We start from the raw sequence: 57,671 nt of genomic DNA, 5'->3' as shown, positions 1-57,671 counted from the left end.
TTGGGATTTAAGCCAGATTAGTTTCAAAGGGGCGAATTTCGCGAACACTTATTTATACAAACTAAACTTTAGCCATTCAGATCTCAGTCATGCCAATTTTCAGCAAGCGCAATTAACTCAGATCGATCTGAATCATGCCAACTTAAAAGGAACCAATTTCCAGGGAGTAACCCTCAATCAAGTCACTCTAAAAGGAGCAATCATTGATGAACAAACTCAAATGGCTGCCAGTTGGCGCAAGGTTATAGCTGTTCTCAATCAAACCCATGAGGATTTAGAGTTACAAAATCTTGACCTCAGTCGCCAGGATTTTTCAGGATTTAACCTAGCGGGGGCTAACCTGCAATCGACAAAACTCTGCCAAACAAATTTTCACCATACAGATTTGAGTCATGCTAACTTGAGTAATGCTGACTTGACATCGGCAAACTTGGAAAATGCCAACCTCACAGGTGCTAATTTAACGGGAGTCGATTTGAGTAAGGCAAACCTTCTCGGAACTCAGATTGATCAAACGACGAATCTTGACCCAATGTGGCGCAGGGCTTGGGCTGCTGTTAATTCTCCTCTAGACGCAGAATCCTCAAATTATGTGATCAGGGAAGTAATGCCAGCCATTCTAGAACGTTATCGCGATCGCATTGAAGCCACAATTAAGCCATATCTAGAACTGAAGTTAATCCCTGATGAAAACCTAACCTGGTGGCAAAGTAAATTTCCAGGTAAGGAAAAAAGTCGAGGAGGGTTTCCTTATCTGCCCAAAGGATTTGAGTATCCCAAAACACCAGACGGTAAATATCTGTTTCTACTGGCACAAATCAATTTTGCTGAAATACCCTATCTCGAAGGTTTCCCAAAACAAGGTATTTTACAATTCTACATTCCTAGTAACAATGATGATTTTTATGAAAGTGTTCTGAGTTCACAATGTAAATTGGAGCAAAATTATTTTCGCGTCCTTTTTTTTCCAGAAACCGATCTAAATAAAGAAAATATTATCACTAACTTTGATTTTTTGCCTGAAAAAGATGATCATACCGCAGAACCTTTTGCCGTTGAGTGTTCGGCGATTAAATGGGCTAAAGGATATGAACCTATTTCCCATTATGATTATGATTTCGGTGACCGTTTCCCTGAATTATTTGATGAAGATGAAATGGAAGATTTTTATGAAGAATTTTATGGATACTTGGAATACAAGTTTAGTGGAGCAAATTGTGATATCCAAATAGGGGGATATACTTCCTTTTATCAGGATGACCCCCGTTATGGCTTTGGTTCCGAAGAAGACCCTTTTGACACACTGCTATTGCAAATCAGGCTTGTAGAAAATGGCTCACTGTACTTCTACATTCAAAGTTCAGCCTTAGCCAGATGTGATTTCTCAAGAATTCTGTATGCTATGGCTTGAAGAGAAATCCTTGATCAGGTAGCTTCTCTAAGCAAGATCCCCGACTTCTTCAAGAAGTCGGGGATCTGTCTATAATCTCAATTGAACGAATCACACCATTCAAGCACTCGATTCCACGCCCACCAGCAGTCCGGATCATGATAGTCACGCTGACAAGCACGAGAACTAATATATCCGACATGACCACCCTGTTTGGTCACCCTTAAATCAATCGCTGGATTATCAGCACAAATCTCTTGCAAGTCAGGAATAATTGTCGGATCAAACATCGGATCATCGGCGGCATAAAGAATCAGCGTCGGTTTGTTTAAATGAGGTAAAATATACAGCGCACTCGTGGCATCATAATACTCGTCCACCGAGGAAAACCCTAATCGCTTAATCACTAGCTCATGATCAAATCCCCAAATACTGTTTGCTCGTTCAATCGCATCTGGATCAATGTCTTGGGGATGAGCCTGATAGAGACGCCATGCAAGTTGTTTCAAAGTCCGTGCAACAGCTTGTTCTAAATACCGCCCCAATGGATGGTTTAACAGATACATCAGAGAACGGTGAGAATCCAGACTCGGACAAATAACCGCACCACCGCCAATCTCTGACTCATTTAATCCTACCGCCTCGGAATGAGCGATCGCTTGAGCTGATTTAATCCCCCAAAGGGCTAATTGTCCGCCCAGTGAATAGCCTGTAAACCAAAATGGGGCGGGGCATCCCATGGCTTTTGCTTGCGCCGCGATTAGGACAAAATCATCACCCTCGTACAAACCATCGGAGGTTAAGGTGGGTGACAACAGTGCTGTTTTTCCATGGGCTCGCCAATCAAATAGCACCACCGCATAGCCTTGAGCAAAGGCTTTACGCCCCAACAGTCTGAGATACCATTGGTTATCCAAATCCCCGGTAATTCCATAAGTTCCGACAATTGTCCCCTTAGCATGTTCTGGAATAGCGACAATCCCAAAAATCGGTACATTGTCAGCGCCGCGAAAAATATTCTCTTGATAGGGGGGTTCTGGGAAAGGAATCATTGCTTCCCAATCACGGGAGGCTCTAAACGCCAGGTGCAGGGTCATCGCCAGACCCTGACTTAACCACCATGGGGAATGAAAGTTTTTTTTGTCATTCGTCATTTGTTATTCGTCGATTGTTTTTTCCTGATTTATGATTAAGATTCATTATTTAAACGATATAGATAAGTTATGAAACGTCGAAATATCATAAAGTATACAACAATTGGTGTGGCTGGGGCTAGTCTCAACGCCTGCCGTAAAAAAACACCTCAACCCCCATCAAAACCTGATCAACCGATCATTAATTGGCGCATGGCAACAAGCTGGGATCGCTATTTTGAAATCCTGTTTGAGGGCATTGAAACATTATGTCGCTCCGTTAGTACGATGACGGAGGGGCGCTTTACGATTACCCCTTATCCGGGTGGTGATTTAGCCCCACCTCTGGAAGTGTTTGATGCGGTGTCCACCGGAACGGTTGAATGCTGTCACACGAATACCTTCTACTCCTTCCAGAAAAGTCCCGCCCTCGCCTTTGGCACTACCCTTCCTTTTGGTTTAAATGCTCAACAGCAAAATGCTTGGCTCTACAAAGGGAAAGGATTAGATACGTTACAAACGATATTTTCTGAGTTTAATCTGATCGGATTTCCGGCTGGCAATTCAGGCACACAAATGGGGGGATGGTTTCGGCGAGAAATTAATACAGTTGCAGATTTAAAGAACCTGAGAATGCGGCTACCTGGGTTAGGCGGGCAAATTATGAGCCGTTTGGGTGTCAATGTTGTAACGATCGCAGGTCAAGATATCGTACCTGCTTTATTAGAAGGAAGCATCGATGCGGTGGAATGGATTGGTCCTTATGACGATGATACCCTAGGACTACAGAGAGCCGCCCCTTACTACTATTATCCAGGATGGTGGGAACCCGGAACCACGTACATGGTGCTGGTCAATCAGGCAGAATGGAACAAACTTCCCTCAGATTATCAAGCCATTTTCCAAACAGCGGCGGCTGAAGCCAATTTAAAAACGTTAGCTCGATATAATGCCGTCAATGGCGAAATTTTGGAGCGATTTCTTTTAGGAGGAACAAAGTTAATGCCCTTTAGCCCAGAGATTTTAGACACCGCTCGGAAAACCGCCTTTGAACTCTATGAAGAAATCGCGAGTCAGGATGCTACATTCCGAGATGTTTACAGTCAATGGCAAGCTTTTAGGGAGCAGCTTTTTGAATGGAATCGAGTCAGTACGTTGAGTTTCACGGATTTTGCGTACACAACTATTGATAATTAGGGTTTGTGGCACAAAGCCAAAACCGTAAAGCCCATCAATACTTTGAGCTTTATTGACAAAGGGTTTGATTCAAGGAAATCGGGTAGTATGCTTCATAAGTATGGCATCACCTTGCTCAGGAAAAATGTACCCTTGCTCCCCCAGCTTCCCCTGCTTCCCCTGCTTCCCCTGCTCCCCCTCACCACAACACTTATTCAGCAGCTCCTAATATTCGCTGTCTACCGATTGAGTCGCGATCGCAGAAGGTATAGTTAAGCTGATCTCCTCCAATCCCACGGATTGCATTAATTCCGTCCAACTGGTAGCTACGGCGGGATTATTGGGTTGGCTGCGCTGAAGTTCCACTAATATAGTGAGAGCATCGTACCAAAACCCTTCTTGGGCATAGAGGGACACTTTTTCTAAGGCAGTGACATTCTCTAACTGTTGCTGTAATGGGTTACTAATTGGGATATGTTCCACCCAACCGCCCACAACCCAGTCTTCCATGCGATCGCTCGGATTACAAACAAGGGCAACTGTCCAGTAGTAAGGCTGATCCGGCGCTAGAGAGGGTGCTGTATCCGGTAAGCCAATTCTAACCAAACCCGTTTGAGACACCGGAATACTCACTTGATAAATCCCGTTCATTTCCTCGTCAAACAGGCTAAATTCCATGGTTTGGGCAGTGGTTTGGGGGATAGACACGAACAAATTGGGGCGATCGCTTTGAGATAACCCGATATGAGATCCGGGCGCTACAGCCGTCAAAGAACGCGAGTTTGCCGATGGATTGGCTAAACAGCTTATCTGCACGGGACGAGAACCGCCGCCAACTGTACCGCCACGGGGCATATTCCTACCGGGAGGAGGGTTAAAGCTAACGGTAACCGGAGAATCTGCCCAAACTTTCGCTGTCATAAATGGCGCTACCACTACTGACAAGGATAAGAATACAGATATCATTCTCCAGGAGGATGTAGTCATCATTATAAATTTTGTAAGGGTTTTAAATCTAGTTTGACATATCAAGTTTTTTTCTGGACTAAAGCCAATTCCCGACCAAAATAAATGATGCCCAAAAGTAAGGATGACTTGACTCTGGTTGTTTGAGTAAATGCAATTGAGCGCGTCTTACCGCTTCCGCTTTTGTGATGTTGGGAGTAAAAAGTTCTTTGTAGAACTGTTTCATAAACGTTGCGGTCGATTCATCACTAACCGTCCAAAGAGTCGCCAGGGTACTACGCGCCCCAGAACGAACAGCTACGCCAGCAAGTCCCAACGCGGCTCGTGTATCGCCTTTGGCAGTTTGGCAAGCACTTAGGACTAAAAGTTCCAGGGGAGGCGAGTTCGATAATTCGCGGTTGGTTAATAATATATTTAATTGTTGAACATCCAACCGCCCATCCCAAGTAAGGATAAAGGTGTCTTCAGGTTTAGAGCTAAACTGACCATGAGTGGCGAGGTGAACAATGGAATAGGGTTGAGTTTTGACACGAGTTTCTAGCGCCTGAGTAGTGAACTGTTGATCCAGTAAAACGGTTGCTGAAACAGTAGCGTCAATGTCCTTAACTTCTTGCTTCACTCCCGGTAGAGGCGAAAAGTTGGGTTTTCCTTCACTTAAACCCCCCAGTAAGGCTTTAGACTGGCGTCTTGCCCAGGGTTCAGTTGTTAAAAGTTGTAAACTGGGCGCGATCGCAATTCGATACTGTTCAATTAAATACTGTTTCCCATCATGTAAAGCTGCCATCGGTAGATTCCGCAGGGAACCATCCAGTACAAATACTAATGTTTTAATTGACTGGCGATTTAAATCCTCGGCGGCGGGTTGTACCAACCAGCTATAAATTTCTTGGGCAATAGATAATCGTTCTTCAGCAAAAGATGTGCGTCTAAAGGATTGGCGCATTCGGTTAATTGCCTCATCGACTTGTGATTGAGATAGATTTGTGCTGTAATGTTTCAATGATTGATCCGGTAGGGAAAGGATTACTTCCAAGCGAGAATTAGAACTATCCCGCAGGGAATCGGGTAGAATAATCGGATAAATAACAGCCGCCGTTGGATCGATGCGATCGATTGCTTCCGGCTGAGTATCTAAACAAGCTTCCCGAAAGAAATTAGCCAGTTCCGCCAATTGGAGAGATTCAATCGTGGTTCGCGCTTGTTTGAGGTTAGCTTGACTGACTTCTTCCGCTTTTCCGGGAATCGGTTGTAAAAGTAAATCCACCAATTCCCGATAAACAGGTTCAACCTGTTCCTGAAATGAAAACTGCACATCTTGGTTAATTGCCACTAAATCTTGGCGTAGGGATTGTAGGGTATTAACGGCTTCTGTGTACGATGCGATCGCGCCGTTTCTATCCCCAGTTTTAAACAGCAATTTTCCCATTTGCCACTGCCATTGATAGGCAATTTCCTCAGCATGAATTGCCTCGGTTAAACGGAGGGCTTTTTCCGTTAACTGTTTCGCTTCGTTCCACTGTTTTGTTTGCAAATAAACTTGTCCTAAACGACCCAAAGTATAAGATTCAGCACGAATATTTCCTAACTGTTTTGCCTGTTTTTGAGCCATTGCTAAGAGTTGAGCGGCTTTAGTAAAATCCTGAGAATTGAGTTTAACCAGACTATCAGCTAGTTCAATTTGAGCGTAAATAGTGGTTTGACTTGGCGGTAAATTCGCCAGTTGTGTTTGAATCAGGGAAACTAAGTTTTGAGCCTCTTGCAAGCGATTGAGTTGAACCAAAAGCTTAAGTTGATGGATTTGGGCTTGTAGCTGAACCGGACTATTTTGGGCGGCAACTTTTTGGTAATAGTCGAGTGCTATTTGAGGTTGCTGTTGAGCTTCGGCAAGATTTCCTAAACTCAGCCAAGCCACCTGAATATCCCCATCCGATTGCAGTTGTTGCGCTACAACTAAACCTTGTTCAAGAATATTTTGAGACGTGGCAAAATCGCCAGCAACGCGCAGCACGTTCCCCAAGTTTAGCAGTCCAGCCAGTTTAAGGTGGGAGTCATTTTGGCGAGTTAAGGATGCCTCAACTTGTTCTAAAGTGGTTCTGGCACGCAGATAAAACCCTAGGGCTTGGAAGGCTCTGGCTTGGTTGATTTTAGTGCCAATTTCACCCGTGGAATCGCCTAATTCATGATAAAGCTTTTCCGCTTTTTTCCAAGTTTCCAGAGCCGTTGTATATTTTGCCTGGTTAAATTGTAGTTGTCCTTGATTGTTGAAAATTTGGGCAAGGATAAATTGAGAAGATGGTGAGGTTTTATTTTTGATCAACGTCAAGGCTTGATTTATCGTAGCTTCCGCTTCCGGGAATTGTCCCAGTTGTTGATAAGCCAGTGCCAAATAACTGAGAATTAGTCCTTGATGCAGTTTATCCCCTTGAGACTCAAACTCAGAAGCGGCTTCTTTCCAAACATTGGCGGCGGCTGAATATTGTCCAGTTTGATAGAGGATTTGTCCCGTTTGGAGTTGGGAATCAGGTTGAGCTGCTATTATTTTTGGTGAAGGGAAGAAAACACGCGATCGCTCAACATCCATGTTAACGTTGTTGGTTGGGTTTTGTATCTCAACCCTACTCTGACTTGTCGCGCCATGAACACTTACAGCCATCAGGAACCCAAGCAGTGTACAAAGAATGAATATAACTACTAGGTTTCTGGCAATTATTTTGTGCGGTAATCGTAATAAGTTCATGAGTAACTAAGTAGGAAAAATTCAAGTTAACAGTGAGAATTGTCATTTGTCATTTGTCAGGATTTTAGTCCCGACACCCGCCCGGAAGCCCGGAGCCCGGAGTTCAAACTCCGGGCTAATAGCTCAAGTCCACTAAAGTGGACTGAAACTTTTATCCAGTTGTCTTTATATGAATTTCGCTTTTTCTTGGGTTTAAACCCAAGGCGGTTGGTGAGACTTGTACTTTAATTAAAGGCTTAATTACTAATAGCGTGATTTTCCTGACACGGTTGTGGATAAGAAGAATTAGACGATATTTCCGCCGACGTTTCCGCCACCAATTCCATCGTTCCATCTGGCTGTGTTATCCAACCTGTAGCCTCAACCAAAGGAGTTTGAGTATTAAGTGTTGAGCTAACTTCCCCAGCTTCCCCAGCTTCCTCTGCTCCCCCAGCTTCCCCAGCTTCCCCAGCTCCCCCACTTCCAGAAACCCGCCAATCAATCCAACCTGGAGTAGAATTCAACGCCTCACCCGGAGTTGGGGGTAATCCCCCTCGTCCAACCACAACAAAGCTATTATTTCGCGCTTGAGATGAGCAAGTTTGAGCAATTTGATTGCTAGAATCAGTTAGCGTTGTAGGTAACTCTGCTAATCCTTGGGCTGGATCAATTCCTCGGATATCAATTTGCACGGTTCCACTAAACTCAGCACCCAACTCCGAAGTAGCTGTGATATCACCGAATCGGGTTAATTTCTCGCGAAACTGAATACCGAAAATCCCTTGAGCGGTAACACTGACTCGACCACCAAATCCTTTTTCTGCATTAGCTGTAATGTCGCTATTTTCTTCAGGTACAGCAACTAAAGTATCAGTATTAATCGTGATATTACCGCCATCTGCATTACCTGCATCCGTACTAATTCGACTCCCACGACGCAACAAGATATTCTGCGCTTGCAGGTTAATATTTGCTCCTGCACCCGATGCTGTTGTGCCATCAATGCTGCTTTGATTGTCAAGTGCGATCGCGTCGGCTACAACATTAATATTTCCCGCCTGTCCCGAACCCAAGGCTCGCAGATTTAGGGTTCCGCCCTTGTCTAGAATTAATTCTCCCACATTCAGATTCAATGACCCTCCATTCGCCGTCGCATCGGGATTAATTACGCGAGAGGCAATCCCTACAGAGGTTTGAATTTGACTGTTAAATTCATCTTGACCCTGATTGCCAATTACCTCGACGCGATCGGCATCAATCGTAATACTTCCCGCATCGCCTCTCCCTAATGATGCCGTAGTAATCACGCCTCCATCTCGGAGAGTGAGTACAGGCGTAGAAATCATCATATTCCCTCCCCGATTCGCCGCATTCGCATCAGCAGAAATGAAACTCGGACCCCGACTTCCATTTGCCAAGACTCCAGAAATTCCCTCGATTGTTACTGACTTAGTAGCCTTAACGGTTAAATTTCCTCCAGCCCCTCCGGTTGTATTTAAAGGTTGATTACCAATCACTGCACCACTGGATAAACTAATGCCACTTCCTCCAGCAATCCTCAACCGTTTTGTGTCAATCGTAATGTCCCCAGCTTGACCATTAATGCCGCCTGCGGTAGAACCGATTAAAGTAGCGACAGGACTACCATCAGGAGTACGCAGCACGTCTACCGATTCTGACGCTTTCAGGTAAATATCCCCCGATGCGCCGCGATCGCGCGTGACACTGATCAACGCCGCACCATCACGCACAGTTAAACGTTTTCCCTCAAAGGTAATATTTCCTCCCGTACCCGTACTGCCTGCAATTGTGCCACTGTTCATGACAGAACCAACTAAATCGAAAACCTCAGCACGGATCGTTATATTTCCAGCATTACCTGTACCTAACGTGGGGCTACCCAATACACCTCCATTGTCTACCAAAAGTTTACCCGTATCGATCGTGATATTTCCGGCATCTCCTATACCAGTCGTACCCGTTATTAGTAAAATTTGGGGGTCAAAAGGGTCGATTAATCCAGACACCAAATACTTACCCACAAATAGTCGATAAAGATCCGATCCAATTCCCCTCATTTCTACGGAATCAGTAGCATGGATATTAACTGCACCACCTCTACCATTTCCTAGTGTCAGTGTAGAAATTTGTGAGCCACCGTAAACCCGAAATGTTTTAGCGTTAATATCAATACTTTGACCGTCCCGATTTCCCAAGGTTAAGGCATAGATTTTACCCCCATTGAGACTGACCGTTTCGCCGCTAATCTCTACGCTGCCACCTCCCTCTCCCGTCGTATTAAGCATGGCTCCGTTTGATAGTTCAATCGTGCCGAAACGAGGACTATTGTCATAGTTTAAACGCAGTCCCTCAGCCGTAGATGTGAACCCGACAAACCCAGCACTAGCAACACTACCCAGGATAATTTTTCCCTCATTCGCGGTTAAATTGCCCCCATTGAGGAAAATATCACCGCCAATTAAGGCTAAGGTTTTACCCGGTTGTACGGCTAACCCAACGTTATCGGAAATCGGAATATCTTTGGCAGGAGTGGGCAGATTAGGTGATGCCAATGCCGTTGATTGATTGGTAATACTTTTAGGATTTGACCCAAACTGTAAACCAATGGGAGTATTGATCGTCAGTAGGGGCGGTGCTTGGGGATTGGTGGCACTAAAAGAACTCCCATCCGCCAACTTAATACTATTCGCTGTTGAAGCAATAAACGAACCCCCGATATTTAACTGAGCATTATCGCCAAAAATAATTCCACTGGGATTAATCAGAAAGAGATTAGCATCAGAGTTAGCCTTGATTATGCCATCAATCGTGGAGATTTCTCCCCCGGTGACTCGGGTGAGGATCGTCTGTATATTCTGGGCATTGTTAAAGTAAGCAGTTTGCCCGGTATCTACCGAAAACTGCTCAAAACTGTGAAATAAATTACTCCCTGATGCCGTACCCCCTGTAATCGTGAAGGTATCGCCATTAGGAGTAACGACAGAATTATTCGGTAAGGTTCCATCCGGCACGATTTGCGCTTGCACGCTCAAGCTGGATACCAAGCAACAAGAGGTGATCGATGTCAGCGCCCAACAGGTACGGAGCGCGATCGCACCAAAATAAGTTGTATAAAACTTCATTGACTGTTTATCGGTTACATCTGAGGATTCGGTAGATTCACCTCAAACAAACCGATCATTCCTTTCAGGGGAATGAATAGGCTTAAAATGCTGTTCGTAGCGTCTATTATTATATCAAATCCACTTTGATAGCCGTCTTCTCTTTGCTGAAAATAAAAAACAACAGCCTCTAGGGATACTGTAGGTTGAGTTGAATCATGAAACCCAACATCCACAACGCTTACAGAGAATAACGCGATCCTTTCAACAAGATAGGGCGTGGGAAATGGAGAATGGTAACGCTAAGATCATCAAGAAGAAAACAATCGGGTTAAAAGTCGCTTAGCGAAACGCTTGGAGCCAGGTTTGGAAGATAGAAATCCGCCTAAAATTCGCCGGATAATCCATTGGTTTGCTGTTGGACGTAATAAATGAAGCAAGTGTCGAAATCCAAAGAAAAATAATCCAATCATTACCAAAGCAGCGATCAGCATGAAAGGGGTTTTCAGGAAAACTGGGATAAAGGGAATCACTAGCAGCATAGCAATCAGCAACGCCAATCCCAAAGCGAGTCCATTGATTAACCGAGTTAACGGCAAAAATGTACCCAAACGCAACTGACCCATGATTTGTTCAATTAACCAATAATGCGCCGCTGAAATCTGATGGGAAAACTTGGGACGTTCTAGACAATTGCGCTGGATTTGATGCATAATATCACCATCCATACCAATCACACTTCGCATTAGCGCCTCTTGGGAGTTTCCGCGCTGATAGTACGTACAAAACGTTAATCCCGATTGCCAACGGTTTTCGTCATCAATGAGAGCGTAATATCGCAAATCTGTGAGTAATTGGCGGGAAAGCTTCAAGGAATCCCCCATCTGTTGAGCCTGTTGAATCTGATGTAAAATTTCTTTATCTAACGTGAAGCGAACTCCGTGAAACAGAACCTGAGAGCGAGAAATGCGTTCTACCTCAATTTGAATACAAGAGGCGATCGCTAAATTCTGACGTGGAGAAAGCAGGTGAGACGGTGATGCTAAACGAGGATGCTGATTCATAAACGTCAAACCCTGTTTCCTTTGCCCTGCGTGCAGCGCTATACCTTATGACTTATGCAGTGTAGCTTTTATTAGACCAATAATAAACTCCAACAGTCCGCGCCATTGTCGTTCACTGGCGATGACTCCCTCTCGATGAATTTGCAAAATAACCTCTTTCTGGGGATGGTGAAACAGGGATTGATCATAACGGTTGATCACATCACCATCGAGTTGAATCACAGTTTGAGCGCAAATCGTATCCGTGGCGATCATCCGTTGAATCATCTCAACTTGATCGGGTTGTTGAGAGACTAAACGTAGTACCGTTTGATTCCGATCATCCAAAGCGGCTTTGAGTTCCGCCAGTTTACGCAACCCGCGTAAAAAACGACAGTTCCCTAACAGTCGTTGAATAGCAACAATTGTCTCTGGACTTTTCAGATCCAGGGGATTGGGGAGACGAGTGGGAGTACGCTCAAAGTCATGGGCGAAACTGGAGTTATCCTGCTCATACACCGTCGGATCATGAAGTTCCGAGGTTGGATCATTCAACAGTCCCCGATACTCCCGTTCTAGACTGGTGCGTAACTCCAAGTAGCGATCGCGTAATGACTCGTGGATACCTTGTTGTTCTAAATACCCTGGCGAAATCGGATAAATATCCCGGTACGCTTCCCAGGCAATAAACTTATGACCACTAATATGATCCACCACGATCGTATTCACTTCTAGCGCCGTGAAGTCGATCAGTGTGTCACCTAACGACTGCAAGAAATGATTAATGTTTCGATTCACACCCGAATTATTGCCTCGGGTTTTAGAGGCGGGTACATCTGAATGCTCTTGTCGATTGCGATTGGTCATCAACCCACACCTTTTGAGAACACCTGTTCAGTCATCCAATCATCTACCGAAATTTCCCAAAAATGGAAACCTTCGTGACTCAACATTCAATTGTATCGCTCTACGGAATCTCTCCCCCAGCTCCCTCTGCTCCCCCAGCTCCCTCTGCTCCCTCTGCTCCCCCAGCTTCCCCTGCTCCCCCAACTCCCAGACGTAGCATGCTACGTCTCTACATTGCTCCCCCTGCTTCCCCTAAGGTTCCTGATGTTTATCCTGAAAGGGGCTAGGAGGTGGAGGCGGTGGTGGTTCTCCTTGCTGCGTTGATTTGGGTTTCTTCTCCCAATTCTCCTCCTCTGGATGGCTTAGGGGATCAAAATCATCTAGGGAAAATTCGTCCAAGGAGAGTTCCTCGAATTCATAATCCGGCTCATTCACATTTTCGGCGGCTTGGTTTTGATCCCCCAACAAATCCATGGGATCACTTGATGATTCTGAATTCAGTTCTTTTTCCTCAGACTCTTCGGGTAAAGCACCTAAGCCTTCCAGGGGATCGCTGGTAGACTCAGACGTTTGGCTTTCACCCAAGTCTGACCATTCAATCTCACTATCAACCTCAGTTAAATCAGAATAGGGTTCAAGTTCCTCAACGGCAAATTCATCCCAGTCTTCCTGAATATTTAACGCTGAGGGGGACTCCTCAACAGGTGGAGGGGCGGCGAAGGGGTCAAAGTCTTCTACTAAGTCACCCCAGTCTTCATCCTTATCCATCTGGGCAAAAGAGCGATCGCCTAATTCTGGTTCATCTACTACCCAGTCATCCCAGTCGGTATCGTCGTCAGTATCCTGGTTTAGTTCTTCTAAGGAGTCCAAACTGGGCATTTTTTTAGCCGATTCCGGTTCCCTCGGTTTGGGTTCAATGTCTGTCTGGGGTGGGATATCCGGTTCAGCCGAGGGGGGTGACTTCAATTCCTCAAGTTCCAATGTTCCCCAATCTTCGTTGAGAACTTGCCAGTCTTCCTCATCTAACTCCGCTTCGTGGCGATCCGATAGCGGTTCTGGTTCTGCTTCAATGAATTCATCTCTCGCATCCTCCTCAGGGATTGAGGACTCTTCATCCTCTAGCGGTGGGGGTGGAGGAGGGGGTAATGACTCAAGCAAATCTAGCACCGAGTCATCCTCATCTTCTTCCTCGTCTTCCTCTTGTTCCTCCCAAGCTGTTGTCTCTGGCGAGGGAGTCGATTCAGGAGATACCTGTTCCTGAATATCCGGAGTCGTCAAATCTGGCGTTTGGGCGGTCAATTCGGCGGCGGCTACTCCCGCATCCGGTGGGGTGGCTGTCTCTTGTGGGGGAATGGATAAGGGCGGGTATTCTATCTCACTCAACCCTGTCTTGTGATGTTGCAGCGCAATTAAAATCTCAAATAGCTTTTGCAAACTTTTAAGATTATTCTCAACAAGCTGATTGCCGTGTGCCACCTGATCTAAATGAAAGGGGAGGAGATCTCGATAGGGACCATTGCCAATAAACTGATCCCCAATCTCATTCGCGATCGCTCCCTCAATCGTATTAATTTGAGTCCGCAGGCGATAACCGGGTTGGGCGGCTGTTTCGGCGTGTTCCTCAGCATCAGCAGCCACCCAGGTGGTAATTTTCAACTGAACGGCTTCCGCTAAAGCCCCAGCAAACGCTTCTTGAACCTTGCCTGCTTTGAGTTGTTGCCTAAAATCCTCACTCGACGCCATAATAAACTCACCTGAATTTGGGCGATTACCAATACAGAAATTGCCAGATTTGTCAATCCCTATCTTCAAGATTAGGGTAAATTATCCTGACTCGAAGGCGACAGAGCTGGATTGCTCTCCCGAAGTTGCTGCTGGGTTGACTGTTGGGGTTGATATTGCACGCGAGTCAACACGGTAAAGAGTTGTTGCAAGTTTTCCAGATTATTCTGGATAATCTGGCGTCCTTCCTGAACTTGCTGGGTATGAAATTGGCGTAGTTCCGTGTAGGGACCATTACCGATAAATTGAGATCCTACCTCATTATCGATGGAGCCTTCCACAATATTAATCCGGGTACGCATACAGGAATTAGCCGCAGGCTTTTCTGTTTGGGGCGAATTGGCGGAAGCCACCCAGGTGGTAATTTCCAACTCCACCGATTCCGACAAGGCTAGGGTAAAGGCATCGCCAATGTTCCCTGCCTTTAGTTTCTGTTTAAATTCTTCGCTGGTTGTCATAGATCCGCTCCAGCTATATCAGCTTAACAATAGACTCAAAGTGCTTTGACTATAACAAACTTCCGCCTCACCTGAACAAATTTTCTCACAAGGGAACAGGGAATGGGAAGCTGGGGGAGATATGAGAGATGAGAGAGATGGGGAAGATGAGGGAGTCATGTTCCAGACGTACTAGAGCGTGTCTGTCTGTAGGGGCGGGTTTCACTACTATCTTGTCCTTTACACCTATAAGTAACTAAACCCGCCCCGAGCAAATGACAAATGACGAATGACTACCAAAAGTCTGTCACCTCATAATCCAGCTCACGCAGCATCTTATACAACAGGGGTAAACTCAGACCAATAACATTACTATGACAACCGTCTAGTTTTTCGACAAATAAGCCGCCCCGCCCTTCCAGCGCAAAGCAACCCGCACACTTAAGTGGTTCGCCTGTAGCCACATACACTTCAATCGCGCGATCGCTAACATTGGCAAAGTAGACTCGTGTTATCCCACAACGGATAATTGTTTTGTCCTGTAATAAGTCAATTAAGGCATGACCCGTATAAAGTTCGCCCACTCTACCCCGCATCATCTGCCACCGGGCGATCGCCTCTTGGGGATTGGCGGGTTTCCCGTGGATCTCACCCTGAATGCTTAACACTGAATCACAGCCTAACACTAGCCCATCGTTAAATTTAGGCGCAACGGTTTGGGCTTTGTGTAATGCTAACGTCTTGACCAACTCTATCGGATCAGTAACCTTAACCTGAGATTCATCAAAATCACTCTGACAAACGATGGGTTCAATGCCAACATTGTGCAATAAACGGCGGCGTGCTGGCGAAGCGGAGGCTAAAACGAATTTTGTCATTCGTCATTTGTCCTTTGTCATTCGTTACATTTATCTTGACAAATAACCCCTAATCTAGTAAACGTTAAACGAACTAACGACTTGGGTAAACAAGTCTTGCACTTTATCCCAACGTTCTTCAGTGGTTGAAGCATTCAAGGTATAGAGCTTATCATGACTGATCACGGCTGTGGCTAGGTCATGCCGATTTTGACTGGGAAGTTTGACGCTATATTCAAGAAGATAATAGGTTTTGTCTCCCGTATCGCGAGCTTTGGCATCGACTAATTCAACTTGACGATTGGAATTCGCCGCCGAAAGCACATTTTGCTGGAGTTGGTAACCGACTTCCCCAGGCGTTCCTAAATCGGTGAGGGTTGTATTCTCTGGAACGGGGTTAATCACCACGCTGACATTTTCGGTTGGCTCGATCAAATCCCGAAATACAACATCAGGTCCATCAGTGACTTTAATCGGCACCCAACCATTCGGATAGAGAAACTCATAACCGTCAGCCGTATCGACATAGCTTTTCAGTCCACTAACGCCGACAGTGCAGCCATGCAGACTTAAGCTGAATACTAGCAGCAAAATGGCGGCAATGGTCTTGAGCATCTTTTTATCCTTTGAATTGGTGCATTTTTATTGTCTCATCTTCCGGGTACACTAATGATCAAGTATCGGTCATGTTGGCTTGGACAGGGTTAAAGTTAACGAGGAACCACTTTGGCAAGGTTTACGTCGGCAGACTGTAAAACTCTCACGCTGACCCTCTTAACCTTAAACCGAAAAACCACAACTAACGATGAACTCAACCTATCGCATACTGACCATTTTTGGATTAATGACTGTCCTGACGGGATTCTCCGAAGCGGTTCACGCCCAACAGCCAATCAGGGTTGTGCAAGAAGCCTCGTCAGAGAAGTTAACAGCCGTGGAACTGTATAACCAAGGCGTCGATAAATTGGAAAAGGGTGATTATGCGGGTGCGATTTCTGACTTCGCCGATGCATTACAACTGAATTCCGAAGATGCGGATACCTACTATAATCGCGGCTACGCTTATCATAGTCTGGGTAATTACGATGCTGCGATTTATGACTATACCCAAGCCATTAAGTTAAATCCCGATTTCAGTCAAGCCTATAGTAACCGAGGCTATACCCATTTTGTGCGCCGGGATTATCAAAAAGCGATCGCGGATTTCACTAAGGCAATCGAAATTAACCCGGAAAATGGCACGGCGTATATTAGTCGCGGGAATGTTTACGACGAGTTAGGCAATTCTGAAGCGGCTCTCGACGATTACGCCAAAGCGCTGGAAATCAACCCCGAAAATGCTCGCCTTTATTATAATCGGGGGCTAACCCGCAATCGCTTAGAACAATATGAAGACGCGATCGCTGATTATACTAAATCAATTGAACTGCAACCCACCTTTGCTGAAGCGTATTACAATCGGGGGCTGACTCAATTCCAATTGGAGAACATTGAAGCAGCGACGGCTGATTTGCAGAAAGCGGCTGAACTTTTCCAAGAGCAAGGCAGATTAGACAGTCATCAAAGTGTTATGAATGCGTTGCAAGCGATGCAAGGGGAAGCAAACCCCTGACCCTACTGATTTTGGCTTTTTAGGCTAAATCGAACTAATGTTTCGCGTAATCCTTGATCAGATTTCACTTCATTGTTAGTCCAAAATCGCTGGATTAACAGGGGTGTTCCCGATTTAGGGATTCGCAGAACTTAGCTAACGCTGGATACAGAGACAGCGACGTACATTAATCCACTAACTAAAACTAGAGCCGCAATTCCCAGAAATACATAGTTACGTTGCTCGGTTTTGGTTGGTGGTTCTGCTTGGTAAACTTTCGGTTCACGGGCAAAGTTATTTAAACGTCCGCCTTCTTCTGTGGTATATGGCATGAATGATAACCTTCTTTACTCAACTTATAGAATTGTAACAAACTCTCAGTATAAAAACTCTCTTGTTTGGATAAGAAATTGTTATAGTCGCTAAAAAGCGGTTCTAACCCTCTAATAATCGTTGTACCGAAACCCGAACATCAGGAAATACCAACGGGTGAATTTCTCCCGTCGTCAGGGTTAATTGGCGGGTATAGTCACCATCGACAGGTTCACGAAATACTTTCAGGTGTCGGTTTTTTAAGTTGACAACCCAATAGTCCTCAATTCCGGCAGCGGCGTAAGCCCTGCACTTGACCTCCAAGTCTTTGGCAAGGCTGGTGTTAGCAAACTCAATCAGCAAAAAGACATCTTCAGCGTAGGGATGGCGCTGGCGATATATTCGTCCCAGAGGTCTGACGATCGCCAAATCAGGTTCAGGTTCAGAGTTATTCGGTAGGGTGATGGGACGACATTCCCGGACTTTAGCGCGATCGCCTAAAAGTTGGCTAAGATAAGTCCCACTTTCATCTCCCAGGTAAGCATGTTCGGGACCTCAAACTTCCCAAGGACGAATGACGAATGACGAATGACAAAGGACAAATGACAAAACTTAACTAATCGTCCCCGTCAACGGTGAACTCGCACTGGCATAACTTTTAATTGGAATTCGCCCCGCCAGAAATGCCAAACGCCCCGCTTCAGTCGCCATACCCATCGCTTTCCCCATCGCCACCGGATTTTTGGCTAGCGCGATCGCACTATTCACAAGTAAAGCATCTGCCCCCATCTCCATGGCTTGCGCCGCTTCACTGGGCGACCCAATTCCCGCATCTACAACCACAGGAATTCCCGCTTCTTCGATAATAATTTGAATATTTGCCGCCGTTTTAATCCCCTGTCCTGAACCAATCGGAGAACCCAAGGGCATTACGGTGACACACCCCACCTCTTCCAATCGTTTAGCTAACATGGGGTCAGCATTAATATACGGCAGTACCGCAAACCCCTCTTTCACCAGTTTCTCAGCGGCTTCCAAAGTGCCAATCGGGTCAGGTAATAAATATTTCGCGTCGGGAATCACTTCTAACTTGACAAAATTATTATCCTCTTGTCCTAATAACTTTGCCATTTCCCGTCCTAACCGCGCCACCCGCACGGCTTCCTCTGCGGTTTTACAGCCAGCGGTATTGGGTAACATCCAGATTTTTGTCCAATCCAGCGCCTCTGCCAATCCTTCATGACCCGGGGCTTTGGTTTGCACCCGCCGCACGGCTACGGTAACAATCTGACTCCCACTCGCCGCAATACCCTGTTGCATTTGTTCAATGGTGCTGTATTTCCCTGTACCTGTCATGAGGCGGGAGTGAAATGTTCGACCTGCAATGATTAACGAGTCAGATGTCGCTGGTTCTGTAACCGAGGTGGTTTGGAGAGATACGGGCGTAATCGGAGAACTGATCATTAAATTTGAGGAGGATTGATGATAAAAGCGATCGTATCGAAAATGGTCTAATAACGGATCAGCGGTTTGCGTTTCCATCCAGTCTGCCAATAGCTGGGCGGTTATCGGGGCGAGGAGAATGCCATTACGATAATGTCCTGTCGCTAGAGTTAGATTTTCACAAGGACTAACGCCGAGGATCGGACATTCATCTGGGGTAGCGGGTCGAAATCCCCACCAGCATTCCCGAATAGACCAATCCTGTAGGGATGGATATAACCGTATTGCCCGTGATAGTAAGGTGTGAATTCCTGCTGGCGTATTATCCGATTGCCATCCCACATCCTCACTGGTGGCACCAATCAGTAATCGCCCATCTCGACGTGGAACTAAGTAGGTATCGGGTCCATACAACACCCGTTGCAGGGGTAAGGGCTGATGGGGATTGGCTGGTATTTGTACCGACAGCATCTGACCCTTTTTCGGATAAACGGGTACAGGTAACAGTTGGTTAGACCAAGCCCCTGTTGCTAAGACATACTGATCAGCCTGAAATTCACCAATCGAGGTTCTGACGCTACAAACGCGACGATTTTGCTGCTCAATTGCCTCAACGGTTACGCCTTCACGCAGGTCAATCCCTATTTCTTGAGCCGCTAATCGCAGGGCTTGCGCCAAGGCGCGGTTATCGACTTGCCCATCTTCGGGATACCACCAACCGCCAATCACATCTGCCCCTAAACCCGGTTGATATAGATGAATTGCCTGTTTATCTAACCAATTGCCAGCCTCAGGATGAGACGCTGAAACCTCTTCATAAACTGGGGCGAGAATGCCACAGGGCAAATATCCTGTCGCCACACCCGTAAGCTGTTCCAGTTTGGTACACCATTGGGAATAGAGCGATCGCGATCGCCCACATAATTCCCGCATCGGACTTTCGGGAATGGCTTCTGCATGAGGGGCTAACATCCCAGCGGCAGCTAGAGTCGCTGCTTGTTTAAAGTCGCGAGTTAATACCGTGACTGTTGCCCCCCGCCACTTCAACTCTAGGGCGAGTGCTAAACCAATCACGCCACCGCCCACAATTAAAATATCACTGGAAAAGTTCATTAGATAAAACGTTAGACGCGCCCTAGCCAGTCCGTACAGATTTAGTCAATCACGTTACCAGAGAGCCGTAATCGGTTCGGACTCCTCAGTCGCTTCACCCGCGCCTGTATCCGCTTGACCCACTGTGGTTTGAGGGGCTTGAGCTGTACCCTGATTATTTTGGGCTTGATCGACGGTTCCAATCGCCGCCGGAGCCTGAGCCGTTGGCTGAGTTCCTGTTGCTGCTTGAGGTTGTTGTGTTGCCCCTTGGTCGGTTGCCGTGTCTGGAACTGACTCAATGATTTGGTTCGCTGTGCGGTTTTCACCCCCAAAGAGTCCTCCCAAAAACGGAAGGGATACTCCTTGCCAACCTAAAGCTGCTCCGACTAGAACGGCAGCAATGATCACTAATCCAATTAATTTGTTCATAGTTTGTTTCCCTGTAAACTCTACAGGACTTATGTCCCACCTATCATATTAGTTAGATAGTTTTTGTACTGGCTTTTTTACTCGACTGACACCCTCTCCAGCTAAACGTTGTCTACTGTGGCAACCTTCTCAGGGGATTATATAGCGCTACGCGCTGGGCAATAGGCAATGGGCAATAGGCAATAGTGAAGAAAAACGCTTACCTTACAAGGGATTGAGCGATTTGATGTTTTCTTCATTTGTCCTAACGAGAGTGCGTAGTGCTATATCTAGCCAAGTGAGCGACCTACATCACATCAGAGATCCTAATGTAGGGCTTCTTGCCGGATAAGCTAACGCTTTCCCAATTAATTATATCGCTCCCTCTGCTCCCTCTGCTCCCCCTGCTCCCTCTGCTCCCCCTGCTCCCCCTGCTCCCTCTGCTCCCCCTGCTCACAAATATTTCTGCACCACCTGCCATCCGGAATAGGACACCCAGGCAAATCCGACAAATAAAGCAATATTGGTTCCCAGATGAACTGCCCGCGCCCAAGGGTGTTGGGGGCTAATCTGGGTGGAACTTGCGGCGGACACCGCAACCAAAGCTACAACAGCTAATCCGGCAATCAAGTGTCCCGAATGTCCGAGATTGCCATAATGACCGATAGTACCCACTACACCAATTCCCAGGAGCAGCAAAACCAAACTGACCATTACCCATCCGATGATGTAGTGTAAAGGTCGCAACCATTTGGGTTTGGGGTGTTGAGAGCGCCGTTTCGTGAACAGAACACTGCCCGTCACCGCCAACAGACTATAAGCCGCGAGGGACAAACCCATTGACCAAGCGGCTATTTTCCACAACCAGATAAAGTCGGGCAGATTCACAACTTGATGCCTCAAATTTAGTCTGTTTACTGCCCCAATCGTAACGTAAGAGGTTGCTCAGTTGAACAACCCCCTTAATCTTTATTTTTTAATGGCTTTTGTTATTTAGTGAGCTGTTGCCACAGCTAAACGAACTTGGCTGGCTGGGCTATGACTAATTGTTTTTTCACTGGGCTTATTTTCACTGGGCTTATTATCATCAGTCGGTGGTACAACGGCTTTAGCGTCAGAAGACGGCGCCGGATTACCGTCTTGAGCGATAAGCAAGCGAGTACAGGGTATGGTATCCGAGAGAATCGCACTTGCCATCATCCCGGTGTGAATCTCTAATAGCGCCTGGGGTAGGGCTTCAAAGACTAAGCGCTGTCCTGGAAAAACCACGCGCTCAAAATACCAATTGGGAATATTTGTAATCCGAGCAATTTGAATCTGGCTCGTGGCGTTTACATAGCAACAGACAATGTGAGTTTGATTATCAGAGGGTAGGGGATCAAGTATCTGAGTCATAACTGCTGAGTGAGGTACTAAATGAATTCTGTTTGTTATTACTTCACCTAACTTAGCACTTGTGATCCCTTCCCTGTTGTAAACCCGACTACCAATTGTGCGGCTTTTTCGCCAATCTCGTCCCAGCGATCGCCGCTAAATGGCTAATTTTTCCCATCCCTGAGGATGAGAACTTCTACATAAAGTTAAGACCCTCAATTTGAACGCCTTAGGTAATATGGCTTAGATTACCTCGCTCAGACTCTCAACGATGAACCCCACGAAAAAAATAGCATACGCTTGAGGTCAGAACCCAATCTTGTTAAAGTAAAGTTAAGTTATGTGAAAAAGAAATCCAATATTCTGAGAAAGCTGGGCTGGGGCTGTGTTCTTCTCTCCCGGTCGGTGGGGACTTAAACGTCTGCGTACACCGGGTTTTCATCCAAGTTGGGTTGGAGATTTGCCCAGTTCAACCGAGCCAACCCTGTTCATAAAAGCCGATTTATCCCAGATAAAACTTATAATGTCACCAAAAATTCTTTATGTGCGCCTCCCCTGCAACCCGATTTTCCCGATTGGTGTTGTCTATCTAGCCGATCACGTTCACAAACTTTTCCCAGAGGTAGAACAGCGCATCTTTGACTTAGGTACTGTACCTCCCCTGGATTTTTCGCGATCGCTCGACGCCTGTATTGACGAATTCCAACCGACGCTGTTGGTATTCTCCTGGCGCGATATTCAAATCTATGCGCCAGTTGGCGGTAGAGGGGGGAACCCCTTGCAAAATGCCTTCGAGTTCTACTACGCCAGTAACCCCTTTGTCAAGTTAAGCGGGGCGATCGGGGGATTACGCCTAGCCGCCGCGTATTATACTGAACTGTGGCGTAATTTAGGATTGATTCGTCGGGGACTTAAACGCGCCCGTACTTACAACCCAGAGGCACGGGTGATGGTTGGCGGCGGTGCAGTTAGCGTATTTTATGAACAACTGAAGACGAAATTACCCAACGGGACAATTGTCTCCGTTGGTGAAGGTGAAACCCTACTGGAGAAACTTCTGCGGGGTGAATCCTTTGCCGATGAGCGCTGTTATGTCGTGGGTGAAACGCAGCCGCGCGATCGCATGATTCATGAACGCCCAACTCCCCTAGAAAAAACTGCCTGTAATTACGACTATATCCAAAGCATCTGGTCGGCGTTTGATTACTATTTTCAAGAGAGCGACTTTTATATTGGGGTGCAAACTAAACGGGGTTGTCCCCACAACTGCTGCTACTGTATCTACACCGTCGTCGAAGGTAAACAAGTACGGATCAATCCCGCTGATGAAGTGGTTGCCGAAATGCGCCAGCTTTATGACCGAGGTATCCGCAACTTCTGGTTTACCGATGCTCAGTTTATCCCCGCCCGGAAGTTTATCGACGATGCGGTGGAACTGTTGCAGAAAATTCTTGATTCTGGGATGACAGACATTCACTGGGCGGCATACATTCGGGCAGATAATCTCACACCCCAATTATGCGACTTGATGGTGAAAACCGGGATGAACTACTTTGAAATCGGCATTACCAGTGGTTCCCAGGAATTAGTTCGCAAGATGCGAATGGGGTACAACCTTCGCACCGTGCTGCAAAATTGTCGGGATTTGAAAGCAGCGGGATTTAATGACTTGGTTTCGGTCAACTATTCCTTTAATGTAATAGATGAGCGACCAGACACCATTCGCCAAACCATTGCCTATCACCGGGAGTTAGAGCGAATCTTTGGTGCTGACAAGGTGGAACCCGCGATCTTTTTTATCGGATTACAACCCCATACTCATTTGGAAGCCTACGCTTTTGAGAACAATATTCTCGAAAAAGACTATGATCCAATGAGTTTAATGCCTTGGACAGCGAAAAAGCTACTCTGGAATCCCGAACCCCTAGGCTCTTTCTTTGGCGAGGTTTGTCTGCAAGCGTGGCGGCAAAATCCCGATGATTTTGGTCGCGAAGTGATGAAAATTTTAGAGGAACGTTTGGGCTGTGCGGATTTAGAGGAGGCATTAGCGGCTCCGATTGAAGTTTCAGCTAAGACGCCGCCTAAACAACTGGTTACAGCGGGGTAGTTGATTCTATCCGTTTATCGCCAACTCGAACAGCTTGGAGAAATTCAACCCTAAAATGTATCATAATTAACATAAAATAATCGGTTAAAATTCTCCCCTGCTCCCAGACGCGCCATGGCACGTCTCTACACACCCACTTTCCCCTGAACCCCTCAGACAAGGTTTGATCATGCTGCAAGGTTCGATATTACAAAAGTTAGACACAGCTCATCGCGGCGGTAAGCGACCGCTGAATTTTGGTGTTTATCACAAAAACACCCTGATTGCCCTGTGTCATGCCTTGGAAGACTTCATCTTAGAGTCAGAAGGAAAACCTCTGCTAATTGCAGCATTTCAGCAGGGGAAATGGTATATGCAAGAGGCAGAACGCTATGGCGATTTAGCCCAACAGTCGTCTGAAGTGGTAATTCTGGCGACAGCGGAGACTGGTTTTGGGGAACATCCCACCAGCCAGCGTTCTAATGTGAGACTATTGGATTTAGATGCTTCTGATCCAGTGGCTCAAGAATGGCATTTGATTATTATGTCAGAGACATACACAGCAATGGTCTTATGTCAAGAGTTATCTGCCGAGGATTACGGCAGCAAAGGACAACCGACAGATGATCGGGAGCGCAAGTTTTATGGGTTCTGGACATTTGAGCCGGAATTGGTTCGGGAAACAGTCGATTTAGCGATCGCCCACATTGGCGGTTACGATCAACAGTTACAACAGCGCCTCACCGACCAAGCCCAAAAAATTACGGCTGCCTTCGGTAGCAAAAAACGCGATGATATTGGGCAGGTTGTGTCTCGCGTCGTCGATTATCTGGAAAGCTTTGAACAAGAATTACATCAAACTGAGGATGAGCCACTTCAGAACTTGCCCCGTTCCGAGCAAGACTTAGATAATAATCTAGTGTCTAATAAGGTGCAGGCATTTTTGCGGATGGCACAGCTCATCGATCAAGCTGATGTAACCAATCCCATGGCAGCGGCGGAAGTGGCAACCCTGTGTGAAGCTATGGGTCAATTGCTCGATTTACCTGCATGGCAAATCAAACGGCTGCGATTAGCGGGATTGCTGCATCGTCTGGCGCCGTTACAAGCCGTAGATGATGACCTAGAACCAGCAAAATCCACAGTGCAGCAACAGGCGGTTTCTCAACAAGAGACGATGCCCAAATCCTCGGTTTTGCGTGTCATGCCCCAATTACAGGCAATTGCTCACATTATCACCCACCAAAGCGAACATTGGGATGGCTCCGGACAACCGGATGGTTTGGCGTATGATGCGATTCCCTTGGAATCGAGAATTTTAGCACTGATTACCACATTTCAACAGCGGGTGAAGGTTTATCAATCCCAAGAGGCTCCTTTGGCACAAGCAATTAACGACTGTAAGGAGTCAGCGGGTACAGTATTTGACCCTAAACTTCTTGACGCTCTAGAACTACTGGTGATGGGAATGCAACAGGGTATGAGTTTACAGGCAAATCAACCTAAAATAGCCGCAGGGATGTGGTTGCTTGATTCCCATTCCCCTCAGGAAGCCCAATCAAATGTTTCGTCTTAAGGTTTAAGTCACGCAGGAAAATTGATGGAAATCGAAGCAATTCGCGCAGGAAAAATCAAGCAGCTCTCAGGTGCTAATCTAGACGACGAAGATTTGTCGGGGAGCCAACTGGAACAGATTAATTTGGCAGGCGCTAGTCTGGTGGGTACGAATTTGTCGAGAGCGAATCTCAACGGTGCTCGTCTTGATGGCGCTAAACTGCTGTGCGCTCAATTGGTGTCGGCTGATGTGCGGGCAAATTGTTTGGGCGCTAATCTGATGCAAGCCAACTTAACTGGGGCGGATTTGCGCGGGAGCAATCTCCGAGGCGCAAATTTAATGGGCGCGAATTTGACACAGGTATCCTTTGCTGGAGCCTTTTTGAGTGGCGCGAATCTTATGGGAGTCAACCTCCAGGGCGTCGATTTTCGAGGCGCTGATCTGCGGGGGGCGAATCTCAACAGTGCTAATCTGAAGGGGGCGGATTTATCGCAAGCGGATTTACAAGGTGCTAGCTTGTGTGACGCCAATTTTGAGGAAGCGGATTTGCGCGGGGCGAATCTGGGAGGGGCAAATTTAACGGGAGCGAATTTGCTTTGTGCTGAACTCGATGATGTCAATGTAAATGGTGCGACGTTAGAGCGGGCTTGTGTGGTGGGAACGTCTCTGGAACGTAGTTCCTAGAGTGTTGCCTGAGAGTTGTGAGTTTTTGTTCTTAGAACAAAAGTAATACAAAGGACAAAGAAGCAGCAAATGATAATATTCTGACATAGAGGCTTGGATTTAGGCTTCACTCCTGCTATGATTCATGATTATCGAGTTGCGCCCAAAAAACTCTTCCATCTCGACAGGGTGGAGGAATATTTGGTATTGGATGGATGGGGAGAATAGGGAAAAAGGATTAATGAACCTGATATAGCGCTACGCGCTAGGCTTTCTTGCAATAGGCAACACCTCGGACTTCGGCGTGAGCGCTCAGTCGAACGCTTACCTCGGCTTACTTCGGCTTCGCTCAGTAACACGCTCGGTAACACGCTCGGTGTGTCTTATGGAATAGTGAAGAAAAACACTGACTCATCAAGGGATTGAGGGATTTAAATTTTTCTTCTTTTCTCCTAACCTTAGAGCCTAGTGCTATAAAATTAGGGGCGTTTCATCTCCTGGGACTCTGTCCTGGCTCACCTCCTCACCTCGTCAACCGTCCTCGTTAACGAAAAAGGCATCGTGCCAGACTAGGGGGTTGGGAGGATATCTATCCCCAAATCAGTTCGGTTATTTCCCCGATTAAACTCTATCCGTTTCTCGGTGTTTTAGGCGATGATAGTAACTAGGAGAGAATGCCAACCTGTTGAACCCTGTCGGTGTCAGGAGGAAAAGTAGCAGATGCCACAGCCGGATGATTTTTCCGAAATGTTGAACCTTTACCTCTTTACCGTCGTCTAAAGGTGTAATACTATAGAGTTAAGGCAAACTCATAATGACTTCGCATTCGCCTTGTTCCTAGCCCAGAGTTAGTAAGCCCAGAGTTAGTAAGCTAGGAAACGCCGCAGAATCAACGAAGAGACAATTAACTGAGTCAATCGCTTTAACTCCTGATCTACGGTTCGATCTCCTGCCCAACTCAATACAGGTAGGAGTCTATACATCTTTTAGTAGATGTAAACAACCGCTTCGCGCACGTATCCTCAAGGTGAGAGATGGCTATAGCTTTTGCTTTTGAGGTCAAAATCCGCGACAGATTTATTGCTCGTTTACGGAGTCACTACTCACAGATGCCCACTGTTAACACCAAACCCAAAACGACCAAGCCCACATTTTCGGCAGATATGGTTCGCACCTATCTGCATGAAATCGGTCGCGTGCCACTACTGACCCATGAGCAAGAAATTGTCTATGGTAAGCAAGTGCAGCAGATGATGCCGCTCTTGGAGGCAAAAGATGCCTTAGCGGAAACCTTAGAGCGCGAACCGACGATGCAGGAGTGGGCAGATCACGTTGATTTAGAGGAATCAGCCCTTAAGAAAATTATAAACCAGGGAACGCGAGCTAAGCGTAAAATGATCGAAGCGAATCTGCGCCTAGTGGTAGCGATCGCGAAAAAGTATCAGAAGCGTAACATGGAATTCCTGGATTTGATTCAGGAAGGCACCCTGGGATTAGAGCGAGGCGTGGAGAAATTTGATCCCACGCGAGGGTATAAGTTCTCTACTTATGCGTACTGGTGGATTCGTCAAGCCATTACTCGCGCCATTGCCCAACAAGCCCGTGCGATTCGGTTACCGATTCACATTACCGAAAAGCTGAATAAGATCAAAAAGGTTCAACGGGAACTGTCTCAGAGATTGGGGCGTAACGCCACACCAACTGAGATTGGTCAAGAGTTGGAGTTAGAACCTGCCCAAATTCGCGAATATTTGAGCATCGCTCGTCAACCCGTATCCTTAGATGTGCGAGTGGGGGATAACCAAGATACAGAATTATCTGATCTGTTGGAAGATAGTGGACCAACTCCGGTTCATTACACCACCCAGGAATCCCTGCGTCAAGATTTAGATAATCTCCTGGCAGAATTAACCCCCCAACAACGGGAAGTCTTAGCACTGCGCTTTGGCTTAGAAGATGGGAATGAACTATCTCTGGCAAAAGTTGGACAGAGACTCAATCTCAGTCGCGAGCGGGTACGCCAGTTAGAGCATCAAGCTTTAGCCCAACTCAGACGACGCCATGCCACAGTGCGGGAATACATCGCCAGTTAGTTGGTTTGTAGTTGCGCTTTAGCGCCCTAAACGTTGGCATCCCCTACGACAAGTTTAGCCAAGAACTAAAGTTCTGGCTCAAAGCTTAAACCCGTTAAAACGGGTTCAGAGGCTGTTTGTGAACGTCCAAGTTTGCGACATTCCATCGAAGTGGTAGCACAATTCGCTACCACTTTTTTTGTAAAAAAATATTAAGTTTTTAGGCAATCCCCAGACTAGCGATTGAAGATCCTGAAAATACTGCGTCCGTAGAAAAACATTCTGCTGGGTGAGTTAACTTTCATTCCTTCGAGGGAATCGCCACTTAAGCATCATCCATTATTGTTTAACTAGAGAGAGGTGAATACTTCAATCCAATTACAAACCCACGTAATTTTGCCCGTGCGAACTGTGACGGTTGAGAAACCGGATAAAGGCAGCGCAAACCAGAAACAGGTTCACGGTTAGATAGAAAGTAAGGATGCCTGCTAACGTCTACTTTAGCTTAAATCTACTTTAACAAATTAGGGCGGCTACCAACTGTGTACTAAAATTCCAGATTTTTTAAGGGTGTTTCGATATTATTTTAAAGGAGGTAACCACGGTGATTAGCCGAGTCATTGAGTTTTTTCAGTCCCAACGTCAACCGTCTTTTTCTTGGCGTTTACCCCTAACCGGGTTACTGCTCACAGTAGGACTAACAATGAATGTCTCTAGTAGACCCATCGCCGTCGCTCAACAACTCAAGCAAGCCGTGGACTCTACAGGGGAAACGAATCCATCTACTGTATCCGCTTCAGTCACTTCAATCCCAGATGGCACATACCTTTACGGTCAATCGTCTCAACCGAATCAGATTGGTCAAGAGTATATTGTATTTCAAGCCAATGAAGGACAGCTAGTTGGGGCACTTTACTTACCTCACTCTGAATTTAGCTGTTTTCATGGCACTCTAGAATCTAAACAGATGAATCTCCGAGTTGTCAACCCCTACGATCAAACAGCTTTAGCTCATACTATTGAGAATCAGCAACAAACCTCGGTAGCGGCGGCGGGGAGCCAGCTTAATCTCGATCGCACTTACGAATCCTTAACCTATCCCTACACCGTTAAGCTTGATCAGTATCAACCTGTGGGTCAACTGAGTGAGAATGATCAGCGGATGCTGAATATCTGTCGGGAAAACTGGCTCTAACAAAGGACAAATGACAAATGACGGCATTATTAACATCCTACCTCTAATCCCTCTGGCGGTTGGGAATAGAAGGCTTGTTCCTCTGCGGCTGTGGGTGAGTTCGTAAATTGTTCGATTTGAGTCAATAAGGTTTTCGCTTCTAGATCACCATTGTCGGTTCGGTGTTTGAGGTAGAGCTTGAGTTCATTGACTAGGGCAGTGGGGATGTTCATCAGAAAATCGGGTTGGGAAGGGGGCGGATGGAAACCCCTGTCATTTATGTATGTATGGGGAGGAAGGAACCCCCTTGCACGGAACACAGCCCGACAGGGCTTCAACTGAAGCAATATTGGTAACCATCTTTCCCGTGTACACGGCTGCAATTTAAACCCCACCGCCTTGGACTTACTAACGACATTCGACGTATTGCATTCACCTTTCGTCTGGGCAATTACAGACTCGTGCTTTTAGTCTGTACGCATGGGGCTGTTTTGGTTGGGCTTGCGCCCCTCCCGGAAACGGGGTAACGTTTGCCTCGCCAATGTTGCGCCTCGGTACTTTCCAGAAAGCACTGCTTTAACCCCTTAAAGTTGTTTAACTTTCCGGTTCTAGAGCTTGGAGCTGGCACGCACCCCAAGGTAGGACTTGAACACTTAGGCGTAACGTAGACCGCGCAGGTCTTAGGCTGGTCAGGTTTGGGCTAAATTCCTTCCAAGCCCCCGGCTTATAGCCGTGGGGTTCCTGACGATGGCGCAGAAAGCTCCAAGGGGGGTTGGGGAATAGGTTTTTTCGACTTTGCCAACAGGAGCATTTAGGCGATTGCTCTCCAAATCTTACACTACATCCCAATCATTCTGTCAAAAAAAGATTTCATTTTTTACAAAAATATATGCATCCAGCCTTTAAGCTGTTTTGCGGCTTAACGTGATGATGTGACTCAGTATTAACGCTAAATCAAGCCGTTGAGCCACCTTACGCAATACCCACGTTACCCCTATAGAAAGGAAGTGAAAAGTTAAAGGTTGATCCTTCTGTTGGCACACTGGTAACACGAATTTGTCCCCCGTGAGCATTAATAATTTGCCGACATAAATATAAGCCTAAACCAATTCCGGTTAAGTGTTGAGAGTGCAATCCCCGAACATAAAGCTTAAAAAGCCGATCGCACTGCTGTTTGCTCATCCCTACCCCATTATCCGCGATCGCACAATGAAGCATATCCCTCTCAACCCTTACTGTCAGCGTAATCTTAACCCCCGGTAGATTGTGTTTAAGGGCATTCGTCAATAGATGCTGGAAAACACACCGCAGTTGAGTCGGATCAGCTTTAACCGGGGGTAAGGTTTGGGGAATAACCGTCGTTAATTGAGCGTGGTTACTGCTGAATAACGGCTGTAAATCAGCCAGAATTTGGCTGAGGAGTTCATTTAAGCATAAAGGTTGACAGTGGAGTTCTATTTTCCGCCCTTGGTTAAAATGGTCTTCAGATAAGGCATTGATCAACGTCAATTGGCGATCGCTATTTTCAATCAGCCGATCCAGAATTCGGCGTGGCAGGGCAACGGTTTCACCAGAACAGTTTTGGGTTCCCTTCAACATCAGAATTAAGCCCATCATTGATGTTCGTAGATCATGAGATACCGCTTGTAAAAACACATCTTTGAGTTCGTAAAGCCGTTGCAATTCCTGCATTTTTTCCTCAAGTTGCAGGGTACGTTCCGCCACTTGACTTTCCAGGTTACTATTAAGCCCTTGGACTTGTTGGTACAGTTGAGCTTGTTGAATGGCAATAGTGACTTGAACCGCTAATCGTCTTAACCAATCCACCTCAAAGGATTGCCAATGACGGGAACGGTGGCATTGATGAACTGCCAAGAGTCCAAATAGTTGATCATCGAGAATTAATGGAATTGCCAGGGTAGCTTTAATCTGGTAGTGCCGATAAAAGTCTTTGAGATAGGGCGTTACATTAACCCGTTCCGTATTATCCCGGATTAAAATTTGACGCTGGGCAAATAATTCTTGGGTTTCCTGTAACAGTTTCTCTGAGGCTTTCCATCCCAACAGAGATTTATAAGCACAGGCAACAGATTCGGCAGCAATTTTACTGTGGTTATTTTCATCTAGATAACTGATATAGACACGATCTGCCTGTAATAATTGCCGCACTTCCACAACAGTGGTTTGCAAAATCTGGTCTAAATCCAAGGATTGACGAATCCGCAGGGCAATCTCGGCTAACAAGCGATCGCGTTCTAAGGTAGCCCGGAGTTGATGTTCTGCCTGTTGACGCTCTGACATGGCGGCGGCTAAAACTAAAGCGGTTATTGTTACCACTGCCATAAACGTTTGTAGCAGTAGAATTGCCCCTAGGGTACTTCCCGTTTTCACCACAAAGGGTCCGATCCCCTGGAGGACACCGCCAATTGCCATTCCCGAAACGATTAAACTGGCAAGAACCGCACCCCACACCCGAAATCGCAGCGCCGCCCAAACGACAAAGGGAAAGGGTAAATATTCCAGGGGATAGTCGGAGAGAGCAAAGGTAGTTCGAGACTGGAAAACTAGCCAACTCAATACCCCCAGTAAACTCCAGCACAGGACGGCTTCTAAAATCTGTTGAGGTAGATAATTTGGCGGAAAAATTCGCTGAGGAGAGTCCTGAACCATTAATAGCAGTAAGGGGGTAAACACTAAGATTCCCATACTGTCTCCTAACCAAAGCGTTCCCCAATTCAGTCCAAATTGATGCCATGGCATGAAACCCACCCAGCAATTCACAACTGTACTAATGGTGGCATTAATTGAGGGGGCAATGATCGCGCCGAAGATAATTAGAACATAAGCATCCTTGAGGCGTTCTAACGTCGGGTTAAAATTTAGGCAACGTAATCCCATCGCACCGACAACAGCTTGTAACGTGCAGCCGATTACCGAACCCAGAGACACCAAAAATGAGGCTCCCAGAGACAGATTGAGCCAAAATGCACCAATCGCCACACCAACCCACAGCCGTTTTCCCTGCAAAAAAAGGACAGCCAGAGCAATCCCCGCACTGGGCCACACGGGAGACGCCTCAGCGCCCAATCCCAGCCAAGACAAGGTAAACTGAGCGCTACCCATATAAGCGATCGCGACTAGAGCAACTGTGATCAGATATCGCCAGAAACGCTGCGGATTCCCAGGAAATATGGACAAAATTAAATCTTCACCGTAACTAATATTCAAGATTTCATGACTCAAAACAATCAGCTTCCATCAACAGGATGCCCAAGGTTATCAAAACTTAACATCCCCTAGGTGGGTGAGTGTTGAGTTGTAGGGGTGGGTTTAGGGCTAATATTGATTGTTATCCCTAGCTTGGCTGCAAAACCCGCCCCGACCATAAGACGAATAACGAATGACATAGCTTGCTTCTCGCTTGCGCGAGTACAACGTAAGCTGTTTTCTTCCCCAGCTTCCCCAGCTTCCCCAGCTTTCCCTCACCACAACACTTATTCAGCAACGCCTAACTATTCTGTCTCACACTCTCCGGAACCCCCACAGGAGAAATACCCGCGATCGCCCGCAAGTTTTGAGAGCGAATTAATTCGGTAAAGTTTAAACTCAGTCGCCCTTCCATCTCAGCCACGGATTCAATCGCTGCTAATAGATGCTGCGCCGCTTCTGTTTCGGTATAGCCACGCCGCAAAGCAACGTTGAGCGCATCGGTATCCGCATCTAAGTGAGTTTGACAACTGCGAGTGCTGCGCCAAATTTGACTCCCCGCGATCGCACTCAATCCCGTCGCCACGACAACACCCACCGCATCGCCTTGCACAAATTCCACCATTCCCCCTAACAATCCGGCAATGACAACGCCTTGATATAAATCGGGCTTAAACCACCTGATATTCAGCAACCAACTCACGGTACTCAGGAGCAGCATATCCCGTTGCGCTCTAGGTAAGCGACGCCACAGATCAAAGTTAATGTAGATTGGACGATCTCTCAACCAAGGCATCGGGAAAGGAGTTTCAATCACCGCCGTCTGTTGCGGTTTACTGATAATTTTGGTCAGCATTCGCCCAGAGGCGGGCATTAGATCACGCAAGCGGCGAATTTCTGGCTCTGGATTCATCAGCCGAGGGACTCAAAACTTAGAGGATTTATAGGATAAAGTTAAAACATGTATTGTCCCAACTATCTCATGCCTGCCTTAAAATGCAAAACGCCTGGGCAGGGAAACCCCTAAAATAGGCACAGGAGATTGTCCAGCCCAGACTCTCCCCTCAAGCTAAAACCTAGCGATAGACTATGGACGCTTTTACCCCATTTCCACCGCAATGGACAAAATCAGCCACTCATGCCTTAGAGTTCTGCTGTCCCACCTGTCATGCTTCTTCGATGGAAGCCCAACGGGTTTGGATTAATCGACAATCGCCAGTCCTGACTGAAGATTATCGTAAAAAGTGGCAAGAGTTCTATCAATGCCAGTGTGGTAAAGTGTGGTGGGCTTGGAGTAGCGATCGCCCTCCCTCGGAATTGACGAACCGCGATCAACCCCCAGATTTGTAATGTCGAATACCATAAACAGTAAGTAGCCCATGGCAGTAGTTGGGCAAACATGGAGTTATGCGTGTTTCCACTGTATTAGCCCTAACCCTGAGTACAGCGAGTCTCTGGGGAATGCCAATTGCCCCGATTCATGCTGTACAGCAAGCCGATGGTACCGTTTCCTTTGAAAAATCACCGCGCTTGATTAATGCGTTCACCACATTTGACCATGTGAGAGTATGGGGGGCTAAATATTATTTCACCCTAGAACTTCCAGAGAATGCGGGTGAACCCTTACAGAAGGTGACGATTAGTCAACGGGAAGGAAGCGAAACTATCGGTTTTCGACTTGATGATACTTTAGCCTTTACCGGAACCGCTCGAAATAAAGGCGAACAATTGCCGTTACAATCGGTGACCAGAGATGATGAAACCAAAACGGTTTCTGTTAGTTTTGCCGAACCGATTGCTCCAGGAAACACATTTACTATTGGTCTTCAGCCACAGCATAATCCCTATTGGGGCGGGGTTTATTTATTTGGTGTCACCGCTTTTCCGGCAGGAGAAAAACCCTATGGATTATATCTGGGTGTGGGACGGTTGCACTTCTATCGACGAACCTCTTGTCGATGGGGATTCTGCTAGATAGGAGGTGCTGGGGAAGCTGGAGAAGCTGGGGGAGTCATGTTCCAAACGTGATGACACAAGCATCTGTCTGTAGGGGCGGGTTTAGGGACTAATATTAATTGTTATCCCTAGCTTGGCTGCAAAACCCGCCCCGACCAAATGACGAATGACAAATGACGAATAACGAATGACAAATGACAAATGGCAACAAATTACCAAGGACTACCAACCATAGTGAACGCACTCCAGTAATAAGGATGTTCAAAGTTACCATCTCCTAATCTGGCTAATTCAGGAGGTAACGGAACTGACTTATCACCTGCAATCAGTTGTCCCCCTTTGACATAGACTTGTCCCTCTAACATTGCCAGTTGAGTTTGTCGCAGTGCTTCTGCTTTAATCGGAGCTTGTTTGAGGGTTTGATAGAGTTGGGTCATTAATCCTAACGTTCCCTCATCACTGACATACCATAAACTGCCTACGGCTGATTTTGCGCCCGCTTGAACCGCTAATCCAGCAAACCCTAATTCGGCTTCCTCATTCCCCAACGCCGTGCGACAAGCACTGAGAACTAAGAGTTCAACGGGAGGATTATTCCAGTCTAATTGAGGTAATTGATTGAGTCGCAGCTTCCTGTCCCAAAGTTGGATATACGAGTTATTCGGTTCTCCCGATTGGAAATTAGCATGAGTGGCTAAGTGGATAATACCAAAAGGTTGCTGCTGACGTTGCGCTTTGAGATTTTCTAGAGTAAACGTCTCGTTAAGAAAAGATTTCCCTTGCCACAGCGATTGGGTAATAGCTGATAATTCTAACGGAACAGCAGGTAAAGGTTTTTGATCCGTAAATTGTGCGGCTCCCATTGCTAAAACATCTAGGTTTTCAATGGGGGCGTAGTTCGGATTAACTAGGCTTAAACTCGGCATTAAACCAACACTGTATTTCTCAATCAAAAACTGTTGACCATCGTAAAGAGCCGCTATAGGAATAGATCGTAAGCCGTAGTCTACTAGGAAGGTGACGTTTTCGATACCGAGGGCTTGCAGTTCATCGCCCATGGGAGCCACTAGCCAATCATAAAGTTGTTTCCCCGGAGCAATGTAGCCTTTACGACTGCGAATATTGGTGACTTCTAAGCGAAACTGATCCGCAACGTTGAGAACTTGTTGGCGAGTAATTTCAGGGATTCGTTTGCGAATGGGTAATCCATTAGCTGTAACCAGGAGTAATTCTAATTGGTCTTCAGGATTACGGGTTTTGGTAGGAGAAGTTTGGCTTGACGATGATGGGTTTTCGGTTTGATTAGAACTATCCGGCGGGACAAAACTGATATAAAGCAGTGAAGATTTAACTCCTGTCGTCTTCTCAATATTGCTAAGAATATTCCGGCTTTGGGCGAGAGTAACTAAGGGGATATCAGTGGGTAAGCCTAAATAGTCTACAAATTGTCGAGTAAAGTTTTCCTCTGAAGCGTCAACGGATTGGAGAGACGAGTCATCAGAAGAAGCGGGTGATGAGGCTTCGCTGGATGAGTTATTAGTGGGTGTGGATGAATTGCTATTCGTTTCATTGGAGGGGGTTTCAGTGGAGACGGATGGATTTCTATTGGTTTCGCTAGGACTAGGATTGCTGGGATTATTCAGTTGATTTGTCGGTTCAGAGAGACTTGTATCGCTGGAATTATTCCGATTATCTTCCGGGCTTAGGGAAGGAGGGTTTTCGGGATTCTCTAAATTATCTTCTGGGTTCAGAGAAGGAGTTCTTTCGTAAGTGAGAATTGGAGACTCTTCCTCACCACCAGAAATAAGTTCCTCAGGAGCAATCTGCAAATCAGTGTCATTATCAAGATCGGGAGATATTATAGCAACTGGATTAATCAGAGGATTGGTTTCCGGATTCGTAATTGGAGGAGTTTCTAGATCAGTTCCCGGATTCGTAATTGGAGGAGTTTCTGGATCAGTTCCCGGATCAGGAATAACTGCATTTTCGGTTCTCGTAAACAGACCTTGATTTCTCAGTTCCTGCTCTCCGGGAATGATATTGTTATATCGAATGCTACCCTCAGCGCTCAAGTTTATACTACCTAACTCACCCTCTCCCCTTTGAGAAACATCTATAGTACCGTTGATATTAATATCGCCCGAAGCGGATAATTCTACAGAACCGCTATTCCCAGAATCATCTTCACTTGTGGATATATTCCCAGGTCTATTTACAGATATATTGCCGATAATGATATTACCTGAATCAGCCTTCAACAGTATCGAACCAGCATTCCCAGAACCATTGTCATTTGTATTTATACCATTATTGATAGTAATGTTCCGAGAACTCAATAAGGTTACCGAACCTGCATTGCCATCATTCTGGTCGTTAGTAACTATGTTGTTTACCAAAATGTTGCCAGCGGCAGATAAATCTACATTACCCGCATTGCCTAAACTTTGATCACTTGTATTAATAGTGCCATCGATAGTAATATCACCAGTAGCATTTAATATTACAGAACCAGCATTAGTTGTCGGTACAGAATTAGACGTCGTGATATTCTTAACGGTAATATTTCCGGGTGACGATGGACTTCCTGTAGAGGCAAAACTTGTGTTTCCAGCGTTTTGGGGAACATTGGGGGAATTCTTTAAATCTGCTGGGTTTAAACCTGCCCGCAAAATTACGGAGGGAGAGCTAGCCAAGAGTCGAATATCTCGATCAGGATCAGAAACTGAAAAATTAGTATCGGGTCCAGTAATTGTGATATTCCCGCCGATAATACTGCCTGTCGCTTCTATCTTCAGTGCTACACCATTATAATCACCAAACGTAACATCTCCATCAACGCTAATAATCGGATCAAAATAACTAACAAAATTCCCAGGATTACCAGCTAAATTGAGAATCGAGAAATGTCCCCCACTGGCAAAATGAGCATCGCCTGAAATATCTCCATCACTGACTAAACTGAGATCGCCACCACTTTGAAAAGGTGTTTGGGGATGATTTAATGCCAATATATCAATGGTATGATTTCCTTGAATATAAAGATTGCCTCCAGCTTGAGCAAGGAAAAAATTGGTTACGCTATCGCGAACCCGCACCGTATCTTGTGCCAATAAATTCAAGTTACCTGTGGTTTGCAACTGACTCTCAACTAAAGTTAGGTTATGCTGTGCAGTTAAGGTAGCTGTCTCAGCAATAACGTTTTTGGCAACAATATCTCCAGATTCAATCGGAATCCTAGACGCTGAAATTTCTGCTGTTCCACTGCTATTGACTCCAACGTCTGGAACATCAACCGAACCTGTCAGCAATTCCGGTAAAGATAGGGGAGTAATCGATGTTTCTGTTGCCGGAACTTCTAAACTCAGCAAATGTCCAGGTTGACTGAGGCGGACTGTACTCTCACCGGGAACTGTGGTAATAGTAATCTGTCCGTTAGCGGCTTCCAAGTTACCTGTACTTACTACTGTACCGCCAACTAAGCTTAAATCTTTGCCAACCTCAAGATTACCCCCATTGATAATCGCCCCAGGGTGGGATGTGTTGAACCTGAAAGCATCTGGTTGACCCACAAGAGAGGTATAATTATTGGATGCGATCGCACTAAACCAATTCTCCCCAAACCCAATCCCCGTCGCTGTTGTCGCCGTAAAGGATGCAGGTACATCTAACCGGGCATTTTGACCAAACACAATCCCAGCCGGATTCATCAAAAATAGATGGGAATTACCTCCCGTTACCTGAATTAATCCATTAATTAACGAAGCATTTCCCCCAGTTACACGGGATAAAATAGTCTGTATGTCAGGATTCGTTATAAAATTAGCTGTCTGGTTTGCGTCTAAACCAAACTCACTAAAACTGTGGAAAAGATTAGCACCATCTCCAGAGGTTTGACCACCAGTAATCGTGAATTTATTTCCACTGGCGTCTACTTGAGTATTTGTTCCATCATTCGCTGGCACAACGGGTTGAGCCTCAACGCCAGTGGAAAAGAATCCTAAAACTAACGTCCATAGTAAAAGGCTATTGATTTTACTATTTTCGGTTAGCCAAGTTAATAACTTGGTCAGGTGGCATCTGTGCTTAGTTAACCCCACAGCTATTTTCCTCTGATTCATGGGTTGCCGCTTGATCAATCAAGCTCAATTGAGTTGGTTAAATTATGATTTATATTGAAATATAAATCGAGTCAAAACATACGTCTTATTCAAGAGCTTAAAAACTGTTTAGGAGATTAATGCAGTACGATTTTATTTTGTTCAATTACTTAGTCTAAATTAGAGATTATGAATAACAAGCAATAACTTGTCTCACTTCTTATCTATTTATTCAATATCTGCAACCCCGGTGCTGATCAATGTAATTCACCATTCAATCCTTACGATTGATTTCCGGATAATTCTTCAGCAGCATCAATAATTTAATCTATGCCTTATTTTTAGGATAGCATCGTATATTGTATAGTTGCTAAACTTCATTAAAACTTCATTGACAGATTGTCCAAAGTGTAGATTGTATAAATCAACAGAACTATGTTAAGTTCTGTGAATATGCCTCAAATCCTTATATAAACGTAGCTTGCTTCTCGCTTCGCGAGAATAGCATTTTTATTTGAGATGTGGAAATCACGATGGTAGACAAAGGCAACAGGCAAAACCTCGACCCTTTGACAAGCTCAGGACATCGCTTACCTCGACTTACTTCGACTTCGCTCAGTAACACGCTCGGTAACACCCTCGGTGTGTCTTATGGAACAGGCAACAGGAAGAAAGAGTTCCAGGTATTTTAAGTATGATTAGAAACTAGCGTTGGATTTCATGAATGATTTAAAATGCTATATGAAAAATGACGAATGACTAATTACCAGGGACTACCAATCATTGTGAACGCACTCCAGTAATAAGGATGTTCAAAGGTTTGATCTCTTAACCTAGCAAGTTCCGGTGGTAAAGATATCATGTCCTGAGTGGTAATCAGTTTTCCATCTTGTGTATAAACTTGCCCGTTGAGCATAGCTAGTTGAGCTTGGCGCATAGCTTCTGCCTTAATTGGAGCTTGTTTGAGCTGCTGATAAAATTCAGTTATCAACCCCAAGGTTCCTTGATCACTCACATACCACAAACTCCCCACCGCCGACTTAACTCCCGCTTTAACAGCTAACCCAGCAAAGCCTAATTCCGCTTCCTCATTCCCCAATGCCGTGCGACAAGAGCTTAGCACCAATAACTCTACCGTTGGCTTGTTTAAGCCTAACTCAGACAGTTGATTAAGTCGCAGTTTACTATCCCAAAATTGGATATAGGAGTTACTCAGATCTCCTGGCACGAAATCAGCATGAGTTGCCAAATGAATCATGCCATAAGGCTGACGGTTTTGCTGTTGTTTTAGGTTATTCACCGTGAATGATTCATTGAGAAACGATTTTCCCTGCCATATATCCTGGGTGATTTCTGATAACTCTACTGGCACAGCTGGTAATGGTTGTTTATCGGTAAATTGCGAGGCTCCCATTGCCAGAACTTCCATGTTGGTAACAGGCTCATAACGGGTATCAGTGAGGCTAAGACTCGGCATTAAACCAACACTGTACTTTTCGATGAGAAACTGTTCACCATCATAGAGTGCCGCCACTGGAACGGAGCGCAAGTTAGTATCGAGAAGGAAAATGAGATTTTCGATCCCTTGACCTTGAAACTCATCTTCCAACGGCTTCACCAACCAGTTGTAGAGTTGTTGTCCCGGCACAATATAACCTTTTTGGCTACGGACATTAGTGACTTGCAAACGAAATTCATTAGCAACTTTCAGGACTTGCTCACGGGTTACTCCTTCTACTTCTTTACGAATTGGGGTTCCTTGAGCAGTTACCAGCAGTATTTCTAACTGATCTTGAGGACTTGGAGTTGGGAAGGGTACATTTGTTGCCTCATCAGTAGCAATCGTTTGGGGAGCGAAACCGACATAGATGAGTGCAGGTTTAGCTCCAGTTGATTTTTCAGTATTAGCGAGAATTTCCCGGCTTTCTGCTAGGGTTCTCAGGGAAATATCTCCAGGTAGCTCTAAATATTCATTGAATTGCTGCGTGAATTTTTCTTCAAACTCAGCCACAGAATCCGTTTGAGTTGAATCTATCGGCGGGTTTGTTTCGGATTGCTCTTGGGTTGTAGTAGATTGGTTGTTGTCAGAGGGGGATTGGTTAACTGGGTTGTTATCACTCGGTTCATTACTACTTGGGTTTGTACTATTTAGATTAGGTTCAGGAATTGGTTCCGGTTCAGGATTGGGTTCAGCTTCCGGTTCAGTAATCGGTTCGGCTTCCGGTTCAGTAATCGGTTCGGCTTCCGGTTCAGGATTGGGTTCGGCTTCCGCTTCCGGTTCAGGAATTGGTTCGGCTTCCGGTTCAGTAATCGGTTCGGCTTCCGCTTCCGGTTCAGGAATTGGTTCGGCTTCAGTAATCGGTTCCGGTTCCGGTTCCGGTTCCGGTTCTGGTTCCGGTTCCGGTTGGGCTTCAGAAATCGGTTCCGGTTCCGCTTCAAGAATTGGTTCGGCTTCAGTAATCGGTTCCGGTTCAGGAATTGGTTGAGGAGTCCGTTCATAAATCAGTGCAGGAATCCGTTGATAAATCCGTTCTGGATTGGGTTGCGGTTGGGGATTGGGTTGCGGTTGGGGATTGGGTATGGGGTTGGTTTGGTTAGGTGTGATCTGAAGCTGACCCCTATCGCCTGGTGGGAGAGCCGTCTGATCGATATTGCCTGGTGTAATCGAACCCCCTGCTGTCAAGCTTACGTCGCCTGAATTACCTTGTCCTTGCTCACTAGCATCTATATCATTGATGCTGATATTACCTCCAGCTATTACTGTTACAGAACCCGCATTCCCTTGTCCTTTATCACTTGTGTTGATAGTGTCAGTCGTAATATTTCCTTGAGCCGACAGATTGACAAAACCAGGCTCGTCTCTACTACCTCTACTTGTAGTCGCCGTTATAGTATCCGTAATAATGTCACCAGTGGCAAACAATATTACAGGGCCAGCATTAGCTTGATTAAGTATAGAAACTTCATCGGAAGTGTTAATATTTCCTACATTGATACTTCCTGGTGGCAGCGATAACGGTGATCCTGGTGTTTGAAAATTGGTTGAGCCTTCAGTTGCAGGAACGTTAGTCGAATTTACCGCATCCAACCCGGCTCGCAAAATTAGTGTTGGTTGACTGGTCAAAAGCTCCAAATCTGAATCAGAAATTCCCTCAGTAGCATCAAGAGAATCATCGGGTCTAGTAATTGTAATATTGCCCCCCTGGATACTACCTGTCGCCTCTACTAAAAGGGCTGCACCTGTGTAATCACCAAACTCAACATCACCATCAACCCGAATAATTGGGTCGTAAAGGCTAACAAAATTACCTGGCTCACCGGACAAATTCAGAATCGAGAAATTGCCGCCACTGGTAAAGTGAGCATCGCCAGAAACATTGCCATCACTGACTAAACTGAGATTACCACCACTTTGAAACGGTGTCTGCGGATGATTTAGGGCTAAAATATCAATACTCTGATTTCCCTGAATGTAGAGATTTCCCCCAGCTTGGGCAAGAAATGGATTGACCAGACTATCCCGCACCCGTACTGTATCCTTTGCCAGCAGATTTAAATCTCCCGTCGTTTGTAATTGACTCTCCACTAACGTGAGATTCTGTTGAGCGGATAGTGCAGCCGTCTGGGAATTCACATTACGCGCCACGATATCCCCATTTTCTACAGCGATACCCGACCCAACTAATTGAACTTCTCCATTACCATTCACCTGCAAACCCGGTATCTGACCAGTCCCCGTTAACAACTGAGGCAAATTCAGGGGAGTTAACGGGATTGAATCAGAGGGTTGAACCTCTAGACTCAGCATATATCCAGGTTGGCTAATCCGCACCATACTCTCACCAGGGACAGTGGTCACACTAATTCCTCCGTCTGGCGCGGTTAAGCTACCCGTACTGACAACCGTACCCCCAATTAAGCTTAAATCTTGTCCGGCTTCTACCTCCAAATTCCCCCCATTCACAATTGATCCGGGGTTGTCGGTGTTAAACGTAAAAGCATTGGGTTGACCAATCAATGTGGCATAATTATTTGCCCCTTGTGAATTAAACCAATTATCGCCAAAACCAATACCCGTAGCGGTTGTAGCGGTAAAGGATGCGGGAACGTTAAGTTGAGCATTTTCACCAAAGACAATACCCGCAGGATTCATTAAAAATAGATTAGAATTTCCCCCCGTCACTTGCAGCACCCCATTAATGACCGAAGGGTCGCCACCTGTCACACGGGACAGAATGTTTTTAATAGTAGGATCAGAAATAAAATTAGCCGTTTGATTCGCGTCTAAACCAAATTCACTGAAGCTATGAAAATGATTCACCCCATCTCCAGAAGTTTGTCCCCCGGTAATGTCAAACCGATCACCATTGGGTGTGACAATAGTACCTGTCCCATCTGGCGCTTCAACAACCGATTGAGCCAGTCCTCCCGTTGGTAAACCCGCCAGGAGTAACGTCAACAGTAGATAGTGGGTTCGTTTCCTTTTTTTCTTGGTCATGGTGAATAGATTGGCAACTACCAACCAGCAATTGGTCAATACTGTTGTGTTCATCTTGTATGTCATTGGTTGTTGCCTATTCTAGATTCAATGCTACTCAGAATAAATGACGATTTTGAAGCCATTTGGTTTCCTGAATTTTAGCGATTTTAAGGGTGGTTTACTGAATTTTTATGCTTCATTAAATCTTAATAAATTCTAGTTTTTGTAAAGTTAACGCTTTGGCATTAAAATGCAATATCCTTTTTTTTTAGTCTTCCTTAAAAATATTATAAATAATTGTCAGACTTATGGGACATTTAAGGTATACCCCATTGGGGTTAATTTCTCCTGTGGAGATCTGGACAGTTTGGCAGCATGTCAGGCTACAGCCTCACCCCCAGCTCCTCTCCATCCTCCTTCCGTCCCCCTTGTCGATCCCCCTTCCGTTCCCTTCAAAAGGGGGAGACCAAAGGATGCTTCGTTTGTTGCACGGGGGAGACCAGAGGATGCGGGAGCTTTTTGTTATGTGGGGAAGCCATAGGATGCTTCGCTTTTGTGGCATGGGGGTGGAAGAGGAAAACGCTCTCTGGAGGGTGGGTACAAAGCCCAAACGCTGACCAACTTGGCTTCTTAATGTAAAGTGTATTATTTTAGTGTATAACGAATTTAGATTGAGCAATAAACAGTGAAAAACTATATACTGGAATATGTTGAAGCATTAAAATTTAGGGCTGATGAAACTCAAAGGGCGGGTCACTGCTTATCTACCGGAAGAAATCCAGAGAGCCTTGGAACAGTGGGCAGAGGAAGAAAGTAGGTCACTGAGTAGCCTAGCGACCTACTTGTTAACTCAGGCTGTCAAAGAGCGTCAACAACAACAAAACCAGTCGAATTAAGGCTTGCTGAATACGTGTTGCTGGTTTAGGGAAGGGAACAGGCAATAGGCAACAGTTTCAATCCCTGTGTCAGGAAGATTCTGCGACCACTGAGGCACATAATGCCAAGATGTAGAGTATCTAGGAACTAAAACCTTGGACTTGTTTAGCCAAAAAATGCTTGAAAGGTTTATCTGGTATGCTTTCTACATTTATGCAGCTAGCCCGACTTATCAGCCAATTGGCGTAAAAGATTAAGAAGTTTTGCTGAGGCGGGAACCCATCCTCAGAGGACACAATTTGATATAGGGACAAATCAGAACCTTAATGCTTTAAGGGCTTGGGCAATTTGAGGAACCAGCACGCTACCTCAAATATTATGCACAAGCCCTCTCTCTATTTAAGTGGGTGGACACAATTAAAGTTAACGGTTGAGATTAGGGAACTCTTAACAGGGAACACCTCGGACTTCGGCGTGAGCGCGGCAACTGAGCCTGTCGAAGTTCAGTCGAACGCTTCGCTCGGCAACACGCTCGGTAACACGCTCGGTGTGTCACAGGGAATAGTAAGGGTTTTAGCGCAATTTACAAAACTTAATACAGTACCGTTTTCTTTTGTCCGACTACTTACTGATTCGGCTCAGACTCGGCTGGCGGGTTAAACCCTGATGGCTGGCTAAAGTCTAGCAGGGATTGAGTCCCCGGAAAATAAGTTGCCCAAAACGAAACAACAGGACGCCGTTTCCAGTTTTGACGACTCACGTCTAGCAACAAAATCGGAGCGATCGCGTTATTATGTTGTCCAATAATGGTCACAGCAACATCAGTGACCAATATATCACCATCGAAACTGCGTTGGGCGGCGGCTCTAGCAACGGCTTCAGCGCGGCGGAGAAAGTTAGAATAACTTTCCTCAGGTTGACTGATGAGAGATACTTCCACTCGTGCGGTGTAAGCTTGAGCCATCTCAGGAGCGATCGCGGCGGTGATCAGCCAACTGATACTGGTACAACCGAACAACACCCATAAACCGAGTGGCGCAATTTGTTTTCGGGCAATTGACTGGATCATTGGGGTAGACGACGGGTGATGAAACAGAGATTTTAACAGCAGACGTTGCCTGGGATAAACCCTGAAGGGCAGATTGTTGATGATTCTTTAAATCTCCCCATTGGAGACGATTTCAAGGTTATCCTAACGGACAGGTAGCGGAGACTATAAAATGATTTTGTCTGTAATGTCTTGATCAAGACTGAACCGTTAGTCCGACAAGACGATGGCAACACTGATCAAGTTCCAGCCGCCAACGTCGAAACCCAAAATCCATGGCAAATTACGCTTGCGTTGCAATTGGCATTAATCGCTATCAGTTTTTACCGCCCTTAAACTACGGACAGGCGGATGCTCAAGCCTTGTGGCAGTTTCTGGTGCAGCAGGGGAATGGGTCATCCCAGGATTATTTAGTATTAACTGACCATTCACCTCTGATTGATCGTCAATCCACCTACCCCAACCAAGACAATATTTGGCGCTGGCTGGACGCGACTCGCCAACCCTCCCCAACGAATGGCAAAACGTCCCCATCAAAGTCTTGGCGGTGGTTCTTTTTCAGTGGTTATGGGGTCTGTTGGCAACAAGCTGATTATCTCATGCCTATTGATGGGAATCCCCAGGATATTCCTCGTACCGGGATACCGATGCGATCGCTTCTCAGTTCGCTTCAGCCTCAAGGGGATGAAAATCTGCTGGTTTTACTGGATATTAACCGATCGCCAGGACTGCAAGCCGGGGAATCGGTGGGTGCGGAAACCGTGGAATTAGCTCGTCAGATGGGAATTACGCTGATCATGTCCAGTCAGCTTGGGCAATTTTCCCACGAAGCGACGGCGTTGCGGAATGGTTTGTTTAGCGCCGCCTTACTGGAAGCCCTGCGCTACTATCAAACCGAGCTAACCCTGGCAAACTTGGAGCAGTATTTAGGCGATCGCTTACCGGAGTTAAGTCAACATCACTGGCGACCGATACAGACGCCTTTAATTATTATTCCTTCTGAAGCCACCCGACAACAACTCATTTTACCTATCTCTGGGTCTACTTCCATCGAAGAGACAACGGCGACACCAATAGCCTCAACCTTAACATCGGGGGATCAGACCAATGGCAAGTCAGCCTATCAAGACGCCTCTACTGATAACGGGAATGGCGCAACCGCCCCTGTCTCCAAGTATGCCGTTGCCATACCGGACAAACAATCGACGCACTCGTTAACACCTAGGGAGAGGGATGTCGATGAACAGTCCAACTCAGCAACTTCCGACTCAGCAACCGCTTTGGTGAAGATACCTGATTTTGTGTCCGACAACGATAGTCAAGAGGATCAGACATGGAAACAATGGCTGCTGCAAGGGGGTGGACTGATACTGGTTTTGGTGCTAATGCTGCTCACTCTCAAGATTCTTAACCGTCAAACTGGGACAAGTCCCCAGATCATCCAGCCTGTAACTGAAACCCAACCCACAGCCGATGAAGAGACGGAGGGTTCAGTGACTCAAAGTCCCGTCGCTGATCAGACTAGCTCTGCACCTGAAGCCACTGGTTCACCGCTTCCCCCCTCACCCGTGGAGAATCAGCGTATCGCACCTGTGTCTGAGGATAAACCCCAGGAACAGCCCCTAGACTCACCACCGCCCTCTGATCCGGAGTCCATGGAAGCGAACCAACGGATTTTGGCACAAGCTAAGGGTAGAATCCAACCCAATCAAGCCTCCCTCTTCAGTCAAGCGATCGCCCAAGCCCAGAAAATTCAACCCGGTGAACCCCTATACCAGGAAGCGCAACAGGATATCCAGCGCTGGAGTCAGGTGATTCTTGACTTAGCTGAAGGGCGGGCGAAACAAGGCAATTTTGCATCTGCGATCGCGGCGGCAAAATTAGTTCCGTCTACCAATTCCTCGATTTATAATCGGGCGCAGTCGGCGATTAAAACCTGGCAGACTCAAGCGAAACAGCAGCAGCAAAACCAAGCAATTATTCAAGCGGCTAAACAGCAACTGCGACGGAATCAAGCCTCGTCTTATAATCGGGCAATTAATACTTTAAGTAAAATTTACCCAGGTCAACCGGGTTATGATCAAGCGCAACAGTTAATTGATCAATGGAGTCGCCAGATTTATCTAATTGCCAATTCTCGTGCATGGCGGGGTCAGTTGTCACTGGCGATAAAAACCGCCGCCTTAGTTCCGCCCGATACTCCCTCATACCCAGCCGCGCAGCAGGCGATCGCCCGATGGCAGAAGGATCGATAGTATAGTAAGGAAGTGGGAAACATTACAGCCCAGACTCAAAGGTTTTGTATCGTGTGGTCGAAACCCCTGCAAGGCGATCTCGAAACCGGATCTATCGATCTGATTGTGAAGACGCGATCGCCCTAGGGGATTATTTTGGCATTGAGACGACCCAATTGGGCTGCTCAAATGCAAAAATTGCATTTAAAAAATGTAATTTAAGAAAGATTTAAGGTTTTTTGTATTCCTTTTTACATTAATCAAGTTCTTTTTTGCGTAAAACACTAAGGTGGCAAATTAAAACAGTCGCTAAAAAATTAACCCCAATCCATAAATCTCAAAATCTCCTGAATTTCGGGTTAAATAAACTGCCCAATTTTTTGCCATGACTTTTTGAACTACAGTAAAATTCCCCCCAACAAAGCGATGTCACTAAACGTTGAACTGCTGGAAACAAGCTTTGGCAAAGTCAAACCCCACGCCAATGAATTTGCCTCTAGTTTTTATACAAACTTATTCACGACTTATCCCGAAGCTAAACCTTTGTTTGCTAACACCAACATGGAAGAACAAAGCAAAAAGCTTTTAGCTTCGTTGGTCTTAGTTGTCGAAAATCTTCGCAAACCCGAAGTCTTGAGTGATTCCCTCAAAGGCTTAGGGGCGCGGCACGTTAAATACGGCGCACTTCCCGAACATTATCCCTTAGTTGGAAATGCTTTATTAATGACCTTTGAGCAATTTTTAAAGACTGATTGGACTCCGGAAACTAAACAAGCTTGGGTTGATGCTTACGGTGCAATTACCGAGATAATGCTTGATGGTGCTGACTATTCCGCCGAAGAGCTGAATCTTGATGCTCAAGCAATGGCGGACAAAATGAAGCCCGATTCTTAACCTCTTAGATCCTTGCTTAATGCTGAAGCGAGAAATAAATTTTTTCGGCTCATCCAGGAGTTAGCACTTGATTGTCTTTTCCCGTCAAATATCAGCAATACCTTATTTTACTCAACCGATTTTTGGGTAAACTATGACACGCCAATCTGGTAAATTCTCCGCCTTCAAAATCCTTTCGTTACGCACTGCCATTATTGGCGTTGTCATTTTGCTTTTTATTTGGTTTGGTGCGGCTTTTGCTCTCGACCAACGCAGCATATTCTTGCCCGGAAAAACTTCAGATGGTCATTATCTGTTTGATGTTTCTTGTAATTCGTGTCATGAAGGATTTAAACCTGTTTCTAACGAAACGTGTAACCGTTGTCACGAAGCCGAATTAGCTGAAGATGCCCACGGCGCTAAGAAGTTTCGCGATCCGCGTTGGGCGGAATTATTAACCCGTTTAGATGTGCTAACTTGCACAGCTTGCCACGAAGAACACGTTTATATGTTTGGGCGTGGCGTTCATCTCAAACCAGATTTATGTATGGCTTGTCATCAAGGTTTAATTGAAGGCGAATTAGCCAGTCATACGGGCTTTTCTCCTGATGGTTGTTGGACGGCGGGTTGTCACAACTTCCACGATCATCGCTCGATTTCGACGGGTTTTATCCGCCAACACCTCGATGAACCACCCATGCTACCCGAACCCGGTTTACCCCAACGCACCGTGACAGCCACTGTGGAAACTGCACCCAAACCGGATTTAAGCGACGAGTTTTTGGAGGGACGATCGTGAAACCAATTCTAGCCTTGGGGTTAGCGGTGCTAATTTGGTTATATCCTGGAAGCGCGATCGCGAGTGCTAATTCTGTCACATCAGCACAATTGCAAGAAATAGACCAACAGTGGAAAAATAGCGCTCATGCTTTGGCAGAAGTAAATTGTTCGAGTTGTCATCAAGACGAAAAAACTAAACAATTTATTGCTCAACCCACCCTCGAAACTTGTCAAAGCTGTCATGAATTTGCCGTGGAAACTTTTGGTTGGGGAAAGCATGGGATTAGAATCCATGAAGGCTTATCGCCCCTCACCCCGGCTATGGCAAAGTTGCCGATGAAAAAATCAGCGCAAGATCAATTGATGAATTGTAATGCTTGTCACAATGTTCACTCGGTAAATACGGTACAAGCATCAGTAGACTCCTGTTTATCTTGTCACAATGACTCTCACTCATTGAACTACAAAAACTCACGACACGCTGAAATTTTTGCCAAGCAAAAAGACTTAATTCGACCCAATACTGAATCTGTAACTTGTGCGACTTGCCACTTACCGCGTCAAGAACGAGGTGAAACGGTATTGGTTAATCACAACAATACTTATACCCTTTTACCGCGCGATCGCATGGTCAAAGAAGTCTGCCTCAATTGTCATGGGGTCGAGTATTCCTACAATAGCATCTTTGATGATGAATTAGTGGAAGCGAACTTCGATAACCCCCCAGATTTAGAGCTAAAAACCTTTGAATTAGTCCGCGATCTCGAAAGACGCAGAACCAGTCAGTAAACCCAAGCTTTTCTCAAATTTGCTCATCTTTTTACAAGGAAAATCAACGATGACGACTGCATCTTATTGGTGGCAACACCTCAAAACAAAAACCGTTGCTTTAATTGCTTTAGCCCTCACTATTTGCTTAACCATTATTTCCTGTGGCGGCAATGGTGGTAGTGGAGATCCCCAAGCCGCCGCAGGTGTTTCTCCTGAAGTTGTAACCGACTATATTCACACGGTTTTACTCGCCGATAGAACTGCCTATACCAAACACGTTATTAACCGCTTAAAAACCCTGGAAGGCAAAGAAAAAGAAGACGGTGTTGTTTCGGCTGAAGCCACCGAAACTTGGCAACAAACTGACGGTATTCCTTTACCCGCTCAAATGTTCCGCTTAGGGTCAGAAATTGCCGCTGAAGAAGGTGCTTTTACCTACGGCTTGATTTCTCCTTGGAATATTAACGATAACCAAGCCCCCAAAAGCGAATTTGAAAAAACTGCGATGCAAGCTGTGGTGGATACAGGCGAACCTTACAAAGATTATCAAGAAATCGGCGGACAACAGTATTTTTCTGCCGTGTATCCCGATAAAGCAGTTGCTGAAGCTTGCGTTAGCTGTCACAACACGCACCCCGTTCACTTAGAACGCTACCCCGACAAACAATTTGAAATGGGGGATGTCATGGGAGGTATTATTATCAATTTACCCGTGGATAATATCTAATTCCATTTAATTAATTGAAAAAGAGGGATAAAAACATCCCTCTTTTTGGAATAAAAGCTGATTATGAAACCCAAATTTTCCACCCTCATTATCCTAACTTTTGTTTGTGTTGCTCTGCTAACTCCCTTTGCTTTGAGTCAGATTTATATTGAGATTTTACGGGAAGAAGCATTCGATTTACTCCAGCTTTTCCAGGGCAATTTATACAAACAAATTACCGGGTTTACTGCCCTAGCTTTCGTTTTTCTTGAAATGGCTTTAACCCTCCGCAAACGCAGTCGCGGCTGGAAGATTAAAATTCCCCTTCCCGGTTCGATGCAATTTTGGCGTAGCCTGCACATTTTCGCGGGAGTCGGCTTATTAGGGATTACCTTAGTGCATACCATTGGGGCAAATGGGTTAAACTTTAACGCTGTGTTTCTGTGGGTTTTCTTTTGCGTGACTCTATCGGCTTTAGTTGGCGTTGTCGCTGAAACCGGAATTGTCGAATCACCACAACGGTATTTTGGTTTAAAACTCGCAAAAGCCGGAGATGTTGCAGGTTCTAAGCAAACACCAGGAATTCCTAAAGGCAAACTCATTCGCAGTTTGCGATCGCTTTGGCTGACGACTCACATTTTTTTAGTTAGCGTGTTTTGTGTTATGCTCGTAATTCATATATTTTTGGCGTACTATTATCAGTAAAAAAACGATGAAAACAAAAAATACTCTGCTCAAATTTTGCGCGATCGCCTGTTTTCTCTTAACCCTTTTTAGCGTTGTTTATCCTGCTTATGCCTTATCTTTAAGAAGTCCCTCCAGCCTCACCGGATTAGTCGAACTCAAGCACCTGGCAAAACAATCTCTCGCCTATAATACAGCCCTCAAAAACAATAAACCAACCTTGATTGAGTTTTACGCTTATTGGTGTACTACCTGTCAAGCAATGGCTCCCACCATTAAAGCGTTACATGACAGCCAATCGTCTCAAATCAACTTTGTGATGCTCAACATTGACGATCCCAAATGGTCAGAGCAAATCCAACATTATAACGTTATGAGCGTTCCTCAATTTACCCTGCTTTCCCCTCAAGGCATTCCCAAAAAAACTCTTTATGGCAAAGTTCCTAAAGCTGTTTTAGCCAACCTTCTACAGCAATTATAAATAGGGCTGGTTGAAACCATTACCTATTCCTTATTCCCTATTCCCTCTCCCCACCACAAGACTTATTCAGCAGCCCCTAAATATAAGTTTAATCGGGAATATTTAACGCTCCGTGATGATGTAGCCATTCTTTCTGTTCAGCCGCCAAGCCTTGAGCATCAGTAAACACCGCCCCTGCCACAACACAATTAGAAAAATCAACCTTTTGCCAAATGGTTTTTTCTAAATTGGCATCTTGTAAATTGGCATTAGTAAAATTAACTTCTGTAAAATGAGTTCCTTCTAAATTCGCCGAAAGCAAATGTGCATGATTAAAATCAACGCGAGTTAATTGAGAATTGGTTAAAGTAGTACTGTATAAATCTGAATCCTGTAAAATCAGATCAGTCCACTGACAATATTCACCTTTGGCTGCCATCAAATCGGCTTCTGTAAGATCGGAATTCGACCAACGATTATGAGTTAAAGTTGCTTTCGCAAGGTTAATTTTTCGCCCTGATATTTTACCCAAATTAGCATCTATTAGATTCACTTCCCGTAAAGAAGCATTACTCAAATTTGCCTGAAACAACTGAATACTCGTCAATTTTGCTTTAGAAAAATTCGCACCGCTAAAATTCAAGTTTATACCGCGAGAAAGTTCTAAATTAGCTTCAATAAAATGGGAATAGGGTGCTTCTAAATAATCTAAGTTTGCGCCACGTAACTTCACCTTATGAGCTTGCGTCGCTCTAAGGTTAGCTCCCGTTAAATTCGCACTGGTTAAATTCGCATTCTCTAAATTAGCGGCAGTTAAATTCGCCTCAGACAAATCCGCAAAAATTAAAACCGCTTGGGTAAAATCGGTTTGCTGACAAGACGCTTTTGCCAAATTTGCGCCCCGTAAATAAGCTTGTTCAAAATTAGCGCGATCCAGTCTTTCTCCGTGGAGGTCAATGTGACTGAGTTCTGCTTCTTTAAACTGTTTACCCTGTTTTAACTGTTGTAGAAATTCTTGGGGCGTCAAAACTGTCATTAACACAAAGTCCTTTTATTTCTGAAAAAAAGTAGGGTGGGTTGAGCGAAGTCGAAACCCACCAGCATACCAGTCAGTGACATTCAATTTAAGATACTTTCACCAACACTAAATCATCTTCAGTTTTGACTTCGTAACTGGCTAAAGGTTCGGTAGCAGGACCAGAAACCACTTCTCCAGACGCATCGAACTGAGAACCATGACAAGGACAGTCAAATCGGGTTGCTTCGGCATTCCAAGCCACAGTGCAACCTTGATGGGTGCAAAGGGGATTAAAAGCAGCAAGTTCTTCGCTTTGGGGCGATTGGATGACCAGGACATCTACCATTTTATCGAGGATGCGACCTTCGCTTTCGAGGTCTTGGATTGTTCCTACGGCTTGAAACCCATCTTCGCGGACGGAACGGTCGATTTCGGGTTCTGTGTCTTCGCTGGCTGCGGTTTCGGTGGCGGCAGTTTCTTCTTCCCCACTGTTACAAGCGGCTAAGACTAGAGGAAAGGAACTAGCCAGCATTCCGATTCCTGTCCAACCTAAAAATTGACGGCGATCCATTGTTTTTACCTCGTTATTTTTTGTTATTGATGGTTGGTTATGGGTTGTTTGTTGTTGGTTGTTTGTTGTTGGTTCTCAACAACTGATGACTGATGACTGATGACTGATAACTGGATGCCAGAAAACCACTTTTGATGACGGATGGTAGCGGCGAGGACGAACAGTAAATCTAAGCCCACGATACTTGCAACCATCAATTCTGACCCGCCTGTGGTGAAACCATAGCTATGCAATCCAGTTCCGAGGACGAAGTTCACACCGTACCACGCCATGAGAACGGCATTAAAGCAAACCACGGCGGCGACTCCCATGCCAAAGTGACTTAACCAGCCCACTAAGCGACCGTGAAGGGGAACGAGATAAGCAAGGAGGGCAATCAACGCCCAGGTCTCTTTCGGGTCCCAACCCCAGAAGCGACCCCAGGAAAAGTGCGCCCAAATGCCACCGAGGATAATGCCTGTGGTGAGTAACAGGACACCCACTTGGAGTAGGGAGTAATTCCACCCGGAAAGCTGACGAATGCGGTCAGTGGCTTGGGGGGCGAGGAGGTAGTGACCCAAGATAATGTGACCAATCCCCATGCTGAGGGCAAAACAAGCGTAACTAAGAGTGATGGTAGGAACGTGAATACTCAACCAGAAGTTATCCCGGAGGACGGGGACGAGGGGTTTAATGCTGGGGTCGAGGACGGCGGGTAAACCGTCAGCGAGAAGGAGACAGACCACGGAGAGGGGGGCGGCGGCGAGGAGGTAGTATTTGGCTTTGTAGATGAGTTCAAAAAGGAGGGCGAGAAGGGCAACCCCAAAGCCGACCCAAATCACGGATTCATACATATTGGTGACGGGAGGTCGCCCAGAGATTGCCATGCGTTCGAGGAAGCCGTAACCTTGAATCCCTAGACCAACGGTAAAGATGCCCATTGCACCCCAGTAGAAGTTGAATTTCTCGAAGCAGAGAACCGCTAACATGACGCAGAAGGCGACAATATAGACTCGCCAAGCCTTAGCAAAGGGCTGGAGGGCATAAAAGTTCACTTCTCGCTGTAGGGGGGCGAGGGTGGGGTAAATTTGGGGGCTGAGGGAACGGAGGTCTTGTTGCAGTTGGTTGGCGATATTCGCGATCGCACCAGTATCTTCAGGTGTGAGACGATAGGTTTGGCGCATCATCTCGTACTCGTCCACAATGGGCGCAATTGCTTCAGCCGCGTAGTATTGTTGGGCATCTTCTAAGCTGACCCAAGTGCCTTTAGGGTCGTTGGGGTGAGGAATCAAAGGCAGGTTGTTGTCCCCGACAATTTGCAGCATCAACGCGAGGCGATCCTCAATGGTGAGGGCTTCTTGGTCGTCGCGAGTGAGGTCGAGGTCAGCGATTTGTTTTTGGCGGGCTTGTTGCACTTTTGCCCCCAAGCCAGACCGCATCAGTTCGGCAAAGGTGAAGTATTTGCGTTCGGGGTTGAGACCGATTTCTGTTTTCAGGGGGCGGTAGTTAAAGAGGATAAAGGGTTCTGTGTTCCAATCCCGGTCATTAAACCAGAGGGAAAGGTAGGTATTGAGGGTGTCGAGTTTCTGCCCGGATTGGGGGGTATAGGTGGAACGACCGTGAATTTGGGTGACGGTTTCTTTGGCGACGGCATAAAGGGGCTTTTTGCGTCCGTCGAGTTGGACGGCTAGGGTTTGGACGCTGTTGAGGGGGTTGCTGTGAAATTGGTTGAGGGGAACGATGAGGAGGGCAATGCCTAAGCAAAGCCCGATGAAGAATTTAAGTAGTTTCATGAGTGATTGGTGTTAATCGGGATAAGAAGGGAAGATGGGAAGCAATCTGCGACGAATGACAAATGACAAATGACGATCTCCACTTAGGATTTCAAGGCTGAAAGTTGGGGTTCGGGTTCGACGGGGGTTTCTGGCTGTTCTGTCTCAGTCGAGACGGGAATTTGTTGCAGTTTTTTGGCTAAGGCGCGACCGTAGAACAGGGTGGCAATGCCGAGAATGACTAAGGTCGATCCTGTCCAAGTGGTGGCTGTGACCCAGAGGGGTTCCCGTTTGACTTGCAGGGTAGATTGGCTTAAATCGCCGGGGTTCCAGGAGGCTTGGGCGATTTTCCAGCCTCGATACCAGGTGGGGTGATTCATCCAGACGGCGCGATTGACGGTGGTTTGGGTTTCGGGGTCGAGGATGCGGATTTTGCTAGTCCACATGGCTACGGATTCCGATCCTTCGTTGCGTTCGACGATAAAATCATCGAGGGCGATCGCAAAGGGTAATTCGAGGAGTTTGGGGGTAAAGGCAGCAAACATTTCACCGTTAGGGGTGTCGATGGCGGTGGGTTCGCCCCAAGGTAACCAGGTTGGTTGAGAATCGGGGGTTTGAACCAATAATGCAGGAGTCCCAGAGGCTTGAGTCGCGGCGACAGGGACGACTTTACGCTGGACTTGTGCGTGAGGGATATAGGCAGCAAGGGTGATTTGGAAGTCTGCCCAACCGGGACGAATGGTATCCCCAGGAGCGATCGCACCACTGCTAAAATGACGAGAGGATTTAGCGGCGTAAAATAGCTGTTGGTCGGGGGCGACGATTAAGCGAAAGTAATCATCGGGTTCTGAGGGGGTGAAATTGTAAGCAATAGCGACATTTTCTGCGGCTTCTCCCTGAATTACAGTACGAACCGGAGGAATATTGGGTTTTCCGAAGACAAACCACCGTTCCCGACCTTGAGCAGAAATGAGTTCGAGTTGTACCGCAGGATTGTTGAGTTCCTCTGAAACACTACTCGGTTGATTGTCGCGGTTGAGGCGAAAGTCAGACCAAAAGTGCTTAACCATGAGAGTTACATGGTCATCGAGTTTTTGCGATTGGTTGAGGTGGGTGGCAATATCGAGAGAATGAGATTGATTTTGGGTTTGAATTTGTAAGGTTCCCCAAGGATTTTGGACGTTTTGCGGGGGGTGCAGGAGTTGTTGTAATTCTGATTGATTTTGGGGTTGTACAATTTCTAGGATTGCCGGACCGATGGGAACTTGGCTATAGGCTTTGGGCGCGATCGCGAGCCATCTTTCCAGTTTCTGGTTCATGCGATCGCTGCTTAGTAATAACTGCACTGCCGGATTTTCAACTGTCGCGCTTTCGACAAAACGAACGGTTTTGACAGTATTTTCACTATATTTTTCTAAACTTAAATTGGCAACTTTAGGCGGGGTAATCTGTCCATCAGCATGAACAAAAATATCAGTTTTTTGTAATTCTTGATTCGGCGTTAATACTTCTACAATATCGCCTTCTAAGCGGATTTGATTATTCGCATCGGCATCCGTTCTGACTAAAATCATGCCTTCTACACCAAGGTGAATCACCGCCGCCGAACCGATGATAATAACCACTAAACCCACGTGAGTCAAAGCAAATCCAATTTTACGCGCCCCTCGCCACGGATAGCGCGTTAAGGCAGAGAAGGTGAGATTTAGGGCAAGTAAAAACATTAATGCCCCAAACCAAGGACTTTTATAAACCTCTTGTTGGACTAAACTCGAACCCACCTGGGATTCGTAGAAAGTTGCCCAAATTAAAATACCTGTAATAATTGCGAGTAACGGAATAGCAAATTTAATCGAGCCACAGAACTTAAAGATCTGTTTTGGAAAAACGAAATCGGGCATGGTGTGAAAATGAACTCCGACAATGCCCTTAAAGTTATCGGCTTTAACCCAATTATTTTGTAGCCAAATTTGCAAATAGCGCTTGATTATGAAATTATTGCATTTTTATTATGCATTTTACGAATAACATGGAACGGCAGTAATCGTCACAAATTTAATTCGTGGAGTAAATCGCTTCCCCAGCACCCCCAGTTTTCCCTGCTTTCCAGGCGAATCCGTTTTCTTTTGTCAAAAGTCCAGTAAGTAGTGAGATAATAGATTAATATTACTATAAAAGCCATATCAGAATCATGTTTAAAAAATTTCTCGCCAGAGTAGGAATTGGTGCCGCCACCGTTGATACTCGCCTATCAGTAGCGTCTTTGGTTCCGGGTGAAATGCTCCATGGAGAGGTTCATATTACAGGGGGAAAGTCTGACCAAGAGATTGATGATATTTACCTCTATGTTGAAACGGAATACAAACGGGAATATGAGGATACAACAACGACAGAAACCTGCGAATTGGTCAAGTATTGTCTGAGTGAGCGCTTTGACTTACACCCTCAAGAAACCAAAGTTATCCCCTTTTCCTTCCCACTTCCTTATGAAACACCATTGACGCTGGGACATCAACCTGTTTATGTGCGAACTGGGTTGGATATTTCCATGGCAGTTGATCCGAAAGACACTGATTATATAGAGGTGCGCCCCCATCCCTTAATGCAATTGGTGCTGGAAGCTTGTCAGAATATAGGTTTTCAACTTCGTAAAGTCGATTGTGAGTATAATCCTTATTTAGGCGGAAATATTCCCTTTGTCCAAGAGTTTGAATTTCGACCGATTGGACAGTATCAGGGACAGTTGGATGAACTGGAAATCGTGTTTTCACTCCAATCAGACGACTTATTAGATGTTTTCCTGGAAATTGATAAACGGGCGCGAGGTTTTGGGGGATTTCTACAAGAAGCCTTTGATATGGATGAACGCTATGCCCGTGTGCAAATTTCATCGGATTATCTGACCAGTCCACTAACGGATG

At 45.8% G+C, this 57,671-nt stretch carries 45 protein-coding genes (2 of these 45 running past the window's edge); 19 read left to right on the top strand and 26 right to left on the bottom strand.

Annotated features, from left to right (window positions below; genetic code table 11):
* A protein-coding gene (locus tag RIG66_RS07355; protein ID WP_446376630.1) for a pentapeptide repeat-containing protein crosses the window boundary here: on the top strand, positions 1-1,411 show its 3' portion. It extends 920 nt beyond the left edge of the window; 1,411 of the gene's 2,331 nt are visible here — the last part of the coding sequence; its start codon lies beyond the left edge, outside the window; the stop codon is at positions 1,409-1,411.
* Between the two features lie 77 nt (positions 1,412-1,488).
* On the opposite strand, the gene RIG66_RS07350 is transcribed toward RIG66_RS07355, so the two are convergent.
* Complete coding sequence (locus RIG66_RS07350) at positions 1,489-2,544, bottom strand: YheT family hydrolase (RefSeq protein ID WP_446376628.1); 1,056 nt, start codon at positions 2,542-2,544, stop codon at positions 1,489-1,491.
* Positions 2,545-2,613: 69 nt separating this feature from the next.
* Between RIG66_RS07350 and RIG66_RS07345 the strand changes: the two genes are divergently transcribed.
* A complete protein-coding gene (locus tag RIG66_RS07345; RefSeq protein ID WP_446376626.1) occupies positions 2,614-3,720 on the top strand; it encodes a TRAP transporter substrate-binding protein in 1,107 nt (368 codons plus the stop codon).
* 204 nt (positions 3,721-3,924) lie between these two features.
* Here RIG66_RS07345 and RIG66_RS07340 read toward each other — a convergent pair whose 3' ends face one another.
* The 9 genes from RIG66_RS07340 to psbP form a co-directional block, all read right to left on the bottom strand.
* Positions 3,925-4,620: a DUF928 domain-containing protein gene (locus RIG66_RS07340; protein ID WP_446376624.1), complete on the bottom strand. Its 696-nt coding sequence runs from the start codon at positions 4,618-4,620 to the stop codon at positions 3,925-3,927.
* 124 nt (positions 4,621-4,744) lie between these two features.
* Complete coding sequence (locus RIG66_RS07335; protein WP_446376622.1) at positions 4,745-7,318, bottom strand: CHAT domain-containing protein; 2,574 nt, start codon at positions 7,316-7,318, stop codon at positions 4,745-4,747.
* Positions 7,319-7,638: 320 nt separating this feature from the next.
* Complete coding sequence (locus RIG66_RS07330; RefSeq protein WP_446376620.1) at positions 7,639-10,524, bottom strand: two-partner secretion domain-containing protein; 2,886 nt, start codon at positions 10,522-10,524, stop codon at positions 7,639-7,641.
* 290 nt (positions 10,525-10,814) lie between these two features.
* Complete coding sequence (locus RIG66_RS07325) at positions 10,815-11,567, bottom strand: hypothetical protein (RefSeq protein ID WP_446376618.1); 753 nt, start codon at positions 11,565-11,567, stop codon at positions 10,815-10,817.
* Between the two features lie 45 nt (positions 11,568-11,612).
* Entirely contained in the window at positions 11,613-12,413 is an 801-nt protein-coding gene (locus RIG66_RS07320) for a hypothetical protein (RefSeq protein WP_446358789.1), read from the bottom strand.
* Between the two features lie 231 nt (positions 12,414-12,644).
* Positions 12,645-14,135: a hypothetical protein gene (locus RIG66_RS07315; RefSeq protein ID WP_446376616.1), complete on the bottom strand. Its 1,491-nt coding sequence runs from the start codon at positions 14,133-14,135 to the stop codon at positions 12,645-12,647.
* Between the two features lie 71 nt (positions 14,136-14,206).
* Entirely contained in the window at positions 14,207-14,632 is a 426-nt protein-coding gene (locus RIG66_RS07310; RefSeq protein ID WP_006104657.1) for a hypothetical protein, read from the bottom strand.
* 272 nt (positions 14,633-14,904) lie between these two features.
* Entirely contained in the window at positions 14,905-15,489 is a 585-nt protein-coding gene (locus RIG66_RS07305) for a Maf family protein (protein ID WP_446376614.1), read from the bottom strand.
* Positions 15,490-15,543: 54 nt separating this feature from the next.
* Positions 15,544-16,083 carry a photosystem II reaction center PsbP gene (psbP, locus tag RIG66_RS07300; protein WP_446376612.1) on the bottom strand — a complete coding sequence of 180 codons (540 nt, stop codon included), beginning with the start codon at positions 16,081-16,083 and terminating at the stop codon, positions 15,544-15,546.
* Between the two features lie 190 nt (positions 16,084-16,273).
* On the opposite strand from psbP, the gene RIG66_RS07295 reads away from it, so the two are divergent.
* The gene (locus RIG66_RS07295) at positions 16,274-17,080 is read left to right on the top strand and encodes a tetratricopeptide repeat protein (protein ID WP_446376610.1); all 807 of its coding nucleotides are present in this window, start codon (positions 16,274-16,276) and stop codon (positions 17,078-17,080) included.
* A 131-nt stretch (positions 17,081-17,211) separates the two neighbouring features.
* Here the strand turns inward: RIG66_RS07295 and psb34 are convergent, their stop codons facing one another.
* The 6 genes from psb34 to RIG66_RS07265 form a co-directional block, all read right to left on the bottom strand.
* A complete protein-coding gene (psb34, locus tag RIG66_RS07290) occupies positions 17,212-17,391 on the bottom strand; it encodes a photosystem II assembly protein Psb34 (RefSeq protein WP_446376608.1) in 180 nt (59 codons plus the stop codon).
* 103 nt (positions 17,392-17,494) lie between these two features.
* Complete coding sequence (locus tag RIG66_RS07285; RefSeq protein WP_446376660.1) at positions 17,495-17,908, bottom strand: Uma2 family endonuclease; 414 nt, start codon at positions 17,906-17,908, stop codon at positions 17,495-17,497.
* Between the two features lie 75 nt (positions 17,909-17,983).
* A complete protein-coding gene (gene thiO / locus RIG66_RS07280; RefSeq protein WP_446376606.1) occupies positions 17,984-19,927 on the bottom strand; it encodes a glycine oxidase ThiO in 1,944 nt (647 codons plus the stop codon).
* Positions 19,928-19,981: 54 nt separating this feature from the next.
* Entirely contained in the window at positions 19,982-20,335 is a 354-nt protein-coding gene (locus RIG66_RS07275) for a hypothetical protein (protein WP_446376604.1), read from the bottom strand.
* A gap of 432 nt (positions 20,336-20,767) precedes the next feature.
* A complete protein-coding gene (locus RIG66_RS07270) occupies positions 20,768-21,202 on the bottom strand; it encodes a DUF4079 domain-containing protein (RefSeq protein WP_446376602.1) in 435 nt (144 codons plus the stop codon).
* Between the two features lie 105 nt (positions 21,203-21,307).
* Positions 21,308-21,709: a DUF1830 domain-containing protein gene (locus RIG66_RS07265; RefSeq protein ID WP_446376600.1), complete on the bottom strand. Its 402-nt coding sequence runs from the start codon at positions 21,707-21,709 to the stop codon at positions 21,308-21,310.
* A 502-nt stretch (positions 21,710-22,211) separates the two neighbouring features.
* On the opposite strand from RIG66_RS07265, the gene RIG66_RS07260 reads away from it, so the two are divergent.
* The 5 genes from RIG66_RS07260 to RIG66_RS07240 all read left to right on the top strand — a co-directional run bounded on the left by RIG66_RS07260 (position 22,212) and on the right by RIG66_RS07240 (position 29,259).
* Positions 22,212-23,795: a photosystem II high light acclimation radical SAM protein gene (locus RIG66_RS07260; RefSeq protein WP_446376598.1), complete on the top strand. Its 1,584-nt coding sequence runs from the start codon at positions 22,212-22,214 to the stop codon at positions 23,793-23,795.
* Between the two features lie 169 nt (positions 23,796-23,964).
* Positions 23,965-25,350: a DICT sensory domain-containing protein gene (locus RIG66_RS07255; protein ID WP_446376596.1), complete on the top strand. Its 1,386-nt coding sequence runs from the start codon at positions 23,965-23,967 to the stop codon at positions 25,348-25,350.
* Between the two features lie 24 nt (positions 25,351-25,374).
* The gene (locus RIG66_RS07250) at positions 25,375-26,013 is read left to right on the top strand and encodes a pentapeptide repeat-containing protein (protein WP_446376594.1); all 639 of its coding nucleotides are present in this window, start codon (positions 25,375-25,377) and stop codon (positions 26,011-26,013) included.
* 1,088 nt (positions 26,014-27,101) lie between these two features.
* Positions 27,102-28,085: an RNA polymerase sigma factor, RpoD/SigA family gene (locus RIG66_RS07245; RefSeq protein ID WP_044210092.1), complete on the top strand. Its 984-nt coding sequence runs from the start codon at positions 27,102-27,104 to the stop codon at positions 28,083-28,085.
* 583 nt (positions 28,086-28,668) lie between these two features.
* Positions 28,669-29,259, top strand: coding sequence for a hypothetical protein (locus RIG66_RS07240; protein WP_446376592.1), 591 nt, complete (start codon positions 28,669-28,671; stop codon positions 29,257-29,259).
* A gap of 29 nt (positions 29,260-29,288) precedes the next feature.
* Here RIG66_RS07240 and RIG66_RS07235 read toward each other — a convergent pair whose 3' ends face one another.
* The 3 genes from RIG66_RS07235 to RIG66_RS07225 form a co-directional block, all read right to left on the bottom strand.
* Positions 29,289-29,471: a hypothetical protein gene (locus RIG66_RS07235; RefSeq protein ID WP_446373289.1), complete on the bottom strand. Its 183-nt coding sequence runs from the start codon at positions 29,469-29,471 to the stop codon at positions 29,289-29,291.
* Positions 29,472-30,210: 739 nt separating this feature from the next.
* Positions 30,211-32,481 (bottom strand): MASE1 domain-containing protein, encoded by a 2,271-nt coding sequence (locus tag RIG66_RS07230; protein WP_446376589.1) that lies wholly within the window; start codon positions 32,479-32,481, stop codon positions 30,211-30,213.
* Between the two features lie 265 nt (positions 32,482-32,746).
* Complete coding sequence (locus tag RIG66_RS07225) at positions 32,747-33,358, bottom strand: DUF3318 domain-containing protein (protein WP_446376587.1); 612 nt, start codon at positions 33,356-33,358, stop codon at positions 32,747-32,749.
* Positions 33,359-33,534: 176 nt separating this feature from the next.
* On the opposite strand from RIG66_RS07225, the gene RIG66_RS07220 reads away from it, so the two are divergent.
* Positions 33,535-33,795, top strand: coding sequence for a hypothetical protein (locus tag RIG66_RS07220; protein ID WP_446376585.1), 261 nt, complete (start codon positions 33,535-33,537; stop codon positions 33,793-33,795).
* Between the two features lie 57 nt (positions 33,796-33,852).
* Positions 33,853-34,419, top strand: coding sequence for a DUF2808 domain-containing protein (locus RIG66_RS07215; protein ID WP_446376583.1), 567 nt, complete (start codon positions 33,853-33,855; stop codon positions 34,417-34,419).
* 194 nt (positions 34,420-34,613) lie between these two features.
* On the opposite strand, the gene RIG66_RS07210 is transcribed toward RIG66_RS07215, so the two are convergent.
* A complete protein-coding gene (locus RIG66_RS07210) occupies positions 34,614-38,498 on the bottom strand; it encodes a CHAT domain-containing protein (RefSeq protein ID WP_446376581.1) in 3,885 nt (1,294 codons plus the stop codon).
* Positions 38,499-39,261: 763 nt separating this feature from the next.
* On the bottom strand, positions 39,262-43,050 hold the full coding sequence (locus RIG66_RS07205; RefSeq protein ID WP_446376579.1) for a CHAT domain-containing protein: 3,789 nt from the start codon (positions 43,048-43,050) through the stop codon (positions 39,262-39,264).
* Between the two features lie 662 nt (positions 43,051-43,712).
* Here RIG66_RS07205 and RIG66_RS07200 point away from each other — a divergent pair.
* A complete protein-coding gene (locus tag RIG66_RS07200) occupies positions 43,713-43,874 on the top strand; it encodes a ribbon-helix-helix domain-containing protein (protein ID WP_006104592.1) in 162 nt (53 codons plus the stop codon).
* 605 nt (positions 43,875-44,479) lie between these two features.
* Here RIG66_RS07200 and RIG66_RS07195 read toward each other — a convergent pair.
* On the bottom strand, positions 44,480-44,923 hold the full coding sequence (locus tag RIG66_RS07195) for a hypothetical protein (protein ID WP_446376577.1): 444 nt from the start codon (positions 44,921-44,923) through the stop codon (positions 44,480-44,482).
* 254 nt (positions 44,924-45,177) lie between these two features.
* Here RIG66_RS07195 and RIG66_RS07190 point away from each other — a divergent pair, with 254 nt between their 5' ends.
* The 7 genes from RIG66_RS07190 (at position 45,178) to RIG66_RS07160 (ending at position 51,431) form a co-directional block, all read left to right on the top strand.
* Positions 45,178-47,157, top strand: coding sequence for a caspase family protein (locus RIG66_RS07190; RefSeq protein WP_446376575.1), 1,980 nt, complete (start codon positions 45,178-45,180; stop codon positions 47,155-47,157).
* 405 nt (positions 47,158-47,562) lie between these two features.
* Positions 47,563-48,030, top strand: coding sequence for a globin family protein (locus RIG66_RS07185; RefSeq protein WP_446376573.1), 468 nt, complete (start codon positions 47,563-47,565; stop codon positions 48,028-48,030).
* Positions 48,031-48,163: 133 nt separating this feature from the next.
* The gene (locus RIG66_RS07180; protein ID WP_446376571.1) at positions 48,164-48,808 is read left to right on the top strand and encodes a cytochrome c3 family protein; all 645 of its coding nucleotides are present in this window, start codon (positions 48,164-48,166) and stop codon (positions 48,806-48,808) included.
* Positions 48,805-49,578: a hypothetical protein gene (locus tag RIG66_RS07175; RefSeq protein WP_446376569.1), complete on the top strand. Its 774-nt coding sequence runs from the start codon at positions 48,805-48,807 to the stop codon at positions 49,576-49,578. The genes RIG66_RS07180 and RIG66_RS07175 overlap by 4 nt, the downstream gene beginning before the upstream one ends.
* A gap of 49 nt (positions 49,579-49,627) precedes the next feature.
* Positions 49,628-50,287 (top strand): Tll0287-like domain-containing protein, encoded by a 660-nt coding sequence (locus tag RIG66_RS07170; protein WP_446376567.1) that lies wholly within the window; start codon positions 49,628-49,630, stop codon positions 50,285-50,287.
* 63 nt (positions 50,288-50,350) lie between these two features.
* Positions 50,351-50,971: a hypothetical protein gene (locus tag RIG66_RS07165; RefSeq protein WP_446376565.1), complete on the top strand. Its 621-nt coding sequence runs from the start codon at positions 50,351-50,353 to the stop codon at positions 50,969-50,971.
* Positions 50,972-50,978: 7 nt separating this feature from the next.
* Positions 50,979-51,431, top strand: a complete 453-nt coding sequence (locus tag RIG66_RS07160; RefSeq protein WP_446376563.1) for a thioredoxin domain-containing protein — start codon at positions 50,979-50,981, stop codon at positions 51,429-51,431.
* A gap of 88 nt (positions 51,432-51,519) precedes the next feature.
* Here RIG66_RS07160 and RIG66_RS07155 read toward each other — a convergent pair whose 3' ends face one another.
* The 4 genes from RIG66_RS07155 to RIG66_RS07140 all read right to left on the bottom strand — a co-directional run bounded on the left by RIG66_RS07155 (position 51,520) and on the right by RIG66_RS07140 (position 56,651).
* Complete coding sequence (locus RIG66_RS07155) at positions 51,520-52,446, bottom strand: pentapeptide repeat-containing protein (protein WP_446376561.1); 927 nt, start codon at positions 52,444-52,446, stop codon at positions 51,520-51,522.
* A gap of 88 nt (positions 52,447-52,534) precedes the next feature.
* Positions 52,535-52,999 (bottom strand): QcrA and Rieske domain-containing protein, encoded by a 465-nt coding sequence (locus RIG66_RS07150; RefSeq protein ID WP_446376559.1) that lies wholly within the window; start codon positions 52,997-52,999, stop codon positions 52,535-52,537.
* A gap of 23 nt (positions 53,000-53,022) precedes the next feature.
* Positions 53,023-54,771, bottom strand: coding sequence for a cytochrome c biogenesis protein (locus RIG66_RS07145; RefSeq protein ID WP_446376557.1), 1,749 nt, complete (start codon positions 54,769-54,771; stop codon positions 53,023-53,025).
* A gap of 83 nt (positions 54,772-54,854) precedes the next feature.
* Entirely contained in the window at positions 54,855-56,651 is a 1,797-nt protein-coding gene (locus tag RIG66_RS07140; RefSeq protein WP_446376555.1) for a cytochrome c biogenesis protein ResB, read from the bottom strand.
* 290 nt (positions 56,652-56,941) lie between these two features.
* On the opposite strand from RIG66_RS07140, the gene RIG66_RS07135 reads away from it, so the two are divergent.
* Positions 56,942-57,671, top strand: the 5' portion of a protein-coding gene (locus RIG66_RS07135; RefSeq protein ID WP_446376553.1) for a sporulation protein. 41 nt of this gene lie beyond the right edge of the window; only the first 730 of its 771 coding nucleotides appear in the window; it begins with the start codon at positions 56,942-56,944; its stop codon lies beyond the right edge, outside the window.

The organism is Coleofasciculus sp. E2-BRE-01 (assembly GCF_040221695.1).
Lineage (GTDB): Bacteria > Cyanobacteriota > Cyanobacteriia > Cyanobacteriales > Coleofasciculaceae > Coleofasciculus.
The sequence above is the reverse complement of the archived record's forward strand: the minus strand, read 5'-3'. Positions and strand labels throughout refer to the sequence as shown.

Bases quoted from the DNA above. Each gene is read 5' to 3' on its own strand.
- RIG66_RS07180 (WP_446376571.1), top strand. From the start codon at position 48,164: ATGACACGCCAATCTGGTAAATTCTCCGCCTTCAAAATCCTTTCGTTA.
- RIG66_RS07320 (WP_446358789.1), bottom strand. From the start codon at position 12,413: ATGACCAATCGCAATCGACAAGAGCATTCAGATGTACCCGCCTCTAAA.
- RIG66_RS07160 (WP_446376563.1), top strand. From the start codon at position 50,979: ATGAAAACAAAAAATACTCTGCTCAAATTTTGCGCGATCGCCTGTTTT.
- RIG66_RS07345 (WP_446376626.1), top strand. From the start codon at position 2,614: ATGAAACGTCGAAATATCATAAAGTATACAACAATTGGTGTGGCTGGG.
- RIG66_RS07155 (WP_446376561.1), bottom strand. From the start codon at position 52,446: ATGACAGTTTTGACGCCCCAAGAATTTCTACAACAGTTAAAACAGGGT.
- RIG66_RS07205 (WP_446376579.1), bottom strand. From the start codon at position 43,050: ATGAACACAACAGTATTGACCAATTGCTGGTTGGTAGTTGCCAATCTA.
- RIG66_RS07150 (WP_446376559.1), bottom strand. From the start codon at position 52,999: ATGGATCGCCGTCAATTTTTAGGTTGGACAGGAATCGGAATGCTGGCT.
- RIG66_RS07235 (WP_446373289.1), bottom strand. From the start codon at position 29,471: ATGAACATCCCCACTGCCCTAGTCAATGAACTCAAGCTCTACCTCAAA.
- RIG66_RS07140 (WP_446376555.1), bottom strand. From the start codon at position 56,651: ATGCCCGATTTCGTTTTTCCAAAACAGATCTTTAAGTTCTGTGGCTCG.
- RIG66_RS07325 (WP_446376618.1), bottom strand. From the start codon at position 11,567: ATGAATCAGCATCCTCGTTTAGCATCACCGTCTCACCTGCTTTCTCCA.
- RIG66_RS07200 (WP_006104592.1), top strand. From the start codon at position 43,713: ATGAAACTCAAAGGGCGGGTCACTGCTTATCTACCGGAAGAAATCCAG.
- RIG66_RS07170 (WP_446376567.1), top strand. From the start codon at position 49,628: ATGACGACTGCATCTTATTGGTGGCAACACCTCAAAACAAAAACCGTT.
- RIG66_RS07145 (WP_446376557.1), bottom strand. From the start codon at position 54,771: ATGAAACTACTTAAATTCTTCATCGGGCTTTGCTTAGGCATTGCCCTC.
- RIG66_RS07255 (WP_446376596.1), top strand. From the start codon at position 23,965: ATGCTGCAAGGTTCGATATTACAAAAGTTAGACACAGCTCATCGCGGC.
- RIG66_RS07315 (WP_446376616.1), bottom strand. From the start codon at position 14,135: ATGGCGTCGAGTGAGGATTTTAGGCAACAACTCAAAGCAGGCAAGGTT.
- RIG66_RS07215 (WP_446376583.1), top strand. From the start codon at position 33,853: ATGCGTGTTTCCACTGTATTAGCCCTAACCCTGAGTACAGCGAGTCTC.
- RIG66_RS07165 (WP_446376565.1), top strand. From the start codon at position 50,351: ATGAAACCCAAATTTTCCACCCTCATTATCCTAACTTTTGTTTGTGTT.
- RIG66_RS07310 (WP_006104657.1), bottom strand. From the start codon at position 14,632: ATGACAACCAGCGAAGAATTTAAACAGAAACTAAAGGCAGGGAACATT.
- RIG66_RS07330 (WP_446376620.1), bottom strand. From the start codon at position 10,524: ATGAAGTTTTATACAACTTATTTTGGTGCGATCGCGCTCCGTACCTGT.
- RIG66_RS07350 (WP_446376628.1), bottom strand. From the start codon at position 2,544: ATGACGAATGACAAAAAAAACTTTCATTCCCCATGGTGGTTAAGTCAG.
- RIG66_RS07340 (WP_446376624.1), bottom strand. From the start codon at position 4,620: ATGACAGCGAAAGTTTGGGCAGATTCTCCGGTTACCGTTAGCTTTAAC.
- RIG66_RS07275 (WP_446376604.1), bottom strand. From the start codon at position 20,335: ATGAACAAATTAATTGGATTAGTGATCATTGCTGCCGTTCTAGTCGGA.
- RIG66_RS07245 (WP_044210092.1), top strand. From the start codon at position 27,102: ATGCCCACTGTTAACACCAAACCCAAAACGACCAAGCCCACATTTTCG.
- RIG66_RS07260 (WP_446376598.1), top strand. From the start codon at position 22,212: ATGTCACCAAAAATTCTTTATGTGCGCCTCCCCTGCAACCCGATTTTC.
- psbP (WP_446376612.1), bottom strand. From the start codon at position 16,083: ATGCTCAAGACCATTGCCGCCATTTTGCTGCTAGTATTCAGCTTAAGT.
- RIG66_RS07265 (WP_446376600.1), bottom strand. From the start codon at position 21,709: ATGACTCAGATACTTGATCCCCTACCCTCTGATAATCAAACTCACATT.
- thiO (WP_446376606.1), bottom strand. From the start codon at position 19,927: ATGAACTTTTCCAGTGATATTTTAATTGTGGGCGGTGGCGTGATTGGT.
- RIG66_RS07295 (WP_446376610.1), top strand. From the start codon at position 16,274: ATGAACTCAACCTATCGCATACTGACCATTTTTGGATTAATGACTGTC.
- RIG66_RS07220 (WP_446376585.1), top strand. From the start codon at position 33,535: ATGGACGCTTTTACCCCATTTCCACCGCAATGGACAAAATCAGCCACT.
- RIG66_RS07305 (WP_446376614.1), bottom strand. From the start codon at position 15,489: ATGACAAAATTCGTTTTAGCCTCCGCTTCGCCAGCACGCCGCCGTTTA.
- RIG66_RS07195 (WP_446376577.1), bottom strand. From the start codon at position 44,923: ATGATCCAGTCAATTGCCCGAAAACAAATTGCGCCACTCGGTTTATGG.
- RIG66_RS07250 (WP_446376594.1), top strand. From the start codon at position 25,375: ATGGAAATCGAAGCAATTCGCGCAGGAAAAATCAAGCAGCTCTCAGGT.
- RIG66_RS07225 (WP_446376587.1), bottom strand. From the start codon at position 33,358: ATGAATCCAGAGCCAGAAATTCGCCGCTTGCGTGATCTAATGCCCGCC.
- psb34 (WP_446376608.1), bottom strand. From the start codon at position 17,391: ATGCCATATACCACAGAAGAAGGCGGACGTTTAAATAACTTTGCCCGT.
- RIG66_RS07335 (WP_446376622.1), bottom strand. From the start codon at position 7,318: ATGGCTGTAAGTGTTCATGGCGCGACAAGTCAGAGTAGGGTTGAGATA.
- RIG66_RS07190 (WP_446376575.1), top strand. From the start codon at position 45,178: ATGGCAAATTACGCTTGCGTTGCAATTGGCATTAATCGCTATCAGTTT.
- RIG66_RS07185 (WP_446376573.1), top strand. From the start codon at position 47,563: ATGTCACTAAACGTTGAACTGCTGGAAACAAGCTTTGGCAAAGTCAAA.